This is a genomic window from Streptococcus mitis (genome assembly GCF_946190375.1).
Taxonomy (GTDB): Bacteria; Bacillota; Bacilli; order Lactobacillales; family Streptococcaceae; genus Streptococcus; species Streptococcus mitis_CJ.
Genome location: NZ_CAMIAF010000005.1, coordinates 57672 through 110719 on the forward strand (window position 1 = coordinate 57672; position 53048 = coordinate 110719).

At 34.9% G+C, this 53048-nt stretch carries 46 protein-coding genes, 6 pseudogenes and 1 riboswitch (1 of these 53 only partly in view); of the genes and pseudogenes, 11 read left to right on the forward strand and 41 right to left on the reverse strand.

The window, feature by feature from the left end:
• The 3 genes in view from N8M09_RS03515 to N8M09_RS03525 are tightly spaced (at most 17 nt apart) and all read right to left on the reverse strand, a layout consistent with a single transcriptional unit that may run on beyond the window.
• Window positions 1-1169, reverse strand: the 5' portion of a protein-coding gene (locus N8M09_RS03515) for a type 2 periplasmic-binding domain-containing protein (RefSeq protein WP_261063846.1). The gene continues 397 nt to the left of window position 1, outside the view; the window shows 1169 of its 1566 coding nt (coding positions 1-1169); it begins with the start codon at window positions 1167-1169; its stop codon lies beyond the left edge, outside the window.
• 9 nt (window positions 1170-1178) lie between these two features.
• Window positions 1179-2075, reverse strand: a complete 897-nt coding sequence (locus tag N8M09_RS03520; protein ID WP_000870790.1) for a carbohydrate ABC transporter permease — start codon at window positions 2073-2075, stop codon at window positions 1179-1181.
• Between the two features lie 17 nt (window positions 2076-2092).
• Window positions 2093-3010 (reverse strand): ABC transporter permease, encoded by a 918-nt coding sequence (locus N8M09_RS03525; protein ID WP_000861541.1) that lies wholly within the window; start codon window positions 3008-3010, stop codon window positions 2093-2095.
• 202 nt (window positions 3011-3212) lie between these two features.
• On the opposite strand from N8M09_RS03525, the gene N8M09_RS03530 reads away from it, so the two are divergent.
• From N8M09_RS03530 to N8M09_RS03545, 4 genes are all read left to right on the forward strand, one after another.
• A complete protein-coding gene (locus N8M09_RS03530) occupies window positions 3213-4883 on the forward strand; it encodes a sensor histidine kinase (protein ID WP_261063848.1) in 1671 nt (556 codons plus the stop codon).
• Window positions 4864-6402, forward strand: coding sequence for a response regulator transcription factor (locus tag N8M09_RS03535; RefSeq protein WP_261063849.1), 1539 nt, complete (start codon window positions 4864-4866; stop codon window positions 6400-6402). The genes N8M09_RS03530 and N8M09_RS03535 overlap by 20 nt, the downstream gene beginning before the upstream one ends.
• Window positions 6403-6863: 461 nt before the next feature.
• A complete protein-coding gene (locus N8M09_RS03540) occupies window positions 6864-8072 on the forward strand; it encodes an ATP-binding protein (RefSeq protein WP_261063850.1) in 1209 nt (402 codons plus the stop codon).
• A gap of 286 nt (window positions 8073-8358) precedes the next feature.
• Window positions 8359-8781, forward strand: coding sequence for a tyrosine-type recombinase/integrase (locus N8M09_RS03545; RefSeq protein ID WP_314726045.1), 423 nt, complete (start codon window positions 8359-8361; stop codon window positions 8779-8781).
• Window positions 8782-9285: 504 nt separating this feature from the next.
• Here N8M09_RS03545 and N8M09_RS03550 read toward each other — a convergent pair.
• From N8M09_RS03550 to N8M09_RS03575, 6 genes are all read right to left on the reverse strand, one after another.
• The gene (locus N8M09_RS03550; protein WP_261063851.1) at window positions 9286-9888 is read right to left on the reverse strand and encodes a hypothetical protein; all 603 of its coding nucleotides are present in this window, start codon (window positions 9886-9888) and stop codon (window positions 9286-9288) included.
• A 159-nt stretch (window positions 9889-10047) separates the two neighbouring features.
• On the reverse strand, window positions 10048-10833 hold the full coding sequence (locus N8M09_RS03555) for a hypothetical protein (protein ID WP_261063853.1): 786 nt from the start codon (window positions 10831-10833) through the stop codon (window positions 10048-10050).
• A gap of 87 nt (window positions 10834-10920) precedes the next feature.
• A complete protein-coding gene (locus N8M09_RS03560) occupies window positions 10921-11586 on the reverse strand; it encodes a DUF7004 family protein (protein WP_261063855.1) in 666 nt (221 codons plus the stop codon).
• Between the two features lie 43 nt (window positions 11587-11629).
• Complete coding sequence (locus N8M09_RS03565) at window positions 11630-12169, reverse strand: DNA adenine methylase (protein ID WP_261063856.1); 540 nt, start codon at window positions 12167-12169, stop codon at window positions 11630-11632.
• A 79-nt stretch (window positions 12170-12248) separates the two neighbouring features.
• Entirely contained in the window at window positions 12249-12782 is a 534-nt protein-coding gene (locus N8M09_RS03570; protein ID WP_261063858.1) for a PD-(D/E)XK nuclease superfamily protein, read from the reverse strand.
• 24 nt (window positions 12783-12806) lie between these two features.
• Window positions 12807-13466 (reverse strand): DNA mismatch repair protein MutH, encoded by a 660-nt coding sequence (locus N8M09_RS03575; protein ID WP_261063860.1) that lies wholly within the window; start codon window positions 13464-13466, stop codon window positions 12807-12809.
• A 150-nt stretch (window positions 13467-13616) separates the two neighbouring features.
• On the opposite strand from N8M09_RS03575, the gene N8M09_RS03580 reads away from it, so the two are divergent.
• The 3 genes and pseudogenes from N8M09_RS03580 (at window position 13617) to N8M09_RS03590 (ending at window position 15215) form a co-directional block, all read left to right on the forward strand.
• Complete coding sequence (locus tag N8M09_RS03580) at window positions 13617-14471, forward strand: DNA adenine methylase (RefSeq protein ID WP_261063862.1); 855 nt, start codon at window positions 13617-13619, stop codon at window positions 14469-14471.
• 112 nt (window positions 14472-14583) lie between these two features.
• Window positions 14584-15166: pseudogene (locus N8M09_RS03585) on the forward strand (DNA-methyltransferase).
• The gene (locus tag N8M09_RS03590; RefSeq protein ID WP_261063902.1) at window positions 15135-15215 is read left to right on the forward strand and encodes a site-specific DNA-methyltransferase; all 81 of its coding nucleotides are present in this window, start codon (window positions 15135-15137) and stop codon (window positions 15213-15215) included. Before N8M09_RS03585 ends, N8M09_RS03590 begins: the two are co-directional and overlap by 32 nt.
• Before the next feature lie 356 nt (window positions 15216-15571).
• Here the strand turns inward: N8M09_RS03590 and N8M09_RS03595 are convergent, their stop codons facing one another.
• The 16 genes and pseudogenes from N8M09_RS03595 to N8M09_RS03670 all read right to left on the reverse strand — a co-directional run bounded on the left by N8M09_RS03595 (window position 15572) and on the right by N8M09_RS03670 (window position 31566).
• Complete coding sequence (locus tag N8M09_RS03595) at window positions 15572-16867, reverse strand: ATP-dependent nuclease (RefSeq protein ID WP_261063863.1); 1296 nt, start codon at window positions 16865-16867, stop codon at window positions 15572-15574.
• A 53-nt stretch (window positions 16868-16920) separates the two neighbouring features.
• A complete protein-coding gene (locus tag N8M09_RS03600; protein ID WP_261063865.1) occupies window positions 16921-17340 on the reverse strand; it encodes an AAA family ATPase in 420 nt (139 codons plus the stop codon).
• Between the two features lie 134 nt (window positions 17341-17474).
• Window positions 17475-18093: pseudogene (locus N8M09_RS03605) on the reverse strand (IS256 family transposase); the annotation flags it as partial.
• Between the two features lie 133 nt (window positions 18094-18226).
• Window positions 18227-18363, reverse strand: a pseudogene (locus tag N8M09_RS03610) (AAA family ATPase); the annotation flags it as partial.
• 78 nt (window positions 18364-18441) lie between these two features.
• The gene (gene pezT, locus N8M09_RS03615) at window positions 18442-19206 is read right to left on the reverse strand and encodes a type II toxin-antitoxin system toxin PezT (protein WP_261063867.1); all 765 of its coding nucleotides are present in this window, start codon (window positions 19204-19206) and stop codon (window positions 18442-18444) included.
• A complete protein-coding gene (gene pezA / locus N8M09_RS03620; RefSeq protein ID WP_261063868.1) occupies window positions 19206-19682 on the reverse strand; it encodes a type II toxin-antitoxin system antitoxin PezA in 477 nt (158 codons plus the stop codon). The genes pezT and pezA overlap by 1 nt, the downstream gene beginning before the upstream one ends.
• A gap of 524 nt (window positions 19683-20206) precedes the next feature.
• The gene (locus N8M09_RS03625) at window positions 20207-20989 is read right to left on the reverse strand and encodes a hypothetical protein (protein ID WP_261063870.1); all 783 of its coding nucleotides are present in this window, start codon (window positions 20987-20989) and stop codon (window positions 20207-20209) included.
• A 14-nt stretch (window positions 20990-21003) separates the two neighbouring features.
• Entirely contained in the window at window positions 21004-23643 is a 2640-nt protein-coding gene (locus tag N8M09_RS03630) for a DEAD/DEAH box helicase family protein (RefSeq protein WP_261063872.1), read from the reverse strand.
• A 3-nt stretch (window positions 23644-23646) separates the two neighbouring features.
• Window positions 23647-25581 carry a DNA methyltransferase gene (locus tag N8M09_RS03635; protein WP_261063874.1) on the reverse strand — a complete coding sequence of 645 codons (1935 nt, stop codon included), beginning with the start codon at window positions 25579-25581 and terminating at the stop codon, window positions 23647-23649.
• 125 nt (window positions 25582-25706) lie between these two features.
• Window positions 25707-25985: a DUF5960 family protein gene (locus tag N8M09_RS03640; RefSeq protein ID WP_261063876.1), complete on the reverse strand. Its 279-nt coding sequence runs from the start codon at window positions 25983-25985 to the stop codon at window positions 25707-25709.
• Window positions 25978-26340 (reverse strand): annotated as a pseudogene (locus tag N8M09_RS03645) (hypothetical protein). The gene N8M09_RS03640 and the pseudogene N8M09_RS03645 overlap by 8 nt, the downstream one beginning before the upstream one ends.
• Window positions 26337-27732: pseudogene (locus N8M09_RS03650) on the reverse strand (Y-family DNA polymerase). Before N8M09_RS03650 ends, N8M09_RS03645 begins: the two co-directional pseudogenes overlap by 4 nt.
• A 3-nt stretch (window positions 27733-27735) precedes the next feature.
• Window positions 27736-28110, reverse strand: a complete 375-nt coding sequence (locus tag N8M09_RS03655) for a S24 family peptidase (protein WP_261063877.1) — start codon at window positions 28108-28110, stop codon at window positions 27736-27738.
• Between the two features lie 101 nt (window positions 28111-28211).
• Window positions 28212-29510: a hypothetical protein gene (locus N8M09_RS03660; protein ID WP_261063878.1), complete on the reverse strand. Its 1299-nt coding sequence runs from the start codon at window positions 29508-29510 to the stop codon at window positions 28212-28214.
• Between the two features lie 48 nt (window positions 29511-29558).
• Window positions 29559-31160 carry a RyR domain-containing protein gene (locus tag N8M09_RS03665; protein ID WP_261063879.1) on the reverse strand — a complete coding sequence of 534 codons (1602 nt, stop codon included), beginning with the start codon at window positions 31158-31160 and terminating at the stop codon, window positions 29559-29561.
• A gap of 58 nt (window positions 31161-31218) precedes the next feature.
• Complete coding sequence (locus tag N8M09_RS03670; protein WP_261063882.1) at window positions 31219-31566, reverse strand: helix-turn-helix domain-containing protein; 348 nt, start codon at window positions 31564-31566, stop codon at window positions 31219-31221.
• Window positions 31567-32235: 669 nt separating this feature from the next.
• On the opposite strand from N8M09_RS03670, the pseudogene N8M09_RS03675 reads away from it, so the two are divergent.
• Both N8M09_RS03675 and N8M09_RS03680 read left to right on the forward strand, forming a co-directional pair.
• A pseudogene (locus N8M09_RS03675) lies at window positions 32236-33526 on the forward strand (IS4 family transposase).
• Between the two features lie 416 nt (window positions 33527-33942).
• Complete coding sequence (locus tag N8M09_RS03680; RefSeq protein ID WP_261063884.1) at window positions 33943-34239, forward strand: cytoplasmic protein; 297 nt, start codon at window positions 33943-33945, stop codon at window positions 34237-34239.
• 420 nt (window positions 34240-34659) lie between these two features.
• Here N8M09_RS03680 and rpsI read toward each other — a convergent pair whose 3' ends face one another.
• From rpsI to N8M09_RS03760, 16 genes are all read right to left on the reverse strand, one after another.
• Window positions 34660-35052 carry a 30S ribosomal protein S9 gene (gene rpsI, locus N8M09_RS03685; RefSeq protein WP_000075964.1) on the reverse strand — a complete coding sequence of 131 codons (393 nt, stop codon included), beginning with the start codon at window positions 35050-35052 and terminating at the stop codon, window positions 34660-34662.
• Window positions 35053-35070: 18 nt separating this feature from the next.
• Window positions 35071-35517, reverse strand: a complete 447-nt coding sequence (gene rplM / locus N8M09_RS03690) for a 50S ribosomal protein L13 (protein ID WP_001044624.1) — start codon at window positions 35515-35517, stop codon at window positions 35071-35073.
• A gap of 215 nt (window positions 35518-35732) precedes the next feature.
• A complete protein-coding gene (locus N8M09_RS03695; RefSeq protein WP_261063886.1) occupies window positions 35733-36932 on the reverse strand; it encodes an ABC transporter permease in 1200 nt (399 codons plus the stop codon).
• Window positions 36929-37822, reverse strand: coding sequence for an ABC transporter ATP-binding protein (locus tag N8M09_RS03700; protein WP_261063887.1), 894 nt, complete (start codon window positions 37820-37822; stop codon window positions 36929-36931). The genes N8M09_RS03695 and N8M09_RS03700 overlap by 4 nt, the downstream gene beginning before the upstream one ends.
• A gap of 388 nt (window positions 37823-38210) precedes the next feature.
• Complete coding sequence (gene pheT / locus N8M09_RS03705; protein WP_261063888.1) at window positions 38211-40616, reverse strand: phenylalanine--tRNA ligase subunit beta; 2406 nt, start codon at window positions 40614-40616, stop codon at window positions 38211-38213.
• 75 nt (window positions 40617-40691) lie between these two features.
• A complete protein-coding gene (locus tag N8M09_RS03710) occupies window positions 40692-41201 on the reverse strand; it encodes a GNAT family N-acetyltransferase (RefSeq protein ID WP_261063891.1) in 510 nt (169 codons plus the stop codon).
• Window positions 41201-42247 (reverse strand): phenylalanine--tRNA ligase subunit alpha, encoded by a 1047-nt coding sequence (pheS, locus tag N8M09_RS03715; RefSeq protein WP_049524320.1) that lies wholly within the window; start codon window positions 42245-42247, stop codon window positions 41201-41203. Before pheS ends, N8M09_RS03710 begins: the two co-directional genes overlap by 1 nt.
• A gap of 270 nt (window positions 42248-42517) precedes the next feature.
• Window positions 42518-42967 (reverse strand): GNAT family N-acetyltransferase, encoded by a 450-nt coding sequence (locus N8M09_RS03720; RefSeq protein ID WP_025170929.1) that lies wholly within the window; start codon window positions 42965-42967, stop codon window positions 42518-42520.
• Between the two features lie 4 nt (window positions 42968-42971).
• The gene (locus N8M09_RS03725; protein WP_261063892.1) at window positions 42972-43391 is read right to left on the reverse strand and encodes a chromosome partitioning protein ParB; all 420 of its coding nucleotides are present in this window, start codon (window positions 43389-43391) and stop codon (window positions 42972-42974) included.
• A gap of 27 nt (window positions 43392-43418) precedes the next feature.
• Window positions 43419-44069, reverse strand: coding sequence for a phosphatase PAP2 family protein (locus tag N8M09_RS03730; protein WP_261063893.1), 651 nt, complete (start codon window positions 44067-44069; stop codon window positions 43419-43421).
• The gene (locus N8M09_RS03735; protein ID WP_000185834.1) at window positions 44059-44622 is read right to left on the reverse strand and encodes an ECF transporter S component; all 564 of its coding nucleotides are present in this window, start codon (window positions 44620-44622) and stop codon (window positions 44059-44061) included. The genes N8M09_RS03730 and N8M09_RS03735 overlap by 11 nt, the downstream gene beginning before the upstream one ends.
• A gap of 163 nt (window positions 44623-44785) precedes the next feature.
• Window positions 44786-45004: riboswitch (FMN riboswitch) on the reverse strand.
• Window positions 45005-45063: 59 nt separating this feature from the next.
• Complete coding sequence (locus tag N8M09_RS03740) at window positions 45064-45567, reverse strand: tRNA (cytidine(34)-2'-O)-methyltransferase (protein ID WP_084890989.1); 504 nt, start codon at window positions 45565-45567, stop codon at window positions 45064-45066.
• 192 nt (window positions 45568-45759) lie between these two features.
• Window positions 45760-46590 (reverse strand): energy-coupling factor transporter transmembrane component T family protein, encoded by an 831-nt coding sequence (locus N8M09_RS03745; protein ID WP_001148089.1) that lies wholly within the window; start codon window positions 46588-46590, stop codon window positions 45760-45762.
• A complete protein-coding gene (locus tag N8M09_RS03750; RefSeq protein ID WP_261063895.1) occupies window positions 46575-48257 on the reverse strand; it encodes an ABC transporter ATP-binding protein in 1683 nt (560 codons plus the stop codon). The genes N8M09_RS03745 and N8M09_RS03750 overlap by 16 nt, the downstream gene beginning before the upstream one ends.
• Before the next feature lie 168 nt (window positions 48258-48425).
• Window positions 48426-48974 carry an ECF-type riboflavin transporter substrate-binding protein gene (locus N8M09_RS03755; RefSeq protein ID WP_000403160.1) on the reverse strand — a complete coding sequence of 183 codons (549 nt, stop codon included), beginning with the start codon at window positions 48972-48974 and terminating at the stop codon, window positions 48426-48428.
• An 18-nt stretch (window positions 48975-48992) separates the two neighbouring features.
• Window positions 48993-49841 (reverse strand): SAM hydrolase/SAM-dependent halogenase family protein, encoded by an 849-nt coding sequence (locus N8M09_RS03760; protein ID WP_176139370.1) that lies wholly within the window; start codon window positions 49839-49841, stop codon window positions 48993-48995.
• 188 nt (window positions 49842-50029) lie between these two features.
• Between N8M09_RS03760 and trkA the strand changes: the two genes are divergently transcribed.
• Window positions 50030-51379, forward strand: a complete 1350-nt coding sequence (trkA, locus tag N8M09_RS03765; protein WP_261063898.1) for a Trk system potassium transporter TrkA — start codon at window positions 50030-50032, stop codon at window positions 51377-51379.
• Window positions 51380-51382: 3 nt separating this feature from the next.
• Window positions 51383-52822 (forward strand): TrkH family potassium uptake protein, encoded by a 1440-nt coding sequence (locus tag N8M09_RS03770; RefSeq protein ID WP_261063900.1) that lies wholly within the window; start codon window positions 51383-51385, stop codon window positions 52820-52822.
• Window positions 52823-53048 lie beyond the last annotated feature (226 nt).

Consider the following 53048-nt stretch of genomic DNA (forward strand, 5'->3'; position numbering starts at 1 on the left):
GGTAACACTTTAAACTTATCACCATTCTTTTCAGTAGCTATTCCAAATGATCCATAGAAATTCTGAATACTTGCTTCATCTGTATATAATTTATCCAACCATTTCAATAATTTAGCAGGGTTTTTGCTCTTATTTGTAATCAAAATTTCATTGCGACCGTAGTTGTAATGATCTGGATCAGAAAAGACATATTGTTTTCCATCCATACCTTTTAAAGCAGGTAGAGCAATATACTCACTTGAATGTAAACCAAACGTTGCATCTGCTGTCCAACCACTAGAAACACCTACTCTAGATACTCCCTTATCCATACGTTTTGCTACACTCATAGAGGTATCTTCTGTAAAGATTTCCGGATCAATCAAACCTTTTTTATAAGATTCGTGCATTGCTGCAATCCCTTGTTTATAACTTTCTTCTGTACGAAGGTAGACTGGTTTTCCATCTTTTACAGACATTTCATATGTATTATCTGCCCCTAAACGATTATTGAACGGAAGAATATATGAGAATGTTGGATCAAAGTTTCCTGCTCCGAATGGAATTTCATCAGAAGCGTCTCCATTTCCGTTCGCATCTTTATCCTTAAATTCTTGTAGTACTTTTACTAAATCATCATAAGTTTCTGGAACCTTTAATCCTAAATTGTCTAGCCACTTTTTATTAATAAATAGCTGATTAGCTACAGTAGGGCGCATCGGTAATTTTTTAGGCAGGCTGTAGATATGACCATCTGGTGAAGTAATCATCGCTTTAATCTTAGGTTCTTTCTCCATAGCCTTAGTTAAATTAGGCATGTTCTCCTTGATTAAATCTTCCAATGGAATAAACAAAGATTGGTTCTGAGCAATTTCTGAATCTGTAAAAGCATTTGAACCTAAAAATGCATCTGGTAAATCTCCGCTAGCAACCAAAACAGATTTCTTATCTGCCCAATCTGCAGCTACAAGTGTGTCCCATTTAACATCAATACCCGCTTCCTTGGCAGAATCTGTTAGAAAACCTTTATGATAATCTTCTCCCCAGTCAGACCAACGAACAGTTGTGATTTTATAAGAATCTTCTCCAGACTTATCGTCCTTATTCGCATTATTGGAATTTGCGCAGGCTGTTAAGCCAGCAAGTGTAACTGTTCCTAAGAACAAATATGTAAATGATTTATGTTTCATGTTTTTCTCCTATTCTTTCAAGGCGCCAATCATTACGCCTTGATTAAAATATTTTTGAACAAAGGGATACAACAACATAATCGGAGCGGTTGAAATAACAATTGCTGCATATTTCATCATATCGGCCTTGATACGAAGATCTGATGCCACTTCTCCTGTTGCTTGCGATTGTAACATTTGGTTACTAATTAGTAAACGTCGTAAAATTAATTGCAATGGTTGTAAATTTTCATTCGTTAAATAAATTAAAGCATTAAACCACGAATTCCAAATACCAACTGCAGTCCAAAGTCCAATAACTGCTATAATAGCTTTTGATAAAGGAACGACTATCTTAATAAAATAACGAATTGTACCACATCCATCAATTTGTGCAGCCTCCCACATCCCGTCTGGAATACTATTATTAAAGAAAGTTCTAGCAACAATAATATTGTATGATGAAACCGCAAAAGGTATTACCATTACCCAAAATGTATCAATTAGGCCAACATTCTTTACTGTTAAGTAGGTAGGAATCAAGCCACCTGATACGAACATAGGGATTATGTATAGAATACTCATCCATTTTCTACCAACTAATTCTTTTCTAGATAAAGCATAACCAGCTGGAATATTGACTACTAAAGCAACTAAGGTACCAACAACAGTATATAAAATTGTATTTAAATAGCTACGCAAAAATAAAGGTTGTTGAATAAGACGTAAATATCCATCTAATTTCCATTCTCTTGGAATAAACCATACCTTCCCGTTTGCAACATCTGAAGGGTTACTAAAAGATGCAATCACTACAAACCATAACGGATAAACAATTAACAGGATAAGGAAAATTGCTAAACCATAGGTAACTATATCAAATAATAATTCAGAGTTCGTTTTTCTTGATTTATGAAACCATTTCACCTTAAGCACTCCTTCCTTTAAAAAAGACCCGTTCTGGTATATCTTTTTGAGAACCAGTTAACAGATAACAAAATTATTAGATTAACTACCGTGTTAAATAACCCTATAGCTGTCGAATAACTATACTGAAAGTTCACCATACCAACTTTATAAACATAGGTCGAAATTATCTCACTTCCTGCTAAATTAAGAGGATTCTGTAGTAGTAACACTTTCTCAAAACCTACACTTAATAAACTACCTGCTCTTAATATTAATAGAATCATAGCAGTAGGCAAAAGCAATGGTAATTCTATATGCCGAATTTTTTGTAACCTAGAGGCACCATCCATAGTTGCAGCCTCATAATATGTAGGATCAATTGCAGAAAGCGCTGCTAGATAAATAATACTATCCCAACCAATATGTTGCCATACATCACTCCAAACATAAACACCTGCAAAATTAGTAGGTTTTGATAAAAAATCTGGAATAGTAATTCCAACAGACTTAAATACATTCGCTAACAAACCGCTAGTAGGAGATAAAAATAAGATAATCATCCCACACATAACCATTGTAGAGATAAAATGGGGTAAGTAAGTTGTTACTTGAAATATTTTTCTAAATTTCCCAACTCTTAACTGATTACTAATGATAGCTAGTATAATAGGCAAGGGGAATCCTACTACAATACTATAAAGTGAAATTTTTAATGTATTGAACATAGTTGTCCCGAATTGGAATGATGAGAAAAATTGAGTAAAGTACTTAAATCCTACCCACTGACTAGCAAAAATACCATTGGCTGGTGAGTAGTCTTTAAATGCGATAATTAATCCCAACATGGGAATATAGGAAAATAAAATTAATAGCAATATTGAAGGAAAAAGTAATATGTATAACGGAATACTATGCTTTAATTTTATTTTATGAAGTTGAGATGCTACTTTCATTTTTTTCCTCCTATCTGATTTTCTACGATTATTTTACACCATAAAGAATTCCCTTAATATAACTTTTTGGACTAGGTTTATCAATTTTTCAGTTTTTTAATTTTAAGAACTATTACTTTTCCGACATCTTAATAAAACATATCTGTTTTGTTACATGATATCATATTTTCAAAGTGCTATAATTTTAATAGGAGACTAGTATATGAAATTAAATCACGACTTATCAAAAAAACATTCTATTCATTTTTTCTTTAAACTCCTACTTGTACTACTATTGATAAATATTTTAATCAATATTGCTATGAGTAACATAACCAGAAATTTTATTAAAAACCAAAATATAGTACACTTACGTAGTTCAATTGAAATTTATGCTGACTCTGTTAATGAGAAATTGCATTCTGTAGAACGCTTTATGTACTCAACAATAACGCATAATGAATCTTTAGAGAAATTAAATCATGTACAAACGTTTCTTGACTATCAAGAAGATCTCAAAAAAGTTCAAACTAGCTTTGCAGAGTTTGAATATCAAAATGAAACTCATATGACATTCTTATTAGAAACCGATAGTACTGATTATTTTATAAATGTCTCCAATCTTTATATTCCATATGAAGATTATCTACTGTTAAAATCAAATCTAAAATCATTGCGTAGTGATATAAGTGACCGTAAATGGAAAAATGTAACTACTAAAAACAGCGAATACTTAGTTAAATCTGTTCATTACGAAGGAAAAATCATTTATGCCGTCATATCTTCAGAAGATATCCTAAAACCTCTCAGAAAACTCAATATTGGAAATAATGGTAAACTTTCCCTAAAAGAGCCTAACAATATACCCTCCGAAAACTACCTAATTCATGCTCAAAATGAAAAAACGCATTTACCTTTCGATATTTATGTTTTAGTCGATTATGCCGAAGTCTTTCGAAATATCACACTCTTAGAAGTATTTTTGTCAGCCGTTCCTATCATTATCACCATTTTATCAATCATCATTATCCTGTATATTCGTCAGTGGATGATTAAACCGATAACAAGACTCACTGAACGACTCTCTCAACTTGGGGACTCCATCCCCCCTTCTGAATTTTTTATATCTGAAGGTATACTAGAAATTGATAAGGCAAATGATAAACTTAATAAAGTAATATTTGACATGCAAGAATTAAAAATACGGGAATACCATTCACAACTAGAACTTAAGAAGATCGAACTTAATTATCTTAAGAACCAAATCCGTCCACATTTCTACTTAAACATGTTATCAATGATTCATAGTATGCTCCAAACAAAAAACTATAAGGAAATTGAAGAGTTAACTATCTTAACTTCAAATTATCTCCGTCATTTATTTATGGCTAATCAAGATTTTTCAGAACTTAAAGATGAAGTTCAGCATATTAAAGATTATTTAGAAATACAACGAATTCGATATGGAAATAGCATCTACTTTTCACTAAACTACAATGATGACCTACAAAATACTCTTGTCCCATCATTACTTTTACAAACATTTATTGAAAACACAATCAAACACGGTTTTTCATTTCAGGATTTATTTACAATTTTACTATCAATAAAAAAAGTAAAAACTGAGAACTCAGATTATATTCAGATTTGTATCGAAGATAATGGTCCAGGTTTCTCTGAAGAAATTTTATCAAAACTAAATCAGAAACAGTCTCTAATAACAGAAGATGGGCATCATATTGGGATAACGAACACCATCGAACGTTTAAATCTTCTCTATCCCAACGACTATACTATTACATTTGAAAATAATGAAGAAGGTGGGGCTAAAATTCTTTTACTTATTCCATACAAGATTATAGACGGAGGTTATAATGAACATCTTATTAGTTGATGACGATCGTTTTATCATTGAAGCTTTACGAGAGAAAATAAATTGGGCTAAACTACACATTGACATTGTTTATGTTGCCTATAGCCTCACTCAAGCTCAAAATATTATTAGAGAGCATCCTATTGATCTCATGATAAGTGATATAGAAATGCCTCAAGGTAGCGGTCTCGAACTCTTATCGTGGATTAGAAATGAAAAATATGATATAAAAACAATTTTTTTAACCAATTACGCCGACTTCAACTATGCTCAAAAAGCAATTGAATTGCAAAGTTTCGAATACTATCTAAAACCTATTAATTTTGAAAAATTAGAATTTATTATTCAAAAAGCCATTAGTAAAATTGAGAATCATAACTCAAACGGGAAAAATGATGCACTTTTACAAATAGAAGATAATTTCTGGTATGATTACCTTAGAAAACCTCAAATTTCTCGCATTGATGAGCTAGAAAACATAGCAAGTAAACAAGCTTTTATTCTTCAAAAACACCAATATTTTTTCCTTGCAGTTTTAACAATCAATCTTAATGAAGAAGATTATTCTGCAGAAACTCCATCATGGACTTCTCAACTAAAAAGAGAACTTCAAAGAATTTCACAACCTTCTTATAAGCTGATAAGTTTGTTCAAGATGGAAAGCCAGGTTGATCAATATGTTTGTCTCTTTAGAGTAGACTCATCCAAACGTAGTGACAAATTGGCATATGAAATTCATTCTCAAATTTCTAATAATTTTAGTAAATACTCAAATATTATATATAAGAGTTGCCATAAAATATCCGATATTTTATTTCATACCAAAGAACTCTACACTTATAATGAACAGTATGTTTCTTATTGGAATACTATTACATGTGTTCCACATAGTTTTCCAACTTCTTTCAAAACAGAAACTCTTTCAATTACGTTTTTAGATAGCTTAAGCGAATATGAATTAAGAGAAAAAATTAATTCACTCGTCTATAATTCTCAAATCCCTACTTTCACGCTACAACAAATTTTACTAGATTGGACTCAACAAATAGGAATATATCTAGATCAAAATGGAATCTCGGCACATAAATTATTCCAAAATAGCACTCATGATTTCTTATTCCAACGACGCTTTCATTCAATTGAATCTTTTCAGGATTACTTTGATTATTACTGGTCACATGCTAAGAAATTTGCAACAAACCTTGAAAACCAGAAAAATAGTATTCAACGCATCGTCGAATACATAGATCATCACTACTATGAAGATATAAATCGTTCTATATTAGCAGATATGGTTTATCTCAGTGCAGATCATTTAGCTAGAATTTTTAAAAAAGAAACTGGAGAAACTCTTGTTAAATATATAACGGATAAGCGCATTAATGCTGCTAAATCTCTCCTATCTCAAACAAATATCTCGATATCACAAGCATCCTGTCAAGTAGGGTATGATAATTATTCTTACTTTACTAAAATTTTTAAACAAAGAACTGGACTTTCTCCTGGAGATTACCGTAAAACTTATCAAAACAAAATGTAAGCAATCTAAATCATTGAAATGATAAGTAAAATTCAAGATCTGTAGTAATTTTTGAAATTCTACAGTTTTTCCAAAAATAGCTCCATAAACTTATTTGAAATTGCTGATAAGGTAACTTCTTAAAAAGTCAGTTTGAAAAGAAAATCCAGTAAATATTTCTAGGATAATAGGATAAAACGTATACTATCAAGCTTTTACTGAACTGCACCCCCAAAAGTTAGACAGAAAAAATCTAACTTTTGGGGTGCAGTTCAAAGAAACCTGATAATATGCGCTTTTTATTTGAATACTTGCTACAAAACCTCACAAAATTTACTGTCAGGCCATAACAAAATGGACTATTTTTTGATTGCAGAAAAATTATTTCTAAATAATTAGAAATAACAAAACCAATAGAAGATTATTTCTAAAAATTTGAAAATAATATCTATTTGTATTATACTATCTTTGAGGTATCTATTATGAACTATATTAAAAGACCACATTATTTAGACTTTTTAAGAAGACATCGTGACCGACAAATCATTAAGGTTGTGAGTGGAGTTAGACGAGCTGGTAAATCTGTGCTTTTTCAACTCTATAAAGAGGAGTTACTAGCAACTGGGGTAGACGAAGATCAGATTATATCCATCAATTTCGAAGATTTGAGTTACTATGACCTGCGACATTTTCAAACATTATTTACTTATATAAAAGAGCGGTTAGTTGAGGAGAAAACATACTATATCTTTTTAGATGAAATTCAACATGTTGAAAAATTTGAACTAGTAGCAGATAGTCTATTCATCTTGCCAAATGTAGATCTCTATTTGACTGGATCCAACGCCTACTTTATGAGTAGCCAATTAGCAACAAACTTGACTGGTCGGTATGTTGAGATAGAAGTTCTTCCTTTATCATTTGAAGAATACCTATCAAGTCAATCTCTCACAGAGAATCTGAATACAACAGAAATTTTTAACAATTATCTCTTTAGTGCTTTCCCTTACTTATTGCAAACATCATCTTACGCTGAAAAAATTGACTATCTCAGAGGAATATATAACTCAATACTGTTAAATGATATTGTCACTAGATTGGGAAATCCAAATCCTACTATTATTGAGCGCATTGTCCGAACCCTTCTCAGTAGTACAGGTAGCTTAATATCAACAAATAAGATTCGTAATACCCTGGTCAGCCAAAATGTTTCAATATCCCATAATACTTTGGAAAATTATTTGACGACTTTGACAGACAGTTTACTTTTTTATTCCGTTCCACGTTTTGATGTAAAAGGTCGAGCATTATTGCAACGCTTAGAAAAATATTATCCCGTTGATTTAGGTTTACGACATCTCTTATTACCAGACCACAAAGAAGATATTGGGCATATCTTGGAAAATATTGTGTATTTGGAATTGAGACGTAGATATTCACAAGTATATGTTGGTAATTTAGATAAGTATGAGGTTGATTTTGTTGTTGTAACTGATGTTGGCCACTACGCTTATTATCAGGTCAGTGAAACAACACTTGCTCCAGAAACACTAGACAGAGAACTTAGACCACTAGAAGCCATTAAAGATCAATTCTCCAAGTATCTATTAACAATGGATACGATTCAGCCAACAGCCAATTACAATGGTATTGAGAAGAAAAATATCATAGATTGGTTACTAGAAAAGTAGATAAATATAAATCATTCAGCTAACTAGATTTGCAACACTCTGTTATCAATGATTCTACCCAAATCCTAATAAGATATAGTAAATTTAGAACACATTATCTAATACAGACACTTGAAGGATAAAATGAAATCTTTAACTTCTGGAAGCACTATTATTACTCAAAATGATGAACCTCCATAGAATTAATGAAACTATAAATCAAACGGAACTATAATGAAAAAGAGACTGAGCAATCAGGCTTTAAAATCCTAAAAACGCATACTATCAGGTGTTGAAACTTGATAATATGCGTTTTATTATGGAAATATTTCCCATTTTCTCTATTTCTAATGACTTACTTCAGCTTCTTACCTCTTGGAAAAAGCAACAAAAAACTGAGCTGGCAAAATTTGGTATTATTCAATCTGATGAACAATATGTCTTTACTTATATCGATATGAAGGGTAATGTTAATAATCCTCTACACTCTGACTATCTTAATAATAAAATGAAATCTGTCAAACACCGTCATAAGGAACTGACACATGCTACACCTCACAAATTACGCCATACAGGCGCAACTATAGCTAAACAAGCAGGAACATCACTTGAAGCTATTTCAGAGGCACTTACGCATAGCGATACCCTTACAACAAAGACTTATGTCAATACTTCGAATGTTATTCCAATGGCTGTTGGAGAGATTGCCTATCGTAATCTTAAAAAGTAATGGTGTGAATTTTGCTAAAAATCATCAAAAAAACACTCCATGGTGTGAACCATGAAGTGTTGTAAATGCTGTATTGTAGCTGGTTCTTAACGTTTTGAGAACTAGCTAGCTTTACGAGCTTTCTTAAGACCTGGTTTAGAAAGTATGGTTTTCAGTTAGGGTTAAAACATCGTAACACCAGGCCTACTCAGAACAATATCTACTTATTAATCTCATAAAAAATGAATCAATATTTTTTAAATAGGGGAATAGTTAAGTTCTGTAAAAATTATCTACTATACCTACAAGCCTCATTATACCAGATTTTAAAAACGGGTATGGGAAAAAATAAATGTAGAAGCTTTATTTTAAATTTACTTATCAGAACAAATATCTTTGAACAATACTATATATTCAAGATTCACAATCTTTCTTACAATCTAGTTGGAAAGAGAGCTGTTTCAGTAAATTTAAAAACCAGATTATAACATTTTAAATTAAATAAGTTGAATTAAAAAGAATAATTTATTTTCCTCCAATACGATGTGAATAATAGTCTAATATCGGAATACCTTTGTCTATTAAATAATTCCCAATTTTCTTTTCCACACCATGTCTAGTCATGCTCCTTGGAATAGATTTTATTGGGAAAATAAGAACAAATGATTCATCCCATTTCTCTCCTAAGCGATCAATAATGATACCCGACGTATTATATTTCCATTTTCCATTTTGTTGTTTTTCATCGTATTCTTTGATAGAACTCGGTTTTTGAAAGTTAATATCATTACTGCTAGCAACAACCCCGAGTGCTCCACTAGATGTAAACTTCATCCAAACTATATCTCTAACATCTGCTAAACCAAATTCTTTCTGGATATTCTTATAATCAATATTAATTCTATTCTGAACACATTTATTAATTGAACAGCTTAGGTATTTATTTGTTGTATCTAAATCAATACCGAAGATATCTAAACTTTCAATAGTATATTCTATAACTCTTTGTTTAAATTTGTCTTTAGTTAAGTTTTGATCTTTTAGATATTCTTTCATTTTTTGTTGTTGCTCTTCAGCAACTTTGATCCGATATGTCCCTCCATTATGAACTGTAATCCACGAAACCATAAAAACCTCTCTTAAAATAATTAAAAATACTTCTTTAAAAACAAAGTATTCAAGGTACTTTAAAGCACATCATCCACACCATATTTAACTAACATCTAATTTTTAAAAGCTAATAATCTAACTTTTAAAAATACTTCGTTTTTCTATACTACAGACTGTCTATCGTGGAAAGACTTCCGCAACACCACCACTATACAATCTAGCCACTATATATTGAACATCTTCTGTTTTAATAAATGTCTCTGTTTCATTAGAAGTGACTTCCAAGAAAAAATTGGTTTGCTGATTATCTGTTTTCAATTTCCCTATACCATCATTCATTTTTATTTGCCTAAAATTATCTTTTAAGTGATGAATTTTTTCAGTACAATAATACAGCTCAGCAAATAAATAAGCCATATTCTTCCCATCAGATCGAATAATTTCGGGAAATAGTTCCTGAGGATATTTTTGTTCAAACGAAGAGGATTTCACAATTGTAATAGAGTGGTCATTTCCTTTACTATAGTTGATTTCATTAATATAACTATTTATATTTCTTTGTAACCTCTTATAAAACTCAGAAACTGTCTCCCCCTTTTTTAGTTCTAAGTTTGTATTTCTTTTCCCTGCATAACTCTTCGAATCAGTAGTGTCTATTATGACATAATACTCCGATTGAAAAGTGCTATCATCCTTACAAGGTTCATTTTTAAAAGAACCAGTATCTATAAATCTCTTGACTTTCTTATAGTTATTCGGCCTCTGCAACGACCAGTAACAGTATCCTAGCTTCTTGATATCATAATTTTTAGTTGCTAGGATTGTCTTTATTGTTTGATTGAGATATGATCCCATTTTAAAATAAGTTAATCTCTTTATATTTCCATTAGAAATTAGTTCTTTTATGGATATCCTTTCCATTCCCATTTCTTTAGCTTCAAGAATTGAAATTTTATTATACATTCTTACCTCCTAATACTTGAAATGAAATTTCTTATCTTCACTCAACTAATGTCTCAATTTATGCTAAATCTGAATTTAATCACTTCTTTATAACCAACTATAGTCTATTTGATAAATATCCATTATTTTCTTTAGTTTTTCCCTTTTATAACATTTCAAATCATAATTTGAATGATATTCCGAAATAACTTCATTGATCATTTTATCATTTTTACTAAATTCTGAAGCCTCTTTCGGTGTATATATATTATTTAATACTTGATACACTCCTATTATTTTAGGAATATGCTTTAAAAATGAAGGGCGTCCACCATAAGTATGATACCATTCTGAAATCATAACTACCCATAATGTCATAAACAATTTAAACGTTTCTTCTTGCAAATTTGATGGATACTTTTTGACTATGCTATTTAGTCGAAAACGCACATAATTTATTACATCCTTAGAACAATCAGGTAAAGCATTATGTTGTAAACCATTATCCTTAACCATATCTGATAAAGTCATAAAATCATTCCAAACAACTTCATCTCCCACAACATCTTTTAAGTCCATAAGATCTAAAAAATAATCTTCATCTTTAGGCGAATATCCATCGTTCAAATTTTCTTTATTTGGAAAGTAAGAAACTCTATAATCATCAAAGTTCCCTCGGTTAAATTGAATAATTGAACCATCTTTGAATTCATATATATTTCGGGCATTTTTAATGTTAGGAATGTTATAACTGGGTTCTAAAAAAGTCTTCATAAAACATTATTTCTCCATAACTTATTACTGTATATAATAAAATTTAATTAATAATTTGAGATAGTCCTCTCCAAAGCATTCCTCGACCAGAGTAATTCCAATATCGAATATCCTGTTCTATGAATAACCATTTTAAAGTCAGAGCAATTAAGTCTGCAGAAAAGCCCTGTCTAAATGAAAAGCAATTGAAGTCTGACGCCTTATAGTTCTTTTTGCAGAGATAAATGTCCTCAATCATATTCATTAACCGAAAAAATTGCTGAGGGGAGTCACTTTTTTTAATCAACAAATCGTTTACAATTTCGTCGTGTTTAGGAAAATTTCTTTTCCGTTTCCCTTCCGCAGAAAAGTTAGTATTTTCGACACAAACTAAAAAATCAAAACCGTTATGTAAATTTGCAGGTCGTCTCAGAAAGATACGACGACCATCTAATAATTTTTCCACATAATATGTATATCTAGAAGCTTCCTCGCCCTTCCTATTCCCCGGAACTTCTTTAGATAACTCTTCTACCAGACGCATTCGTACTTCATTTCTTGTACCAACATTTGAAAAAAATTTAGTTATTTTATATTCTGTCATTTTCACCTCTACGATACTATAAATTTAAGAAAATAAATATAAAATCTTCCTGACATCTTATGGTATTTACTTTACATTCTCACAAAAAGTCTATGCCTAGTTCCTTTAATGGAATTTCATTAAAGAAATACGAACATCCCATCATATAAATATATTCTTTGGTGTCTTTATACTCATCTTTTTTAAACCAATCATTAAAAACATAGATAAATTGAACTTTATAACCTAATGGTGAAAATAATTTTTCATACTCCATTTTTTTAAAATGACATCCTGGTAATTTTTCATCTACAGAGCCACTGGAACTCTGAAATTTTTTTTCAATAATATAAGCGGTTTGATTAAGTTCATTAATAAAACACTCATCTGGTTGCCATCTTTTTGAATTATACTTTTTATAATCAATATCTTGAGGTGTAAGAAATTTTGTATATAATTTATTCTTTCCTACACTCCAGCCTATTTTTTTATCTTTAAAATAGACTTTGTTATCTATAATTTCAAACCCTTTACTCTCTAGTGTAGAATCAAGAGAGGTAGTTTGTTCGAACTGTAATCCATTGACATTAGTATTTGCACCACCACCAGAAATATTTGGCATTCTAGTTGACATAATCACTGTTTTCCTTCCTTATCATTAATACTTTCCCACAATTTTCCTAATTTCGTAGATAAATTCCCTTTTGAAATAAAAAGCATGATTTTTATTTGATACATATCTTCCATAAATATTTGAATAAATTGGATGATATGGTTTAGAGTCCTTACTTCTAACCTGAATATACTTACCATTAGCAGTATGTATGTTTCTATCTATTCCATTTTCTATTTGTTCACGAAGAATACTACATATTGTATAATAATCTTCTTCCAGTTGAGAACTTAACTGTTCAAATTCAGGCATATTTAAATCAACATGAATACTAGGTAAAAAAAACCAATCTTCCGGAGCACCTTCTTTAGCAACAGGAACATATAGAATATTATCTATCTTTGTATATAAACTAGTCTGTTCAAAAGATAATTCTGTAACTAAGTCATCAAACATACTACTTATCTGAGTAATAAAAATAGTTTCTAAAGGATTCCCTAATGAATCACATTTATTAGTTTTTAATTCGCCGTCCTCAAAATCTCTATTTGAATTTGATAACCTCATATCTAAAGAAAGTTCAAGTAACTGTCCGGTTCTTCCTTTATTTATTTTTATAATTTGTAATTCTTCATTTGTAAATAGTTCATTGAAACGTACACCAACTAACAAATTTAATTTTCTTTCAGCTTCTTGTAATTTCATTTATTGCTCGTATTCTTTCCGATTTATTCTAAACATAAGTTTGATCTATTATAGATCAATTTTTTATTTTTTTCTATTCTTTTCTTATTAGATTATTTTGTAATAATATATGTTAGACATTCCAAAATTATTATATAAGGAGTAAATACTATGCAGCCTTTTGTAAAATGGGCTGGCGATAAACGCCAACTCTTATCAGAAATAAAAAGCAGAATCCCATCTGTTTTTAATAATTACTATGAACCATTTATTGGAGGTGGTGCTCTTCTACTAGATCTTGCACATACTCCATCAATAATAAGTGATAATAATCACGCGTTAATTGAAGCCTACGAAACAATAAGAGATTTCCCCGACGAATTAAAAAAACAATTAAATGCCATCCAGCAAGAACATAATACTATTGGTAATAAAGACAGAGTTAAAGAATTTTACTATACAAAAAGAAAGGAATACAATGACCTCATATTCTCAAAGAACGATTTAATCAGAAAAACTACTTTATTTATATGTCTAAATAAAGCATGTTTCAATGGACTTTATCGAGTAAATCAAAAGGGCTTCTTCAATGTCCCATCTAATCAAAAAACTACAATTAATCTATACAACGAACAAAATATTGATGAAATTTCTTCTTTTCTAAGAAATGTAACAATATATAATCAAGATTTTGGAAAAACCGCAGAAAATGCTCAAAAAGGTGAACTCGTTTTCTTTGATTCACCTTATGCCCCTCTGAATCCACAATCCTTCGACTCATATACTAAAGAAGGATTCAGCATTGATGAACATATTAGACTTTCAGAATTATATAAAACACTTTCCAAAAGAGGAGTTTTTTGTATTCTGACAAACCATAATACTGAATTGATTAGAGAGCTTTATAAAGATTTCACTATTGAAGTCGTTGATGTTAAACGCATGATTAATAGTGATTCAAAGAACAGAGAAAGTAAAGAAATAATAGTCACTAATTATGAATATGGAAAATATCAATCAAAATAAAATAGTCACCAATACCTTAATACCATACTACAACGATGATTCTTCACCCCTAATCCACGGTAATACATTCGAAATTTTAAAAAAATTTAAAAGATAAGCTATTGACTGTATTATTGCTGACCCTCCTTATTTTTTATCATCTGGAGGATTTACGAATTCAAGTAGAAAACACGTGAGTGTAAATAAAGGAGATTGGGATACAGCACTTACCACAACTGAAAAACACAAATTCAATAGAAGATGGATAAAAGGATGTAAGAGAATTTTAAAGGACAATGGGACAATTTGGATTAGTGGAACTTTACACAATATTTACTCAATTGGAATGGCTTTAGAACAAGAATGCTTTAAAATTTTAAATAATATAACTTGGCAAAAACTAAATCCTCCACCAAATCTAGCAAGGAGAACTTTTACTCATAGCACTGAAACAGTTCTATGGGCCAAAAAAAAATATTAAAAATAATAAGCACTTTTTTAACTACGATTTGATAAGAGAATTCAATGATGGAAAGCAAATGAAAGATGTATGGACTGGTTCATTAACACCTAAACGTGAAAAAACATTTGGAAAACATCCTACTCAAAAACCTCTGTATCTACTGGAAAGAATGATTTTAGCTTCTACAAAAGAAAATGCACTTATTTATTTTAGACCCCTTTATGGGGAGTGGGACTACTGCAGTCGCTTGTAAAAAACTTAATCGTAATTTTATTGGTATAGAAAAGAATCTGAATTTGTAAAATTAGCGAAGAATAGAATAATAAATACTAGTACAGAATTTAACTTATTTTAAAAAGAATTAGATAAATCTAATCCGTTTTAAAATAATCCCCCCAATGATTATAGATTTTCTCTGTTTAATAGTACAGTTCTTGTCAATAATTTTTGTAAACACTCAAGTAGAGTTGAGGAATGTTAATCACATAAACTTTCAAGGAGGTCAGAATATTAATGAATTTTAAGGGGATACTTTCAATTTATTTCATCTGATTCTCCCGATTGGACTAACACAGACCATATTTACTCCGACTACGTTTTTTTTACATTCTGTCCTACAAATATTAATTTGTAAGTTTTTTCTTTGTGAATATCAAAATTATTGGTAGAAGAATTCTATTAAAGATTGATATAATTCACCTTTTTGTAAATTTTCATCTTTTAAATCTTGTGAAATTATTGATTTTATACTCCCAATATCTGTTTCTTGAATACTATTACCTTCCACAAATTTTTTTGTCTGCTCTATAATAGATTTATTGGAGTCTAAATCCAATATTATTTTAGTGAAACGCTCTTTTTCTATATTTAAAGATGGGATTTTAGTTACAACACGGTTAGCAAATTGTTCCTTTGAAAAAACTACATCTTCAATAACTTTATTATTGGGAAGGATATGTATTTTCATTCTTAAATTATTATATTCTAAGGCTTTTATTTTTTGTTGAACCATTTTGCCTTCTTTATCCCCATCTAACAATACAAAAACACTACGTTTTACAGGGCTAACATTATCCAAGTATATTAGGATTGGTAATATTGAGTTAGCTCCGCTTCCAATATAGTTATAGTTTAGATCTTTTGATTTACCTGCTATACCATCAGAAAATTTGCCGTATCTTATTTGTGGGATATCCTTTTGATTCTCAAGTAATTTTACTATGTAATTCCGATCTGTTTCTCCTTCACAGACAATTACATAAGGGTAGTCGTTTACATTATCTAATAGACCATAATTTTTCAATACCTCATATCTGTTTTTACGATCCATAGTTTCAATAACTGTGTACTTATTGATGTCTTCCTGATTTTTGCTTCGTTTATATTTGTTTTTTTCTGATTTTTGTTTTAAATATGAAAACGAATAGTTTGAGTTACTCATCTCATTTAAATAAGTACTAGAATGTGAAGTCATGAAAATTTGTATATTAGAAGTATCATCATTATTTAAATTCGCTATAGTTTGCTCAAGTTTGTTTTTAATCTGTTTTTCTAATAATGGATATAAAAAAGCCTCAGGTTCATCTAATAGGATAATTTTATTCTCTTTCGTATATATTTCTTTTAATAAATATATTGTTATTAAAATTAGAGAAGCTCTTTGAACACCTGCACCTTTCGTACCAAATTCTTGAGCGTAATTATCATCAAGTCTAAGTTTGATATTCTCCATCAAAAACTTCGTTATTTCTTTATTCAAATCAAACTCAAACTTGGGTTCAATATTAAATCCTTCCATTGATTTAAATTGTTCGGATAACTCGCCTTCTATACTAGAAATATTCGTACTAAATGCGTCTTTAAGCTGTTTGTAGCTCTCTTCGAATTTTTTAACAGAATCTTTTATTATTTTATTTTTCTTTTGATAATATTTGAATATCAGATCATTTATCAAATTTTGTGATTGTCTTTCAATATTATCATCAGTGGTACTTAAAAAAACACATTTTATTTTTTTTCTAGATAATTTTTAATATCACTATTACTTTTTAACTTACTTTTGATGTCTGCATTTTGAGTTATTAGAGAATAAACTCCTCCTTTTTTCTCTAATTTATTTAAATTACAAGATATTGTGTATTTTTTAAATCCATCAGATTTAGAATTTAAAATCTCATCATCAGAAAAAGTAATATCAATTTTAGGTAATTTACTCGCGCCTCCAGTAATTTTTTTGATATAATTTATGTCAACAGAAGGATTAAATGACGCTGGATTAAAAAATAAATATATAGCTCTTAGCAAGTTTGTTTTACCTACATTATTCTTACCAACCATTACATTAATTTTAGAAAGGTTTGTAATTTCATTTCCATTTTCCTTATATGATCTATAATTCGCAATTTTAATTTCTTCAATTTTTAACACAACTATCTCCTTTATAAATAAACTTTACTTCTTATATTATATATCAATTTAAAGAATTATGCTAGTTATATTAAAATGTTTTAATGATATTTTGTCAATGATTTGTGTAAACACTCAAGTAGAATTTAATAATATTAATCAAATAAACTTTCTGGCATATCAGAACATTCTACAAAACCTTTATGGATTTGTAGAATCTGCTTTAAATAAGAATACTAAATAGCACCCCACAACTTCCTCATTAGGAAAAGAACCCTTCTTTTTATTTGAACGTTTGATTTCCTTGTTGAGGGACTCAATGAGGTTTGTAGCGTAAAGACTAGACAAAATTTGGTAAGGAAACCGATAAAAAGTTAAGAATTTATCTGTTAATTCCAACTGTCACATCACTTTCCCATATTTAGAGTAATAAATCCATCTAAAGCTTGTTCTGCTACTTCTAGAGTGTTTGGATGATAAATCTTTTTAAATTGCTCCAGAATGACTGCACTATCTATTCTTTTCACTTTACTAGCTAGGGATTTCGACTAATATAAATCAAACAACGCTGTTACTTGGCTAAAGGATAACCCTGACTGATTATCTGGTATAGTCCCTTAAATCCATCTGTGACTATGAGTGAAACCTATTGACTCCCTTGTTTTGCAGTTTTTCTAGTAAATCTGACCAAGAAAAATGATTTTCATTTGAGATAATCTCATATCCAAGGACAGCTTTATATCCCTCTGGTGTGATTCCAAGTGCAATATAAATGCGTTTGATACATTTATATTTTAACAAGTTTCGTCATTCCTTTAAAATCAACATTTTCCCGTGTTTCCTGAAAATAAATTTACAACCAATTTGAATAAGTTTCAGTTAAATGGTGTGAATTTTACCCTATAGGAACATCTATCAAGTAATTTATATCTTCCAACTCTCCCTCATTAAATATTTGATAAAAACATTGTATAAAGTAGCATTTACTTTATCAAATTCATTAATTAATACAATTTTGGTTTCTCTGGACAATAAATCCTTAGCTTCTGTAAAAAACTATTGCTGTAGATTTATGGAAATAAATTACTTTTTCAGTATACTCATAAATTACCCCTGCGTCACCTAGCAATTATCACCTAACTCCCTCAACCTTTCCTGCCCTATCTTCAACATCTCTTCTTCCACCGTGTTCCATTTTCCAAATAGGCATTCGTGTAAAACTTCTGCTGCTGAGGTTTCGTCTACTTGCGAATCATAAACACACGATTGATCTCTTTGATAAATTTGAATTTGTCTAAAAAGTTCATCCTTTTCTAACTCCCGTAAGTTATCAACCAAATGTTCTACAATTCCATCATGGTGTGCTTTAGGAGTCGCTCTAGCCTGACTAGGATCTATGGCGTAGAGCTCCTCATAACGTATCAAAGTACTGAGATAGGACAATTCTGGCTTAGTCGCAATTAGTGCGAGTGAGACTTGATAGCCTCTATTTGTCAATAATTGTGCTGTTTTTCGAGGAACTTCGGTTGTTCTCAAGGTACCCTCGATTAATAGATGATAACCTTGCTTACTCAACTCATCTACAAGATATTCAACCATTTGTCCCGCGAATACTTTGGTATAATCCACACTATCTTTACCATACTTTTCCTGTAGAGCAAGGTAGTTCGGATGAAAAGAGCGATAACTATCTCCATCAATAATAATGATATCTCCTTGAAATTCCCTTTGTTTAATACGATGAATCGTTGTCTTACCAGCATCACTCTGTCCACCAAGCAAAATAGCCTTGGGCTGAGATGAAGTTGTTTTTCCACGAGTTAAAGAACGAACGAGTCGATTAGAGGCTTTAATAAAGTCATCCTGGCTAAATTTATCTAATTTCATTAAGCCACCACTAGATGACTAGCTTGTTCTAGCACACGTTCAATGCCATCCAAATAGCCATTATATCGCTCTACTTCCTCAAAAGTAGCAACAAGATAAATCTTCGTGTTAATCAAATCAGAAATATCATCGCTCATTAGAACCCAAGGATTAGAACCATCATCAAATTCAATTCCTTGTTCATCTTGAAAACGATAAAGTTGCGCTAAGATATTCGCTCCTCGTTCCTTTATCAATTCTATTTTTAATGTTAACTGATAATCTTCTACTGGTGTGAGCATTTTTTCCTCCCCTACGATATCGATATAGGAAACGTTAAATTTTTTGCAGATACGATCTACTAATTCTGTCGAAACTGAACTTATTCCATTCTCATAACGGCTCAGGCTATTTCGAGAGATACCAATAATCTTTGCGAATTCAGGTTGGGTGAGATCATGTGTTTTACGTAATGTTTTTATATTTTCTCCAATCATAAGAACCCTCCTTTTATTTATTTCTATTATAGCACAAAAACAGAAACGCACCATTTTTGGTGCGCCAAAAAACGCAAATTTTATTAAAAATATTAATATCTAAGATTTAGAGATTGAAGACTGCATCACGAAAACTCTGAAAAGTACTGATATCCTGCTATTTCCCATAGTATTTAAATTTTTAAGCAAAACAAAAAGACACCCAAGAGATGACTCTTGAATGCTTTAAAACATTAATATAATCGTATTGATTAACATTTTGAAAATTTGCTAGCTTTGCGAGCTTTTTTCAAGTCTGGTTTAACACGGTTTGATTTCAAGCAATCTATAAATAGCTTTATATCAAATTTTAGCCGATTCGTACTGCTGTTTTATTTCAAAAAAATTGAATATAAGTTTGATAAATAAGAGGGAAATTATATCTCCTCATTCGTGACACTTACGACAGATTAACGACTTAATATTCTACCCTTCCTTCATAAACAAAATCAAATAAGTTAGTTATAAAAAGATAACTTGTATTTTTATTTTATGATATCAATTACTTCCTCAATACTCAATGAAAAGTTATCAGCTATTCTAATCGGAATAATAAAGCCTTTAGAAGTTCCTCTATGAGCACCGACTTTCCTCAAATCTCGATAATGTTCTATATTTTGATACAATTCGATTAATTTATTTTTCTCAAAATAGTAGATAAAAGAATAATTACCAATCGCGATAATCTTTGTATTATCCTCCTTAAAAATACCACTGGAAACAAACATCTGCTGTCTTGTCAAACTCTCTTCAATTTCAATATATAGATTACCTGTCTTTTCTGAACATTTGTCATATTTAATTTCAACTCCGGCTTTACTTTCACCTGAATACTGACCATCTCTACTATAAAACAAACCAATGTCAAACCCATTTTTAAAAAATTTATCTGATACAAACAATTCAAATCTATGAGAATCCGTCAAATTCCTCAAGTAATAATCACTTTTATTACGATCTTTCCAAATTACAGGCTTTTCGTATTCCCATTTTTTAGTTATAAATTTTACTAAATAATCTCTAATTTGTTCTTCATTAAGAACTGAAATATACCATTCAAAATTTGACCTATCTTTTGATGTAAGCATCATGTTATATTGTTCTATTAGGGCTTCATAAAAGTAAATTCTTTCGGTTACATTATTATTAAAAACATATCCAGAAAGTTCTTGCCGCGGAACATGATTAAGCAATGCATGATAAGCATGCAATAATAAATGACTGATTGGTGTTATTGGACTATTAATATCAATTATATTTTGTTGCATCTAATATTACTTCCTTACAATTTTTTCAAACTCTCTTTAAAAATCTTTTTCGTTAATCCTTCATTAAAGAATGGTAAACCAACAATTCTGTATCTTTCGTCATCAATCAATGTTCTAGCTTCATCTCTCTCTGTAATTTGGCGTAGAAATTCTTGCTTCCATCCTTCTTTACTATTTTCAAAAGTGTTTTCTGCATCTAAGAACTGACTACCCTTTGGTTCAATAAAAATCTGCCAAGAAACATTTCCCATCTTTTTATCATTCGCAAACATCAAAAAATCAGGTTCAAAAGGTTGACCTTTGTCAAAACTATAAATTTTAACTGCTTTTTCATTCCTAAGAAGATAAATATCTGTCCATTTTTCTTCAAGTTCCGACATAAGCTCTTTTATCAACCTAACAAGTAATTTTTCCTCACTAGTTCCAAAATTATCATCATAAGCATACCAGTCTAGTCTATCAAGATCTTCAAAATATTTTGTTTCTTTCGGATCTTTTTGTGAAAGTCCAAACTCGGCTTGACTACGTCTATCAATAGTGTATTTCCTAAGGATATTGTCCTCAAAAAGATCTTTGATTGCATACTTTGTAAACATTTCTGAACCAAAATATCGTTCTTCTACAGCAATCAAATCTTTCTCTATGAAATGGAGTAATTTTTCAGTGATATACAGTTTATCTTCTTGCGTTAAATCTGATATGGCTTTATAACTACTCTCAACTCGTATATTTATTCCTGATAACATATTAATGAATTCCGAAACACTTTGTAAACCCAAAAATACTTTTTGAAGATTATCAAATGTGAAATTCTTATTTCTATTAATTGCTGTACGAACAATGTTATTTCCAATTTCTTTACTAAACTTAAAACTTAGCGATTCAAGTGTTTCATACACATATTTGATTTCATCAAATGCATATATGTCACGTATATTCCCTTGAGTCGGAAGAGTTACTTCAAAGGAATCTGGGATAAACGAACTGTCAAAACTCTCTTGGCGTTCTTCAACAAATTGCTTATACGATAAGCGTGTGTTCATCCAAACAACTCCATCCAAATAGGTTCGAGTTTTTTTAAATGACTCTTTTAGTTTCAACTCACGCTCTTCCAAATTCTGATCATCATAAATTCCAGATTCTCGTAAAACCTGTTTTAGTTCAGAAATATATCGTGGATTGTTAGCAGAATGATAATGAAGTTGTTCAATCACACGAAGATCATTATTTTCATTTCCATCAAACTTTCGTGTATATTTTTCGTCTACTTTATCACCTATTACAAAAGGATAATATCTAGCTCCACGACCAATAAGTTGTTTCTCTGAATTTGTGGTTTTTCCTGCTACAAATCCATTCTTTGTTATTTTGCCATCACGTGTATCATATAGGCGTACAATATCAAAGAGGTTAAGAACATCCCAACCTTCGTTAAGCATATCCACAGCAAAAATAGCACGAATTCCATTTGAAGGAAGCTCCAAAGTATTTAACTCCACCAAATTACTACTACTTTTATTTTTTCCATCAATCAAAAGCATTCGTTCTGGACGAAAATCATCTTTCAACTCATCGATCAGATCTTGAAATGATAATCCTATTTCATCAAAGAAATCAAATGCTTTTTCCAATATCCCTTTTTCATTTGCTTCATTTTGATGCACAGCCTTTTGTTTCTGCAATTGATCCACGGTTAAATTCGAAAGCATCTCTAAAAATATTTCTAAGTTAGCCTTACTTTCAGTAATTTTTTGTGATTTAAACATCACTAAGGGTTTAAGATTAATATTATATTTGAGGGCGATTTTCTTACGATACTGACTAATTAAAATTGCTTGTAACATCCGTGTTGGAACTTCACTATCTACCAAATGAAAGAGGACATCTTTTGAATACTTGTCCAAGCGAAACTCTTTTAAGTCATACTTGAAAATCAAAGATTTTTCATATTTTTTACCAATATCTGGATTTCCTAAATCAATGGTTGCTGTAAATTCAAACAAAGATGACTTTTTAGCTATATCTTGAATATTAGTAATGGTGGAAGTCCAACTATCATTCTCATCCTTTTCTTTCTTGACTAAACCAGCATTCAAGTGATGAGCTTCATCTGCCAATAACACAACCGATAAATCTTCAAACTGTTCATATGTTAGCCGATTTTCTCGTGGAGTATTCAAATCTTGATGAAGTTTTTGAATAGTGGTAAAAACTATATTTATACTATCAGACTGACTATCTGAAAAATCCGTTACCTCACGTACTTCCACTACTTGGTTATCAATTGTTATCTTATCAGTAAACAAATACTTGCCTGTTTCATTTTGCAAAAAGTTAGCTCTCGTCTTGGTGAGGATATTATCATTATTGACAAAAAAGATAAAATTCCGTTCGCCTTGTTTAAACTTTTCTAGAATAATCGCTGCCATTAGCAAGGTTTTTCCAGAACCTGTTGCCATATTGTAGAGGACATGTTCTAGTTTTTGATAATTTTTCTCATCATTTTTATAGTAGAGATAGCGCCCCACCGCCTCTTTTTGATATGGGCGCAGTGGATATTTTAGATTTTGCGTGATATAGTCAGGAATGTTTTCCTTAAAGTTGACAAACCCATTTTCAGTAGCTTGGTTGTAAATTTCATAAACAAAAGTCATGGCCTACTCCTCTCCGTAAAACGCACGGTTGAGTTCTTTCTCTTGTTTGGTAATGTCATAGTCGCTATCATCTATCTCAGTGTAGTTGACATAAAGATTATTATTGTCCACTAACTCCAACAATATCTGCTTTTGTTCAGCAAGAGAAATTTTTTCAAACTCTTGTTTTTTCAACTTTTTAGGGTCAACACGGTAAGATAGAAAAGATGATTTCTTAGCTTGTTCAAATAACTTTGATAGAACCTCAGAAGACGTTGCTTCCAAAACAGAATTTTTGAAGTCTTGTGCATCGTTTTTTAGTTCGCAATAAACAAAAGACCCTCCACCATTCCAGTTGACATCTTTTGAGATGCCTCTTTGTTCTCCGTCAATTACTTTTTTTAAGCGTTCCACGGAAACTGTCTCAATGTAGTCCATCTGTTCAATACCAATGTATTGACGGTTCATTTTATGGGCGACAGCTGCAGTTGTTCCAGAGCCAAGATGGTAGTCAAGTACTATATCTCCTTCTTTTGTAAACATTTCCAAATAATATCGAATGTATTCTTCTGGTTTTTTACCATTTCTAAAGGAAACGTCTCCTTCAGAGTTTACAGAATTATATTGTTGAACGAAATCTACAAAATTAGGGTATGGTTTTAACGTATAATCACTTCCAATAGGCTTACCTGGGTAGTAAAAACCATTCTTATTACCATTTTTTGGAAGTTCAAAAATTCTAAACTCACGACCATCATCCCCCATATTTGGGACAGTGAAAATAGTTCCTTCAGGATACTTATCTATTAACCCTTCTAAATGCGAAACATAAAAACGACCACTTGAATTTTTTTCACGTATACTACCACGGATTGACATCGATTTTAATCCACCCTCGTGCCCCTCACTTCTAGTAATGGTAATATCATCTGGAAGATAAACGTTGATGTTTTTTTCTCCGACTTTAAAAGTATCGTATGGAGTTTCGGGGAAATCAAAATCATACTGATAATCCTCAATTGTTTTCATTATCTTTTTCTTTGGCAACTTATAATTACTTAGTTTACTGTATACCAATGCGTACTCTAAAACATCATTAAATTCTTTATCACCTGTTAAACTTCTTTCCGGATGTCGTACAAGAACATTTACATCCATTTTATGATTTTCTTCAGTAAATAGTTCATCCATCATGACTCGCAAATATGGAAATTCATGAAAACTAATTTGAACAATGATAACCCCATCAGTTCTCAATAAATCTTTAGCAATAGTCAAACGATTTTTCATAAAAGTCAGCCATGTACTTCTATTAAAATTATCATTATAGCCAAAACTATCACTTCCAGTATTATAAGGTGGATCAATATAAATCAACTTGACTTGTCCACCAAACCGTTTCTTGAGGCTATGCAGTGCAAGCAGATTATTTCCCTTGATAATGAGATTATCTGTATCCTTTAACTCCTCAACCTCTTGCTCACCATCTTTATCATAACGCTTGAAATTGCTCAACACCTTGTCGTCCAGCAAGCGATTGATTTCTGCTGGAGCGAGTATCTCATTAAAGAAGATCTCTTGTCGTTTAGTATCGTCTTTTGTTTGTCCACCCTCGAGCACACAGTCTTTATAGGGAAAGTTCAGCACTACTTCTTTATTTTCAGAAAGGTAGTTTCCGTCAGCTGTTCCCAAACCAATTTTTGTCTTGTAAGCAGTAAAACTATCTGGCAAAAATTCTTTATTATTTAAAAATTGTAAAAAGACATCTTTTTTAAAAACTAGGACACCATCTTGCAGTTTAGTAAAAAACTGTTGGGCAATTTTTTCGTTGCCTAACAATACATTCAAAAGTTCTGGATTATACTGTCTGGCAAGTTCTGCTAATTTATTCTTATTGAGAACTCCTTCAACTAGAAATGCTTCACTAGTCTCTAATATTTGTTCCAATTCCCGCTTCATATTTTTCTCCTAAAAAATATTATAAATAACAATCTCCATATTTATTGGATTAAAAAGGAAATCATTAGTGTATTGATGTCCCTATTATAGCATATTTAGGTCTTAGATAGTCATAGTAGTGATAATTATTTTGCTCTTGAATATTCGAAATACCTTACAATGTTATTATCAGATAGCTGGATTGTAAAATAAAAATAATGATACCGTCCATCCTTCGAATTCTCTCTATTGAGTTTAAAGTAGTTTTTCTGATTAATTACCATTGTTCTGAGGATGTCATCAATCAGAAAAGTTAATGGAACATCCATTGCAGAATACTTCTGGAAGTCTTCTGCAAATCGGATATAGCCTTCTGAAAAATAATCCATCTGCAATTTATTCTCATAGAGTTCTTTTCTACTCATAGCCAACCTCTTCTAATAGTTGAATGTCCAGGATGTCTTCCACTTTAATTAATCGGTATCCTTCATATGTTTTGACGGATACTTCTTTTGCTGAAATTTCTCTCACTTCGCCAATCAAAGTTACTTTTTGAGCTTTTTGTTTGACTGTAAAGCGACCTTTCAAATGCCCAACATAGAGCTAAGAAAGTAACAATAGTTTTTCTGTTCTGTTCAAGTCGCTGGTTAAATCGACACGATATTTTTCTTCTCCTAGTGACGTGGTATGTTCAGATAAAAAGAAGCCCATCCATTTTTGCATACCTGAGTATTGATATTCTCGGGCTGACTGATAGGGCAAGTAAGAACGATCAATCATTTTAAGCCATCTAGTCCCCCAGCAGAATGACCTCCGATTAGTTTACTTCTAACAATGCTTCTTGATGCTGACTCAAGGACATTGGCTTTTAAGATTTCGGATGCTGTCAATCGCTGATTGGAGCCTTTCTTCTTTTTCTATTTTTTCAACATCATCAAATAAAGAAACTAGTCCAAACGATTCATCCACTAGACCTGAATAGTTGACGGCAAAGTTCCTTACGGCACCTGAACTGTATTTCTGATGAAATAACTGTAAAACCACATTAGTTAGCATGTCCGTATGATTAGTTGGTTCGATCTTTTTTTGTGTGTTGATTGATTTTTTATTTTCCTGTTTGGAATAGCCTACATGAATAGAGATAACAGTTGTTTTCTTACCTGTTCGTCTAAGACGAATAGCAACCTGCTCTGTCATCTCTCGAAGGACAATCTCGATATTCCGTTGCTTGACATAATCTCTCGATAAAACTTGGGAGTTACCTAATCCTGTGCTCTTTGGTTTATATGGAGTGTTAACATTGCTTTCATCTACTCCATTTGCATAAAACCAGAGACGTAGCCCTACTACCCCTAAAGACTTTTTAAGTAAATCGGGATTGCTATTAGCAAGTTCCTTAATAGAAAAGATTCCCAAATCATTTAATCTCTTTTCCTTACGATGACCAATTCCCAAAAAATCTGTCATGTTACGAATTGCCCAAACCTTGCTTTCTACATCTTCATAAGACCAATTAGCACGCATGGTGGGCATTTTCTTAGCTTCGTTGTCCAAGGCTAGCTTAGCAAGCAAGGGATTACTATTTGACATACCAACAGTTGAGTAAATACCTGTCTTTCGCCAAATATCTTTTTGAATCTTAGCAGAGATCATATCCAACTTATCTTTTCGGGATATGGTCTGATTACTAATAAAGTAGTTAAGAGAAGTTGTTAGGTCAATAAAGCCCTCATCAATCGAATAAGGGTATATTTCATTAGGGCTACCGTAGTCTTGAAACACTCGCTGTATTTCCATATTAACCTCAATGTACTTGTCCATTCGAGGTGGAACGATAAAGGTGGTCTTCGCCCATTCCTCAATATAGCGTACAAAGTCTGGATCCGTTGGAAGTCCCTGCTTTTTTGCGTTATAGTAAGAAAATTTTCTGGTTTTGACATCAAAGGGTAAATCATAAGCCCGACCAACATTCTTTTTCCCAAATACTTTCTTAGACATGGGTGATGATGCCTATATCAATCCAGCAGAATTATCCGCTCGACTCATCACACAGAGGGAGGTTTTAAGAGGATGAAGCCCTCGCTCCACACACTCCACGCTGGCATAGAAGGATTTCATATCAATAAAGGCAATATCACTAACAGGTTCTTTTGAATAGTCAATGATTCCCATAACCTAGTCCTCTAGAGGCATAAAATTTCCGACAATTTTTCCGACAATGCGAGGATCATCGTCATAAGGAGCAAATTTGTCTTTGTATTTCTTGTTGATGGAAACAAGGCGTAAGCCGTCTTCTTCCAAGTAGACGCGCTTGATTACAGGATTGTTTTGCTCATAGGAAAAACTCGTCCCTAGTTTATCAATAACTGTCAAACCTTCAATTTTATGATTTGAAAAGTGGTGACTAATGACTTGAATGTTATTCCCATGAATGCAATAATCAAAATAATAGTGAAAGTGATAGTTCAGGGTTGAAATTTCTTCTTCTTTTATATAGGGATAAAGGACTTGTTTTGTGATTTCACTTACTCTTGAATACAATTCATCCAACGAATAACACCTCCTTTAAGTCACAATGAACAAAACTAAACCTAATCGGTTTAGTTTATTATATAAAAAAAGTAGACGATTGTCCACTTTTTTATATTATATTATTTTATCGATTGCTTTTGAAAAAAATCTTTATCGTTTTGTATTGTACCTGTAAGAGATAAGAGAGAGAACATATATGAATAGTAAGTTCTACCATAGTTTAAATACCAAATTGGTCCATAATTTTTTACATGTAATCCAATAAATTGAGCATCATAAAATTCTGAAGGGAAGTCCTCATCAAGAATATCAAGTTTTCTTCGGATATTTGTTATTAGGCTAATATCTCCTTCTTCTCCATCTTTTGGAGAAAAAAGTATAATAGATTTTTCCATTCCATTCATTGATTTTATTGAATTGATTTCCCATGAAACACCTTCTGTTTTCCCTGCTATGCTTACTATAAGATTTGCTCTATCTAGTAACTTATTTATTTCCTTCTTCCATTTATCCTCACCTTTGAAATCATCCAAAACATATGTTTTAGAAAAACCATGGAATCGTTTGCCTCGATAGGTTTCATGAGGATTCCCAATTCCAACAACGAAACCTTGTCCTGAACCCTCTAATACCTTTGTTAATAATTGTGGAAACTGAATCCTTGGAAGTAAAAAGTAACGAAGGAAGCTTCCTCCTAAATATGAGGGACAATAAATAGAAGTATTATCTATAGAAAAAGAACGAAGATAAAGGATCACTTTTTTATCTGAATTACTAATTTCCTCAAATGAATAGTCTTCATCATAAATTTCAAGTGCCAATTTAATAAAGTAGTCCTGAATTAGTGTTCCTAAAACCAACATAAAATAAGATATCATCACTGAAATGAAACTATTTTCAAACAATAAATTCCTGCTTGAAAACAGATTAAAAAATGCAATGTATATAAGAACAAAAGAAAGAATACTACCTACATGTAACAAAATAGCTTGTCCTTGATATTTAAATCTTGTCCTATCAATTTTTAACGATGTTAGATTTTTATAAGTTTGTAACGAGTATATCTCAACATACTTATAAGAAATTGCAAAAATACTTATAAGTGCTGTATAAACAACTAATAAAATCGTGCTGAAAGTAATAAAACACCCTATACTAATAAGTAATACCCATAATATCGGTACTAGATAAACTACTTTAAATTTCACTTGAAAAAGGAGTTTATCGTCCTCATCAATATACCATGCACGAATTTTATTAGGGTCAATTTCATCAATTTGTTTATAAAATTCTTCTTGTACGGTAGGAGCAAAACGCATAAAGAATTTTAAGAGTAGATATTTTATATAGTTTTTATCCATTGCTATACAAATTATGTGAGTAAACGTTAAAACAACAAAGAAAACAATTATTTTCATGCCTATTCCTCTATATTGACAACTCGAAATTTTATTCTAGAAAGAAGTTCAATTTAGATCCTTTTGCTTTTCAATTTCGGATAAATCATCAAAAGGTATCAATAAATGGTGGTGCTTCTTAAATTTATCTTTTTGTTTATTATAAAGCCATCCTTCAGTTTTTAAATATATAGACCAACGGTTGTGCTCATTAATTAAATTTTGTGTATTTGGTATTTTATGGTCCTTATCGATATAAACATGACCAATCATATATTTGTCCCCCAAAGCTCTTGACATGGATGAAAAATAATTATATTGATTGTTATAAAATGTTTGCTCAATAAATTTATCTTGATATTTCTTGTGAAGTTCAAGAGCTCTTTTTTCTAAATTAGAATTATAATGAACACTTAATAGAGAAACATCTATTAGATTATTTTTGAAGTTGGATATGTTTATATCATAAAGCAAAGGAGATGATAAAGTAAATGCTAGAATTAAATCAGATCTATGACTTTGTGTTAAATGATTTGCTAACTCTATATTAATAAAATCATTAACATCCATAAAAATTGAACTTAAATCTTGAATATCTTTTATTGCTAAGTAAACTATACTTGACGATAACTCTGAAACTTTTTTAAACTCTATGGAATAAGGTGTTTCATACTCTATAGGTTCAAAAATAGCTGGCATTTCGTATTTCAAACTATTTTCGAATTCATCTGATGAAGTAACAATAAGTAGCTCTAATTCATGACTTACGATTTGTGACAGCCAAAGAAGTAATTTAACGATTTCCTTAGCTACATCTTTATTTCCAACCACAACTATTTTTCCTTTAGTATGAAATATATTTTTAAGGTAGGTGTAATTCTCAAAGAAGTAATTATAAATGGTAGATCTAGAGCTATTGATTAATCTAACTTTTAGTTGTTCATCTATTCTTTGTTTTCTTTGTAAATAATTTTCTAATATATTTGCTGAGTCTTGTACAAATATGAAATCATTAGTAGTTTGCTCACCATATGATTCGATTAAATTAAGTGCTTTTTCAATCGAAGTAATATCTTTGTCTAAAAGATAATAATGGTTCTGATTTGCTCTTTTTAACTTTGAAGAAAGATAAGTTACATCTCTTGAGAAATTAAGTGCAGTGATATCTTGTAATGTATCATCTAATTTTACAGAGGTAAAAATAATTTTATAATTTTCATTAGTTTGCTTTAATTGATAAGCAAACTTCCTATGATTATCACTTGTACCAGAAAAAATATAATTACAAGATTTATTGAAATAGCGTATTTTTAATACTGACAAAAATTGACTAAATAAAGAAAGTAGAAAAGACAAAGTAAAAAAAGAAGAACAACTGTATAGAAATACTATCCAAAAGTATAGATAGCTAGTATTAAAACTACTAGGAAGGTTGTCTATTAGAGCCTGAACATCTACTCCAAAAGAAAATAAATCTGTCAGTTTAAGTAGTGATAGAAGAAATTTACTGATAATTGTTAAAAAATCTGTATCAAAAGAGTAAGTAGGTAAGGTAATTAACCAGAAGGCGGTTGAAAGACCTATAATAAAAACAGTTTTATTAAATTTTCTTGCGATAACCTGATATAAATTTATCGCAAAAAAAGAAATTATACTTAAATATAGTACCATATTAGTCCCTCAAATCAATTAATAAGCTAAATTAATAAGAGCAAAATTAACTAAAAAGTTATTTAATGTCACTTACTTTAAAAGCTTTCTTCCGTTCTTCCATAAACTCAATCAACTCTTTTTTAAAGATTCTTTTTTCTTCATCAGTTAAGCCTTTTGAGTTCATACGGAAAAGCAATTCAATATTGTCTAATTCATCTGATTTTTCTTCTGAGTTTCCAACTAGGTAATCAACGGACACATTTAAAACTTGTGCAATTTTAACGAGATTTTCCTGTGTTGGTTTTTTTACTCCACGTTCCCATGAAGCGTAAGCAGGTTGCGAAATTCCTAGTTTTTCAGCCACTTCAACTTGAGTAAAGTTTGCCTTTTTTCTTAGTTCTTTTAAGCGTTCCGAAAATTCCATTTTTAAGCCTCTAAAAAATTTTAAAATTTTTTCAAAAACCTCTTGACAAATATAACTATCGGTTATATAATATAAATATAGCTGATAGTTATATCGGTTTTAAAAATAATAATGCTAACTTTTAGCATCATGGTTTTTGAAAATTAAATAAAAATTGCGTCTGACAACCAGAAGATTGATTGCCAAAACTACACTAAATTTCGTACCTTTATTGTAAACGTTTTAGAAAGAAAAGTCAAGTCTGTTAGATGGTTGAAGTGAAGATTTAAAACATTTTTTGTGGACTTCCACGCATTTCGGACTTTCGCACTTTTCCGAATAGTAAAGTGAACTGGCTTCGCCAAAGGGAGTAAGAGAATCTTAAGGGTATGACAATGACTACCTGATGAGATTGGCTGGGCAAGCGATGGTAATTGATACAATGCACCTTGCAAAACGTTGCCACCGTGAAGGAGGAATCCTTCGACCAAATAATTTTTCTCTACTGCTGTCTATCTAATTTACTAGATAGATCTACTCTAGCTACTAAGTCCATTTTCTTAGTAGCTTTTTACTTTTACAATAAAGGAGAACATATGACCAATGTCATTAAGTTAAGAAATTCAAAAACAATTCTGTATTTGGGTTTCTTTTTTATGTGATAAACTTATAGTTAAGGAGGGATTTTCCATGATAAAACAAATAAAAGCCCACTTGAATAAGAGTATTCAAAGTATCATTAGTCAAAAAGTTGAGTTCGTCAAACAAGATGAACAGGCCTTTACTAGTAAAAGAAGTTTATCACTAGAAACTATGATTCGTACCATTCTGGGAATGGGAGGGAAATCATTGTCAAAAGAATTACTAGATGCCAAACTGACAGTTTCAAATTCAGCCTTTGTTCAAAGACGCTATCAGATAAAACCTGAAGCGTTCTATGCCCTATTTAAAGAATTTACAGCACCTATTCCACTTAATACTGATTTTCCAATATTCGCTGCAGATGGGAGTGATATCTGTATTCCTCGAAATCCCATGGATACAGAAACCTCTATCCAAACCCAAAAGGATGTTAAATCCTATAATCTCATACACATAAATGCCCTATACGACTTGACGACTGGAGTGTATCGAGATGTTTCTATTCAAGACAAACATGCACAACATGAGCGCTTAGATCTGATTCAGATGATGGAGGCTTCTCCCTTTCGAGAAAGCTCTTGTTATTATGGATAGAGGTTATGAAAGTTACAATCTTATGGCTCATTTTCAAGAAAAAGGTTGGCTTTATATCATCCGTATTCGAGATGGAAAACAATCCATGCGTTCCTCCTTCAACTTGCCAAATACAGAGTGTTTTGATCAAACATTTTCTCTAACATTATCACGAAAGCAAACCAATCAGCTCAAAAAACTTTATCTCAACTGTCCCAATGACTATCATTTTATTCCACACAATTCTACTTTTGATTTTCTTCCAGAAACAAGTCGAAAACATGACCCTGTTGAACTATACCAACTTCCTTTTCGTATGGTGCGTTTAGAAGTGGAAGAAGGAAAATACGAAACTTTAGTGACAAATACAGACTATTCAATCCAAGAATTAAAAAATCTCTACGCCAGCAGATGGGGCATAGAGACTAGTTTTCGTGACCTGAAATACAGTGTTGGCTTGGTCAATTTTCATGCAAAAAAGAAGGAAGGGATTCTCCAAGAAATCTTTGCTCGCTTTACAAATTTTAACTTTTGTCGTTGGGTAATCTCGCAAGTTGCCATCGACAGTAGTCGTAAGAAACAAAGATATAAAGTGTGTTTCTCAGATGCGGCTTATGCCTGCCGTTTGTTTTTTAACTGTTCCCTTTCTTCTCTCCAGTTGAAAAACTACCTCAAGAAACAGTTATCTATTATTCGATCGAATCGAAAATATCAAAGAAAGATAAAAACCCAATCGGTAGTTGATTTCATCTATAGAGTAACATAAATCTCAAAAAATAGGGTGAAAAAACCTTTATTTGTCATGCAAAAAAATAGAAGATAGGATAGAGAATCACTTTGATGTTCTCAATCCTATCTCCTATTTAAAGAGTTAGATCACTAACTTAATGACATTGAACATATGACTAACTTTTTTCGCACAACAATGTGAACGAATCTATAAAAACTACATTTTCACCTATGATATCTTTTCCTCATCAGAACAACTCCAGGGGCAACTCTATCATCAAGCCCAAAAGGATTTAGATAAACTTGCCAATCAATCACTTCTTACTGGCTTTGCTCAAGGTGAAGTACAATTTTACACAAGAATGTTTAAACGAAAACTTTTTACTCATTACTACTCAAGAGTGAAGCAACTAGCTTAACTCTTTTTATTTTACACTCAGAAAGGAAATATCTATGATCCCAGAAACACTTGTTATGCTACCAGAATTTATCGGCACTGCTTACTACGAAAAATTGGGCAATGCACCACGCTATGTCTTCGGAAAAGAAGGCAAATACCAACGCCACGTGCTAAACAATGAACAACACGGATCCTTCCACGTAATCACACCTGCTTCTACCACAGTCTTCCCAGAAGATGCTCTTGTAAAAGTGATTAACCCTGTCTTCCTATCAGATACTTCGCTTAATGGAAATTCTGTCACACCTGCATTCAACGTTTTTGCTGAGAAGCTAGTACTCAAGAAATAATAAAATAAAGGAGAAAATAAAATGGCTAAAACTGGATTAAACTATGGAATCTATGAAGCACTAACGCACTAACACACAGTGACACAGGTACAACACAGATTTATGTCAATACTTCTAACGTTGTTCCCATGACCGTTGGTGAATTTGCTTTAAAGTCTCTAAAACAATAAGGTAAACTTTGAGGTGAACTTTTTCAAAAAAACACGAAAAAAGCACCCATAAGGTAAACTTTTGAGTGCTTTGAAACGTTGATATAATCGTATTGATTAACGTTTTGAGGCAACTGACCTTGTCAGGTTGCAGCCACATTTGTAAGCGACTAAAGTCGCAACAACTGTGTCAATTGCACCAATTTAGTAAGAAAGTATAAAAAAGAACACCCCGAAAGGTGCTCTGTATAAGTATAGTAATTCTTTCGAATTAACGTTTACTAAATTGTGATGCTTTACGAGCTTTCTTAAGACCTGGTTTCTTACGTTCAACTTTACGTGAGTCACGTGTAAGAAGTCCTGCGCGTTTCAATGAATCGCGGAAGTCTGGGTCTACTTGAAGAAGGGCACGAGCAATACCGTGACGGATAGCTCCTGATTGACCAGCGTATCCACCACCTACAACGTTAACGAAAACGTCGTATGAACCTGCAGTTGAAGTAACTGCGAATGGTTGGTTGATTACAAGACGAAGGTCAGCGTGTGGGATGTACTCTTCAACATCTTTTTTGTTAACAGTGATTTTACCAGTTCCTGGAACAAGGCGAACGCGTGCAACAGCGTTTTTACGACGTCCAGTACCTGCATATTGTGCTTGTGACATACTTTATTGTTCCTTTCCTTAGATAAGTCCTGAAATGTCAAGAACTTCTGGTTGTTGTGCAGCGTGAGTGTGCTCAGCTCCAACAAATACTTTCAACTTCATACCTTGAGCGCGTCCAAGAGTATTGTGTGGAAGCATACCTTTAACTGATTTCTCGATCAAACGTACTGCATTTTTAGAACGAAGTTCACCTGCAGAGATTTGTTTCAATCCACCTGGGTGGTTTGAGTGAGTGTAGTAGATTTTATCAGTTGCTTTTTTACCAGTCAATTTAACTTTTTCAGCATTGATAACAATCACAAAGTCACCTGTATCAGTGTGTGGTGTAAATGTTGGTTTGTTTTTTCCGCGAAGTACGCTAGCAACTACTGCAGAAAGACGTCCAAGTGGTACATCAGTTGCGTCAACTACGTACCATTTACGTTCAACTTGGCCTGGTTTAGCCATAAATGTTGTTTTGTTCATGATTTCTCCTATATATAGTTCGATTTTTGTTTACGGTGATGGGTGTTCCTTCCCATCGAAAAGTATTTGGAAGGTTCCGGGGCCTTTCAAATGGGGTAAACAATACCGCCTACTATAATACCAAATTTCACCCCTAAAAGTCAATAGATATGAAAAATATTTTTCTGAATTCCACTCTTTTTATCTCTAAAAAACCTCGCTTCCGCGAGGCTCTTCTATTTATAAGCTAAGGCACGTTTAAATGTTTTCCAGATTCCTAAATCATCCGTTTGAAGGACTAGGCTAGCATACATGCGTCCGATAAATCCTGTTGCTAGCACCGCAAAAATCACTGTAATAGCAAGTGAAATCCATGCTTCTGCTCCCCCTGCATAGCCATTAATGGTTCTAAATGGCATAAAGAAGGTCGAAATAAAGGGAATATAAGAACCAATCTTCAAGATGAGATTGTCACCAGCTGCACCTAGAGCTGTCACTCCAAAAAAACCACCCATAATCAAAATCATCAAAGGCGACAAGGCTTTTCCTGAATCCTCAGGACGAGAAACCATAGATCCTAGGAAGGCTGCCAAGACTACATACATAAAGAGACTGACCAAAATAAAGAGCAATGTATTCAGTGAGAATGCATCTCCCAAGTGATTCAAAATACCAGACTGAGCCAAGAAAGGCAAATCTTTAAAGAGCAGAATAGCTGCCAGACCACCTACAACATAAATCCCGATATGCGTTAAAATCACCAGAAACAGAGCCATCATCCGCGCATAGAAATAGTGACTAGCCCTTATGCTAGAAAAGACAACTTCCATAATTTTGGTGCCTTTTTCACTGGCAACTTCCTGAGCTGTTACACCCGCATAGGTAATCAGAATCATATAAAGAAAGAATCCTAAGGCTCCTGCCGCCATTGTTTGAATAAACTTTTTATTTTCCTTGGCTTCATCAATCTTTTCTGTGAATTGAATTGTCTGCGCTAAGCGTTTTTCCTGCTCTTGAGACAAGGAGGCAGTTGAACGATTAAGCTGATTTTGCAGTTCATTGAGTGTACCTGTAACTGCAAATTTAATTCCATTTTCAAGCGACGTTTCGCCATGATAAACTGCCTTCAAGACACTATCCTCTTGGTCAATAGTCAGATAGCCTTTTAATTTTTCATCTTTAATCGCTTCTTTTGCACTTGCTTCGTCTTTGTAGTCAAAATTAACACCATTTACATTCTTCAGTCCTTCTGCTACAGATGGCACTGTTGTCACTACTGCCACTTTATCATTTTTAGCCATTGAAGAGCCTTGGAGATAAGCAATTCCTCCAGAGATTCCTAAAAAGAGGAACGGTGAAATCACCATAAAGAAGAAACTCCACGATTTGACATGTCGAAGATAGGTTTCCTTGATTACAACCCACATATTTCTCATACTTCCACCCCTGATTCTAGTTTAAAGATTTCATCGATTGTTGGCGCTTGTTGGTCAAAGGTTGCGATATATTGCCCTTGAGTCAAGATTGGGAAGAGTTCTCTACCAGCACTCTCATCCTCCAATATCAATTTCCAACTACCTTGTTTGGTCAAGCTCACCTGTTTGACATGAGGAAGGTTTTCCAATTCTTCCTTGCTTCGTTCACTTGAAACAAAGAGACGTGTTTTCCCGTATTGATTGCGAACATCCTGAACTGGTCCATGCAAGACCACACGGCCATCTCGGATCATGAGAATATCGTCACAAAGCTCCTCGACGTTGGTCATGACATGGTCAGAAAAGATAATGGTTGCTCCGCGCTCTTTTTCCTGAAAAATGACTTGTTTGAGCAATTCAGTATTGACTGGGTCCAATCCACTGAAAGGCTCATCCAAGATAATCAAATCTGGTTCATGAATCAGAGTAATAATGAGCTGAATCTTCTGCTGATTTCCTTTTGACAGACTCTTAATTTTATCTGTCAGCTTTCCTTTCACTTCCAACCTCTTCATCCATTGAGGGAGTTTTTCCTTGACCTCCTTGGCATCCATACCTTTTAGAGTCGCCAAATATCGAACTTGTTCAAGGACTGTCAATTTAGGCATGAGACTGCGTTCTTCAGGCAGATAGCCAATCCGAGCATAGGTCTCCTGACGAATATCCTGCTCATCCAGACTAATTTCTCCTTGATATTCTAAAAATTTCAAAATACTGTGGAAAATTGTTGTCTTCCCAGCACCATTTTTCCCAACTAGTCCCAAAATACGACCTGGTCGCGCCTGAAAGTCAATACCAAACAAAACTTGCTTAGATCCAAAACTTTTCTCTAGACTTCTTACTTCTAGCATCTTTCACCTCCGAAATGTCTTGCACTCATTATACTCCTTTTTGATAGCCTTTACAATGATTTCTGTCCATTTTTAGAAGACTATTGCTATGTAAAATATGGATTGGAGCACTTTTATACTCAATGAAAATCAAAGAGCAAACTAGGAAGCTAGCCGTAGGTTGCTCAAAACACTGTTTTGAGGTTGTAGATAAGACTGACGAAGTCAGTCACATATACACGGCAAGGCGAAGCTGACGTGGTTTGAAGAGATTTTCAAAGAGTATTAGTGATAAATCCATTATACAGTAGCAAACTCAATTTATACCTTCCGCTCCTCAACTGTCTGTTTTTGATCCTGAATTGTTATTTGAAAAGCAAAAATCCACCCCGAAGGATGGATTGATGCTTTAACGAACTTCTGCATCGACTTTTTCTTCGAGAGACGCTTGGATTTTTTCCATGTAGCGTGCTACTTCTTCGTCCGTTAAGCTGTCTTCTGGATTTTGGAAAGTCAAGCTATAAGCCATTGACTTCATACCAAGTCCCAATTTTTCGCCTGAGAAAACGTCAAAGAGTTTGATATCTGTCAAACGTTTCACGCCGGCAGCTTGGATAGCGTCTACAACTTCTTGATGAGTGACTTCTGCCTTGAGGAGTAGAGCCACGTCACGGCTGACTGCTGGGAATTTGGTGATTTCCACAAATGGAGCAGCTGGTTGAAGGGCAGCTTCGATGGCTGAAAGGTTGAGCTCAGCCACATACGTTTCTGGAATATCGTAGGCCTTAGCAGTAACTGGGTGTACTTGACCAAGGAAACCAAGAACTTGGTCACCGAGTGAAATGATTGCTGTACGACCTGGATGAAGGCTAGCGATTTCAGATGTTGCTGTATAAGTTACTTCTAGTCCCAAGCGAGTAAATAGTGCTTCAAGGATTCCCTTAGCATAGAAGAAATCAACTGGAACTGCTGCTGTTTGGAAATCTTTTTCTGCAACCAATCCTGTCAAGGCAAAGGCAAAACTGTTGATCTCATTTGGAAGTTCTTCTTTTGGATTGCCAGTTTGTTCAAAGACTTTTCCAATCTCATAAAGGGCCAAGTTTTTATTCTTACGAGCCACGTTGTAAGCAACTGTATCTAGGATACCTGAGATCATATTTTGACGGAGGACAGAACGATCCACTGTCATTGGCCACATAAGTTCCGTAAGGTTACTTGGTTGAGCCGTAAACTCAACTGCTTTTTCAGGAGTTGTTAGAGCGTAGGTGATGATTTCTGTCAAACCTGCTCCTTCAGCGATCGTACGAACTTGACGGCGAAGTTTTTGTGTCGCTGTCAATTCACCAGCTGTACCATCATCTTTTGGAAGGCTGGTTGGCAAGCGGTCATATCCATAGATACGAGCGATTTCTTCAAAGAGGTCTGCTTCGATAGTGATATCCCAACGACGACGTGGGACGCTGACTGTAAAGCTATCTGCATTGCCAGAAAGACCAAAGCCAAGACGACGGAAGACATCTTCTACATCCGCGTAAGAAAGTTCTGTACCGAGGACACGGTTAACATCAGCAAGAGTTGAAGAAACTTCCACATCATAGGTATCAAGTTCACCCGCTGAAACGATACCCTTACGCACTGTCGCACCAGCAAGTTCGGCAATCATACTAGCTGCCGCATCAAGAGCTTCATTGACTGTTGCCACATTAATGCCTTTTTCAAAGCGAGAAGATGACTCAGAACGAAGGTTGAGACGTCCGCTAGTCTTGCGGATTGATTTTCCGTTGAAGACTGCAGCTTCAAGGACGACACGACTAGATTTCTCAGAGATTTCTGTTGCTTGACCGCCCATGACACCTGCAAGGGCTACTGGCTTGTCTGCGACAGTGATAACTAAGTCATTCACGTCCAAGTCACGTTCTTCACCATCCAAGGTCACTAATTTTTCACCAGCACGCGCTTCACGTACACGGATGTCACTCCCTTCAAAGGTATCCAAGTCAAAGGCATGCATTGGTTGACCAAAGTAGAGCAGAATGTAGTTGGTCACGTCCACCACGTTGTTAATAGGACGGATACCTTCATTCATAAGAAGGTTTTGCAACCACTGTGGACTTGGTGCGATGGTCACATTGTCCAAGATACGAGCTGCATAGTAAGGCGCCTTGTCTGACTCAATGCCCACAGAAAGAGCATCTGCTGCAGCTTGATCAGTTTCTGAAAGAGTAAATTCTTTAAAGTTGACTGCCTTGTCATAGATGGCTGCTACTTCGTGAGCCACTCCACGCATAGAAAGAGCGTCCGCACGGTTTGGTGTGATAGAAAGTTCGATGATTTCATCATCCAAGTCTAGATATGAAAAGACTTCCTCCCCTGGAACGGCATTCTCTGGCAATATTTGGATGCCATCTGCGAATTCCTTAGGCACAACTGAGTCAGAAATTCCCAATTCACCAAGTGAACAGATCATCCCAAGTGACTCCAAGCCGCGGATTTTACCTTTTTTGATTTTATAGTTGTCAGCGATACGAGCTCCCGGAAGTGCCACCATAACCTTGATACCAGCACGCACATTTGGGGCACCACAGACGATTTGACGGGCTTCTTCTTCGCCAACGTTAACCTGACAAACATGAAGGTGAGTTTCTGGCACATCTTCGCAAGACAAGACCTCACCGACGACAATTTTTGAGAGACCGGTAGCCGGTGATTCCACACCTTCTACCTCGATCCCTGTGGTTGACATTTTTTCAGCCAACTCTTGTGATGGCACATCAATGTCCACCAATTCTTTTAACCATTTATAAGATACAAGCATAATTTAGTTTTCCAGAATGACAGTTGCCCTCTGGTTCTTTTCCTTTCCTATCATTTCAATAGAAGAATCATCTTCTTACCTTAATTTCTTTTTCAGTAACCAATCTGTATCTACTTTTTGACCAACCATAAAATGATGTTGGCTAAATTTTTCAAAACCATATCGATTATAAAACGCTTGAGCTTTTGTATTATGCTCCCAAACACCTAACCAAGCCCAGGAAAAACTATTTTTTGTAGCAAGTTCAAGTGCGAATTCAAACAGTTGCTTACCTAGTCCAAATCCTTGGAATTTTTGTAGCACATAGAGGCGTTGAATTTCAAAAGCATCCTCTAATTCTCTCTCAGTCTGAGCACTTCCCCAGTTGACTTTGAGAAAACCAGCTATCTCCTCTTCATGCATAATGAAATAGGTTTCGGAATCTGGATTTTCCAACTCAGTTGACAAAACTCTCAGACTATAAGCCTCTTCAAAGTATTCCTGTAACTGCTCTTCCGTATTATCATGCGCAAATGTTTCACGAAAGGTTTGTTTGGCAATTTTAGCCAACACCTCAACATCTGCCTTTTCCACTTTTCTAATCATTATTTAAACTGTTCTGAGAAGCGGACATCTCCTTGGTAGAATCCACGGATATCGTTGATTCCGTAACGGAGCATGGCTACACGCTCTTGTCCAAGACCAAAGGCAAAGCCAGAGTAAACAGTCGCATCAATACCACTCATTTCAAGGACACGTGGGTGAACCATACCGGCACCCATAATTTCGATCCAACCAGTTTTCTTACATACGTTACAGCCTTCTCCACCACACTTGAAGCAAGAAACATCCACCTCAACAGATGGCTCTGTGAATGGGAAATAAGATGGACGCAAACGAATTTGACGCTCTTCACCAAACATTTTTTGGACAATCAACTGAAGGGTTCCTTGAAGATCAGCCATAGAGATATTTTTCCCAACAACCAAGCCTTCAATTTGGTGGAATTGGTGACTGTGGGTTGCATCGTCCGTATCACGACGGAACACACGCCCTGGCGAGATCATCTTCAAAGGACCTTTAGAAAAATCATGGGCATCCATAGCACGCGCCTGAACTGGAGACGTGTGGGTACGGAGCAAGATTTCTTCAGTGATATAGAAAGTATCCTGCATATCACGAGCTGGGTGGTCTTTTGGAAGGTTCATACGTTCAAAGTTATAGTAGTCTTGCTCCACTTCAAAACCATCCACGACTTGGTAACCCATTCCAATGAAGATATCTTCGATTTCTTCACTGGTTTGTGTGAGGACATGACGGTGACCAGTCGCAACAGGGCGACCTGGAAGTGTCACATCAATGCTCTCGCTAGCAAGTTGAGCTGCAACTTTCTTTTCTTCCAAGAGCTTAGCTGTTTCTTCAAAAGCAGCTGTCAAGACATCACGAGCTTCATTGACGTGTTTTCCGATAATTGGACGCATCTCAGCAGAAACATCTTTCATCCCTTTGAGGATTTCAGTAAGCGAACCCTTTTTACCAAGGACAGAGACACGCAAATCTTGCATCTCTTTTTCATTCTCAGCAGAAATCTGCTTCAAGCTAGCCAGCGTTTCTTCGCGAAGCGCTTTTAATTGTTCTTCAATAGTTGACATAATTCCTCCATCAGTCTCTCGTAGATAAAAAGAAAACCACATGCCAAAAACTCCACTCGGAGCGTTGACACGCGGTACCATCCGTTTTCATCTGACAAGTCAGACCTTCATTTCTAAATCCATGCGCAAGTGAATTCACTCAGCTTTCATATAGAGAGCTTGCAGTCACGGCTCTCCTCCCTGATATACTTCCCTTGGGCTACTAGTCTTGCGGATTTCTATTCAATTACTACATAGTTTATCAGATTTTGAGTTAAAAAACAAGTTAGATTAGATTAATTTCAATATAAAACTCATTCCTTTTTCTGTTGCTCCATTTTCCACAAATCCAAGCGACTTGAAACACCTCCTAGAAGCATGATTGTAGGTGTAGATTTCCTTGACTCTCAATTCTTTCCATCCTTTTACTCGAGCCAATTCAATCAAAGCACTTAGAATCTTTTTTCCAAGTCCTCGATGTTGGTAAGCGGAATTCCCAATCACAATGGGGAGATTATCCTGAGATAGTGTAACATCCCCAATTGGAAACCATTCTCCCTTCTCCTTGACTTCAATCCAAAAAAGTTCACCATGCTGATCCAAATGGGAATACATAGCTTCCAAAGTTTCTTGACTATAAGGTCTCTTCACACCATCTACTAGGTGAACCAAGTTCACATCCTGATACCAAGCAAAAGCTTCTTCACAATGATTGACCTTATAATAAGGAACAAGACGCAGTGAATTATCTATTTGTAGGGTCTGTTTCATCTGCTTTCCTTTTCAACAAAAGAGTTGCTGCTTGATTAAAACCATCACACCAGTTATACCATTTTGCTTCATACTCATCTTGAGGTAAGATATGATTTTTTAAATCCAGAACAGAGTAAATCTTTCTTTCCTCACAAGCTTGCGCATAGAGATGATATAGTTCATCACCGCCGTCTCTATCAAACTCAGCAGAAATCGTATCCCGACCTGCCAATAAAGCCTGATAAGTCCTGTGATGCCCATCTGTAATCAACAAGCAATCTCCAAATGCAAGAATACTGATTGGATCGACTTGGATTGTTTCTGCCGACTGGTAAAGCATCTGAATATCTTGCAACTTCTTTTCTGATAAGTATAGTTGAGTCGGATGGAGAGCTTTTATGTTGACTTTCATTTCTTTCTCCTCAAGAGAATTTGATATTCACTTCTGCTTGCCTTTAAATCGCCATTGGAAGCGGAGCTTGTCATAAAAGGGAAATTCGATAAACAAGACTCCCAAACCCACACAGAGACTGGCAAGGACATCTGATGGGTAATGAACTCCCAGATAGACCCTTGATACCAGCACACTGACTAGGTAGAGACCAAGGACGATTTGTACGATTTTTCTCCAGACCGGATCTTTAATCCGCTGACTAAGAATAACAATCAGAGAACCAACCATCAAGGTTACAGCCAGAGAATGGCCACTTGGAAAGGAAAATCCCTTCTCCTCTACCAAATGTAAGATATCTGGTCGTGGGCGCTGATAAATATTTTTAAAGATCACGATTAAAAGGCCAGCTAAAGTCAAATTCCCTAGCATAAAAAAACTTTCTATCTTCCATCGCTTACGATAAAAGATAAAAGCTGTAATGACAACCCAAGTGATAATCACTGGAATATCAATCAAGCGTGTGATGGCTCGGAAAAGAATAGTCAAGTAAGCTGGCAAGTCTCCTCGAACGGCAGTCTGTATCGGTTGATCAAAACCGACCAGCGTTTCAGGGTAAAATTTGACCATGTAGCCAAGAATAACGAAAAGTAAAAGGGCAAAACTGCCCTTCATTAAAAATGTTTGTTTATCTCTCATAATGTTTTAAGGTTGGTTTCAAGAGAACATACAACAACCAGAATGAAACGGAAAAGATTACACCCTCAATCAAGTTAAAAGGCAACACCATAGTCATTAGGTAGTTGGAAAGTCCCAAAATTTTTCCAATATCAAAGTTAGCAAACTTAGCGTACAAAGGAACAGCGTAAACATAGTTGAGAACCAACATAGCCACGGTTAAACCAATAGTCCCAGCTAGAGAGCCTAGTAGGAAACGAAGAGTTGTCCGTTCCTTTTTCCAAATCAAAGCAAATACGATGACAAAAACTCCCAAAGCTACGATATTCATCGGCAAGCCAATGTAAGTATTCACTCCCTGACTGTTAAGAAGCAATTTCAAGAGTGAGCGAAGCAAGAGAACTCCTAGAGCAGCAGGCAAATCCATGACCACCAAGCCCACAAGGACTGGCAAGATACTAAATTCGATCTTGAGGAAGGACGCCGCTGGTAAAAGCGGAAAGTCAAAGTACATCAGCACAAATGAGATGGCTGATAAAATCGCAATGGTCGAAAGTCGACGTGTGTTTGTCATAACAGGTTCCTCCAATTTTCTATAAAATCAGAAGAAGTTAGAAAGGATTCCTCTATCTATTCTCACTTTTTATATCCCAAAAGTTCCCTCTCACTCTATTAAGGAAATTCAAGCAAGCGGTTACAGTTTGGCTATGAATCTATCAGAACAGACAAAGCTATTCTTTCGTCTTCTCCCATCCAGACTATACTGTCGGTTGTGGAATCTCACCACATCAGCTTGCGCTCGCGGACTTATTTGGCTAAGATATTTTAGATTTATCTAGGCGTCGCAGTCGAAGATAATACTTAAAGTATATCGAGACAAGACAACGACGAGAAAGCTAAAATAGCTAGTCAAATTTACCGCCGGTCGGGAATCACACCCTGCCCTGAAGACTCTTTTATCATAACAAAAAACGCTTGCAAGCGCAAGCATTTTGTTCATTTTCATTTTCATTTTTTATTTCAATTTATCCACTTCATAGGTATGAACAAGCTCAAGACCTGCAAAGTTCTGCTGGCGAAGAGCCTCATAGACAATCATGCAGACGGTATTAGACACATTGAGACTGCGGACATGTTCATCATTCATAGGAATACGGAGAGCTTTCTCAGGATGTTCTCGCATAAAGTCCTCAGGCAAGCCCTTGTCTTCACGTCCAAATAGAAAATAATGGTCTTCGTTAGTCGATAAATCCACATCAGAATACACTTTCTCAGCAAATTTTGAGATCAGATAGAGTTTGCCCTGCATCTGAGACATGAAATCCTCCAAACTCTCGTAAAAATAAATCTCTAGCTTATCCCAATAATCCAATCCAGCTCTCTTCATCTTGCGGTCATCAATAGGAAAGCCCATTGGCTTGATGATGTGGAGGGGAGAATTGGTTGCAGCGCAAGTACGCGCGATATTGCCTGTATTTTGTGGAATTTGAGGCTCAAATAATACAATGTGATTTGTCATGACTTGCTTCCTTTCACCATTGCAAAAAAATAGCCACACTGCCCGGAGTCAAGCTCAGCAAACAGCGTGGTTAAGGCATCGTTAACTTACCTCACAACAGGTTTGAAGTAAATCAGCGAAACTACTTTCTTAGTATAACACTTTCAGAATCATTGTCAATAGAAACGACTTGATTTTTTCAATTTTTTCAAGCTATTTCCAAGGGTTGTAAAATCGTCCCTGATTCTGCAAGATAAGTAGTAAACTAGCTACTAAAAACAAGGCTGCCAAGAGCAAGGTAAGATAATCACCTTTTTTCAAGGCCTGATAACTATACCAAGTGCGTTTTTTCTCTTTCCCAAAGCGGCGAAGCTCCATGGCTGTAGCGATGGTATCAATCCGTTCTAGCGAGCTAAAAATCAAGGGAGTAATAATGCGCAAATTACCTTTGATTCGTTGCATAAGAGAAGCTTTCTTGGATAATTCCATCCCACGCGCCTCCTGTGACATCTTGATAGTAAAGAATTCTTCCTGCAAATCTGGAATATAGCGCAAAGTCAAGCTGACTGAATAGGCAATCTTGTAAGGCACACCAATTTGATTTAAACTGGAAGCAAACTGACTAGGGTGGGTTGTCATCAAAAAGATAATAGCGAGAGGAATGGTGCAAAGGTACTTAATAGCCAAATTTAGCAGATAAAAGAGCTCTTGACTGGTCAGAGTGTAGGCACCGATTCCCTGCCAAATCACACTTCTCTCTCCGTAAAGTCCAACCCCATACTCGGGAGAAAAGAGATAGACCATCAAAACGTTTAAAACGGCAAATACCGTCGCAAAAACGGCTACAAAGGAAACATCTTTGAAACGGATTTCTGACAAATAGAGGAGAAAGACCGAAAAGATGGCGATCAGAACAAGCAATCTGGTATCATAGCTAATCATGGCCGCCAATGACACGAGAATGAAAAAGAGGAGTTTCCCAGCACCTGACAAGCGATGAATCACAGTATCTCTATGCTGGTAACCGATTAATTTAGCTTGCATCCTTCTCTCCTTTCTTTGTAAAATGCCGTTAAAGCAAGTGGATCCACGTCGAGTTTCTTAGCTAAGTTGAAGATTGAAGTTTCTTTTAGATTGGCTTTTACTAACAGCTCTGGATTGCTCAACAGACTAGCTGGATCAGTATCGGCAATCAATTCTCCATCCACCATAACAAGAGCTCGATCTGAATAATCTAGCATCAATTGCATATCATGAGTAATCATGACAATGGTATGACCTTTTTGATGCAACTCTTCGAGAAATTCCATAATCTCAGTATAGTTCTTCTGGTCTTGACCTGCTGTCGGTTCATCTAAGAGGATAATTTCAGCCCCTAAGACCAAAATTGAAGCAATGGTGACACGTTTTTTCTGACCAAATGACAGGGCAGAAATAGGCCAATTACGGAATTCATAGAGACCACAGATTTTCAAAGTTTCATAGACTCTCGTTTCAATTTCCTGCTCGTCCACACCTCGCAAACGAAGTCCCAGAGCCACCTCATCAAAAATCATATTGGTTGAAATCATTTGATTGGGATTTTGCAGCACATAGCCTACTCGTTCCGCCCGCTCTGCAACAGAATCTCCTTTGATATTCTGCCCTTCCCACAGATAGCGACCTTCCGTCTGGATAAAGCTACTTATGGCCTTGGCTAGGGTTGATTTCCCTGCTCCATTTTTCCCGACAATGGCAATCTTTTCGCCCTTTTTAATATCCAGATAAATGGATTTTAAAATCGGTCTATCATCATAAGAAAACGACACGTCCTCTAGTCTAAAGAGTGACTGCAATTCTGGGGTTTCTTTTACCAGTTCCGTCCGCAACTGAACCTGACCTTTTGAGATTGGCAAGTTATCCAGATCTGCTAATTGTTCTTCCTTGACTAAATCCACACCTAATTGACGGAGAGTAGTTAGATAAAGGGGTTCGCGAATTCCATTTTGGGTCAACAGGTCAGTCGCCAATAACTGATCAGGACTCCCATTAAAGAGGATACGACCATCGTTTATCAAGACAATCCGATCCACAGGGCGATGCAGAACATCCTCCAAACGGTGCTCGATAATAAGAGTCGTCGTCCCCTCCTCCTTATGAATCTGATCAATCAATTCAATAATATCCTGACCTGACTTGGGATCCAGATTGGCGAGTGGCTCATCAAACAAGAGAATCGGACTCTCATCAATCAAGACACCAGCCAGACTGACCCGCTGCTTTTGTCCACCTGACAAATCCTGAGGACGCTGAGACAGTAAAGAAATAAGATCTAGCTTTTCAGCCCATTTATGAACACGGCTTTTCATCTCCTCTAGATCTGTCACATCATTTTCCAGAGCAAAAGCCAAATCCTCTGCCACGGATAAACCGATAAACTGCCCATCTGTATCCTGCAAAACTGTACTGACCAGATGAGATTTATCGTAGATGCTCATATCAAAGGCTGCTTGCCCCTTGATCAAAAATTCTCCAGACATCTGACCCTTGTAAATATTGGGAATAATCCCATTCAAACACTGACCCAAGGTAGACTTACCTGACCCAGATGGCCCAACAATTAAGACTTTCTCTCCCTTGTAAATGGTCAAGTCTACCCCTTGCAAGGTCGGTTCTTGTTGTGTTTCATACCGGAAAGAGAAATCCTTCCACTCAATTATAGCTTCTTTCATCTTACTCTCTTCATTCGCTTCTTAGACTTCTATTTTATCATAAATCAATCCCTTCTTGCAGTCTCTTCTCTTAAAATCTTAGCGCTAAAAAGATTCCTATCCTAGCTTACTTGCCTAACTAATCTATAAACATCGAAAAAGACTGGTTGCCCAGCCTTCCCCATCATTTTAGTCCTTTTTCAAACTTCCTGCACGAGTTTGAGTTCCTGCATAGGCAAGTAAGAGAAGAGTTCCTGCAATAGCTACAGATACACCATTAGCAATTCCCGCAACAATTCCTTGGGCAAATACTTTTTCTGCCGCTTCTTGATAAATCACAACATCTCCAAGTGGTGCCAAGACACCCCAAACAAGAGCATTTGCAAGTAGTTGAATAAGGTTAAAAATAAGAATATCTTTCCAGTCAAAGACACCATTGATCACGCGAACGTACTTTCTAAATAGCCCTACAGCTAGACCAAAGAGACCGCTAGCAATAATCCAAGTCCACCACAGACCGTAACCAGCAAGAGAGTCCTTGATTGCATGACCAATCAACCCGACAAGCAAACCGATAATCGGTCCAAAAATAATAGAAAGTAGCGCTTGTACCGCATACTGAAGCTGGATGCTTGTATTTGGAACAGGGGTCGGAATATTGATCATCCCGATGACGACAAAGAGGGCAGCGCCAATTCCGACAGCAACAACTTGTTTAATTGTAAATTTGATTTCCATACTATTTATTCTCCAATTTTATCCTTCTATTTTCTTTATTTCAATGGTCCAAGATGAACCGACACCTACATTATAGGCCTTTGCAAAAGAACCTTGGTTGATAGCCAGACCTAAACGATAGAGAGAGTTGATGTAAAGGATTGGTTGCCCAATTCTCACATCTGCAAATGATTTGCCATAGACAACCTGATTTTGATAGACCAGCATATCTGCATGATAGATAGTCACTTCAAAACGGTCACCAAATTCTGGTTCCAGCTTGTAAAATTCTTCTCGCGTGATAGAGGTCCAAAGCGAACCGAAACGCACATCCAGAATATCAATAGCTCCCTTTACCAGATGATCCTCTATTATTGTCTCTACGACTGGAAGCTCTACAATCTGATCCACACTGAGCTCTGGCCCCACTTCCTCAAAAGTAATGTGACCACTGGCCAGTTTAGCACCAGTATAGGCATAGACATCACGACCGTGGAAGGTATAAGAATGCTCTGTATTTTGACGTCTATTGGCCACTTCAGAAATCTCACGAATAGCTACAATGCCAACGTGTTTCTTGATAAAAGAAAGAGTTCCATTGTCTGGCGTGACAATGTATTGATTTTTTGCAGTCTTGGCAACCACACTCTTACGTTTCGAGCCGACACCTGGATCGACAACCGATACAAAAGTTGTTCCCTCAGGCCAGTAATCCACCGTCTGAAAAAGGCGATAGCTCCCCTCAAAAATATTATAAGGCGTGATATCGTGCGTCAAGTGATGAATTTTTAAGGTTGGAGACTCTTCTAAAGCCACTCCAATCATAGCCGATACCGCACCATCAACCAGACCAAAGTCTGATTGTAATACCAGTAAATTATTATTCATTTTATCTCCTTGTATATCCTTTATCATACCATATTTCAGAGAAAGGTGCTAATAGCTATTTCAATTGATTAGGGTATAGTTTTACCTTATAGCAAATTTCCTACTAAAAGCTCTGGTTATTAGCTAGTAGGTGCATTTTTTCTTGAAAAAAGGTATGATAGTTACATAATGAAGAAGTAGGTTTTAATATGAAAATTATCCTTGTCGGAGGGGGAAAAGTTGGTTTTGCCCTCTGTCGCTCCTTGGTTGCAGAAAAGCATGATGTTTTGCTAATTGAGCAAGACGAAGCCGTCCTCAATCATATTGTCAATCGCTTTGATATCATGGGTATCCTTGGCAACGGGGCCGATTTTACCATCCTTGAGCAAGCCAGTGTCCAGGATTGTGATATCTTTATCGCCCTGACTGAATATGATGAAGTGAACATGATTGCAGCCGTTCTAGCCAAAAAAATGGGAGCTAAAGAGACCATCGTTCGGGTGCGGAACCCTGAATATTCTAACTCTTATTTCAAGGAAAAGAATATTCTCGGTTTTTCTCTTATCGTTAATCCTGAGCTCTTGGCTGCCCGCGCTATCGCGAATATCATTGACTTCCCCAACGCCCTATCTGTCGAACGTTTCTTTGGTGGACGGGTCAGCTTGATGGAATTCACTGTTAAATCCTCCAGTGGTCTTTGCCAAATGCCCATTTCTGATTTTCGGAAAAAATTTGGCAATGTCATTGTATGTGCGATAGAAAGAGATCATCAAATTATCATCCCAAGCGGTGACATGACCATACAGGATAAAGATAGAATCTTTGTCACTGGTAACCGTGTTGATATGATGCTCTTCCATAATTACTTTAAATCACGTGCCGTGAAGAGCCTTCTCATCATTGGGGCAGGTAGAATTGCCTATTATCTATTAGGTATTCTCAAAGATAGTCGGATCGATACCAAGGTTATTGAAATCAATCCTGAGATCGCCAGCTTCTTTAGCGAGAAATTCCCAAATCTCTACATCGTTCAAGGAGATGGGACCGCAAAAGATATCCTACTGGAAGAAAGTGCTCAAAACTATGATGCCGTTGCGACTCTAACAGGAGTCGATGAGGAAAATCTGATTACTTCTATGTTCCTTGACAGGGTAGGTGTACAGAAAAATATCACCAAGGTCAATCGTACCAGTCTCCTAGAGATTATCAATGCGCCTGATTTTTCAAGTATCATCACACCTAAAAGCATTGCTGTAGATACGATTATGCACTTTATTCGTGGTCGGGTTAATGCCCAGTATTCAGACCTTCAAGCCATGCACCATCTAGCCAATGGCCAAATCGAAACCCTGCAATTCCATATCAAGGAAGCTAATAAAATGACTGCCAAACCACTTTCTCAACTGAAATTGAAAAAAGGAGTTCTTATTGCAGCCATCATTCGAAAGGGCAAGACTATTTTCCCAACTGGGGAGGATATGTTGGAAGTTGGAGACAAGCTCCTAGTAACAACTTTGTTGCCAAACATCACCAAGATTTATGACTTGATCGCGAGGTGAGAAATGAATAAAAGTATGATTCGTTACCTCCTTTCAAAGTTACTTTTGATTGAAGCTGTTCTCCTCTTGGTTCCTGTAGCTGTAGCTGTCTATTACCACGAATCGAGCCAAGTCTTTACAGCCCTCTTTACAACGATTGGACTTCTCGTATTACTAGGTGGTTCAGGAATTTTACAAAAGCCAAAAAATCAACGGATTTACGCCAAGGAGGGAATCTTGATTGTTGCTCTCTGTTGGATCCTTTGGTCCTTCTTTGGCGGTCTCCCCTTTGTCTTTGCTGGGCAAATTCCCAGCGTTATCGATGCCTTTTTTGAGATTAGTTCTGGCTTTACAACTACTGGAGCAACTATTCTGAATGACGTTTCGGTTCTCAGTCGTTCCCTCCTCTTCTGGCGAAGTTTTACCCACTTGATTGGAGGGATGGGAGTGCTTGTTTTTGCACTTGCTATTATGGATAACGCTAAGAATAGCCACCTAGAGGTGATGAAGGCTGAGGTTCCTGGTCCTGTCTTTGGCAAGGTTGTATCCAAACTAAAAAACACTGCCCAGATTCTCTATCTCCTTTACCTAGCTCTCTTTTCCCTCTTTGTCATCATCTATTACCTAGCCGGAATGCCCCTATTTGATAGTTTTGTCATTGCCATGGGAACAGCGGGTACAGGAGGATTTACCGTCTATAACGACGGGATTGCCCACTATGGTAGCTCATTGATTACCTATCTGGTTAGTATCGGAGTTCTGGTTTTTGGGGTCAATTTCAACCTCTACTACTACCTCATGCTCCGTCGCGTCAAGGCCTTCTTTGGAGATGAAGAACTTCGGGCTTACTTAGTTATCGTAATGATTTCTACAGGCTTAATCAGCCTCAATACTCTCTATCTGTACCCGGGATTTTCAAAAAGTTTTGAAATGGCCTTCTTCCAGGTTTCCAACATCATTACAACAACTGGTTTTGGATATGGAGATATTACCAACTGGCCTCTCTTCTCCCAGTTTATCCTCCTCTTTCTCATGGGAATCGGTGGTTCTGCTGGTTCAACCGCAGGTGGACTCAAGGTTATTCGAGGCCTCATCCTTTCAAAAATTGCTAAAAATCAGATTTTGTCAATCCTATCACCCCACCGTGTTTTGACCCTCCATGTTAATAAAACGGTGATTGACAAAGATACTCAGCATAAGATTCTCAAGTACTTTGTCATTTATTATATGATTTTGTTAGCACTTATCTTTATTGTCAGCCTAGATAGCAATGATTTTCTGGTTGTGACCAGCGCTGTCTTTAGCTGTTTCAATAATATCGGGCCTATTCTAGGAACGACATCTAGTTTCTCAATCTTTAGCCCTATCTCAAAAATTCTCCTCTCCTTTGCGATGATTGCAGGGCGTTTGGAGATTTACCCTATCCTACTTCTCTTTATGAAGAGAACTTGGTCTAAGAGATAAAATACAACCACACATTGTGTCTTACAAAGTGTGGTGTTTTTATTTCTGATGAACCCTCACCCCCAACTAACTCTCTTTTTAAACCAAGTGAGACACTTCAGATCCTGACTTAAAATATTTAAGAATCTAAAAACCCTCAGTCGACTGACGAGTCCACTGAAAAAATAGGCCTCTTACTTTTAATGAAATGAAAACCGAGGAATCTCTCGTTAATTTGAGCGAATTC

Excerpts from the sequence above, each read along its gene's own strand:
- N8M09_RS03770 (WP_261063900.1), top strand. The coding sequence starts at position 51,383 with ATGAATAAAAGTATGATTCGTTACCTCCTTTCAAAGTTACTTTTGATT.
- N8M09_RS03730 (WP_261063893.1), bottom strand. The coding sequence starts at position 44,069 with ATGAGAGATAAACAAACATTTTTAATGAAGGGCAGTTTTGCCCTTTTA.
- N8M09_RS03740 (WP_084890989.1), bottom strand. The coding sequence starts at position 45,567 with ATGACAAATCACATTGTATTATTTGAGCCTCAAATTCCACAAAATACA.
- N8M09_RS03725 (WP_261063892.1), bottom strand. The coding sequence starts at position 43,391 with ATGAAAGTCAACATAAAAGCTCTCCATCCGACTCAACTATACTTATCA.
- N8M09_RS03625 (WP_261063870.1), bottom strand. The coding sequence starts at position 20,989 with ATGCAACAAAATATAATTGATATTAATAGTCCAATAACACCAATCAGT.
- N8M09_RS03630 (WP_261063872.1), bottom strand. The coding sequence starts at position 23,643 with ATGACTTTTGTTTATGAAATTTACAACCAAGCTACTGAAAATGGGTTT.
- N8M09_RS03755 (WP_000403160.1), bottom strand. The coding sequence starts at position 48,974 with ATGGAAATCAAATTTACAATTAAACAAGTTGTTGCTGTCGGAATTGGC.
- N8M09_RS03695 (WP_261063886.1), bottom strand. The coding sequence starts at position 36,932 with ATGAGAAATATGTGGGTTGTAATCAAGGAAACCTATCTTCGACATGTC.
- N8M09_RS03700 (WP_261063887.1), bottom strand. The coding sequence starts at position 37,822 with ATGCTAGAAGTAAGAAGTCTAGAGAAAAGTTTTGGATCTAAGCAAGTT.
- N8M09_RS03525 (WP_000861541.1), bottom strand. The coding sequence starts at position 3,010 with ATGAAAGTAGCATCTCAACTTCATAAAATAAAATTAAAGCATAGTATT.
- N8M09_RS03535 (WP_261063849.1), top strand. The coding sequence starts at position 4,864 with ATGAACATCTTATTAGTTGATGACGATCGTTTTATCATTGAAGCTTTA.
- N8M09_RS03565 (WP_261063856.1), bottom strand. The coding sequence starts at position 12,169 with ATGACAGAATATAAAATAACTAAATTTTTTTCAAATGTTGGTACAAGA.
- N8M09_RS03750 (WP_261063895.1), bottom strand. The coding sequence starts at position 48,257 with ATGAAAGAAGCTATAATTGAGTGGAAGGATTTCTCTTTCCGGTATGAA.
- N8M09_RS03545 (WP_314726045.1), top strand. The coding sequence starts at position 8,359 with ATGCGTTTTATTATGGAAATATTTCCCATTTTCTCTATTTCTAATGAC.
- N8M09_RS03680 (WP_261063884.1), top strand. The coding sequence starts at position 33,943 with ATGATCCCAGAAACACTTGTTATGCTACCAGAATTTATCGGCACTGCT.
- N8M09_RS03665 (WP_261063879.1), bottom strand. The coding sequence starts at position 31,160 with ATGGTACTATATTTAAGTATAATTTCTTTTTTTGCGATAAATTTATAT.
- N8M09_RS03540 (WP_261063850.1), top strand. The coding sequence starts at position 6,864 with ATGAACTATATTAAAAGACCACATTATTTAGACTTTTTAAGAAGACAT.
- pezT (WP_261063867.1), bottom strand. The coding sequence starts at position 19,206 with ATGAAATTAGATAAATTTAGCCAGGATGACTTTATTAAAGCCTCTAAT.
- N8M09_RS03530 (WP_261063848.1), top strand. The coding sequence starts at position 3,213 with ATGAAATTAAATCACGACTTATCAAAAAAACATTCTATTCATTTTTTC.
- N8M09_RS03580 (WP_261063862.1), top strand. The coding sequence starts at position 13,617 with ATGCAGCCTTTTGTAAAATGGGCTGGCGATAAACGCCAACTCTTATCA.
- N8M09_RS03590 (WP_261063902.1), top strand. The coding sequence starts at position 15,135 with ATGGGGAGTGGGACTACTGCAGTCGCTTGTAAAAAACTTAATCGTAAT.
- N8M09_RS03710 (WP_261063891.1), bottom strand. The coding sequence starts at position 41,201 with ATGATTAGAAAAGTGGAAAAGGCAGATGTTGAGGTGTTGGCTAAAATT.
- N8M09_RS03745 (WP_001148089.1), bottom strand. The coding sequence starts at position 46,590 with ATGCAAGCTAAATTAATCGGTTACCAGCATAGAGATACTGTGATTCAT.
- pheS (WP_049524320.1), bottom strand. The coding sequence starts at position 42,247 with ATGTCAACTATTGAAGAACAATTAAAAGCGCTTCGCGAAGAAACGCTG.
- pezA (WP_261063868.1), bottom strand. The coding sequence starts at position 19,682 with ATGATTGGAGAAAATATAAAAACATTACGTAAAACACATGATCTCACC.
- trkA (WP_261063898.1), top strand. The coding sequence starts at position 50,030 with ATGAAAATTATCCTTGTCGGAGGGGGAAAAGTTGGTTTTGCCCTCTGT.
- N8M09_RS03550 (WP_261063851.1), bottom strand. The coding sequence starts at position 9,888 with ATGGTTTCGTGGATTACAGTTCATAATGGAGGGACATATCGGATCAAA.
- N8M09_RS03575 (WP_261063860.1), bottom strand. The coding sequence starts at position 13,466 with ATGAAATTACAAGAAGCTGAAAGAAAATTAAATTTGTTAGTTGGTGTA.
- N8M09_RS03735 (WP_000185834.1), bottom strand. The coding sequence starts at position 44,622 with ATGACAAACACACGTCGACTTTCGACCATTGCGATTTTATCAGCCATC.
- N8M09_RS03555 (WP_261063853.1), bottom strand. The coding sequence starts at position 10,833 with ATGTATAATAAAATTTCAATTCTTGAAGCTAAAGAAATGGGAATGGAA.
- N8M09_RS03635 (WP_261063874.1), bottom strand. The coding sequence starts at position 25,581 with ATGAAGCGGGAATTGGAACAAATATTAGAGACTAGTGAAGCATTTCTA.
- N8M09_RS03660 (WP_261063878.1), bottom strand. The coding sequence starts at position 29,510 with ATGAAAATAATTGTTTTCTTTGTTGTTTTAACGTTTACTCACATAATT.
- N8M09_RS03640 (WP_261063876.1), bottom strand. The coding sequence starts at position 25,985 with ATGAGTAGAAAAGAACTCTATGAGAATAAATTGCAGATGGATTATTTT.
- N8M09_RS03760 (WP_176139370.1), bottom strand. The coding sequence starts at position 49,841 with ATGAATAATAATTTACTGGTATTACAATCAGACTTTGGTCTGGTTGAT.
- pheT (WP_261063888.1), bottom strand. The coding sequence starts at position 40,616 with ATGCTTGTATCTTATAAATGGTTAAAAGAATTGGTGGACATTGATGTG.
- N8M09_RS03670 (WP_261063882.1), bottom strand. The coding sequence starts at position 31,566 with ATGGAATTTTCGGAACGCTTAAAAGAACTAAGAAAAAAGGCAAACTTT.
- N8M09_RS03570 (WP_261063858.1), bottom strand. The coding sequence starts at position 12,782 with ATGTCAACTAGAATGCCAAATATTTCTGGTGGTGGTGCAAATACTAAT.
- rplM (WP_001044624.1), bottom strand. The coding sequence starts at position 35,517 with ATGAACAAAACAACATTTATGGCTAAACCAGGCCAAGTTGAACGTAAA.
- N8M09_RS03560 (WP_261063855.1), bottom strand. The coding sequence starts at position 11,586 with ATGAAGACTTTTTTAGAACCCAGTTATAACATTCCTAACATTAAAAAT.
- rpsI (WP_000075964.1), bottom strand. The coding sequence starts at position 35,052 with ATGTCACAAGCACAATATGCAGGTACTGGACGTCGTAAAAACGCTGTT.